Below are 57,671 nucleotides of genomic sequence, written 5' to 3'. Positions count from 1 at the left end.
CGTGGCTACCATAAGCCCATCATGCTGGCAGGCGGTATCGGTAACATTCGTGCTGACCATGTTCAGAAAGGCGACATCACCGTTGGCGCAAAACTGATTGTCCTCGGCGGCCCGTCCATGAACATTGGTTTGGGTGGCGGAGCGGCTTCTTCTATGGCGTCCGGCCAGTCAGATGCCGATCTGGATTTTGCTTCTGTACAGCGCGACAACCCAGAAATGGAGCGTCGTTGCCAGGAAGTTATCGATCGTTGCTGGCAGTTAGGTGATGCCAACCCAATCCTGTTTATTCATGATGTGGGGGCGGGCGGCCTTTCTAACGCGATGCCTGAACTGGTGAATGACGGTGGCCGAGGCGGGCGCTTCGATCTGCGTAAAATTCTCAACGACGAACCTGGCATGAGCCCGCTGGAAGTGTGGTGTAACGAATCCCAGGAGCGTTATGTTCTGGCTGTTGCACCTGACCAGTTGCCACTGTTTGATGAACTCTGCCGCCGCGAGCGTGCGCCGTACGCCGTTATCGGTGAAGCCACCGAAGAAAAACATCTGACGCTCAGCGACAGCCACTTCGACAACCAGCCGATTGATATGCCGCTGGACGTTCTGCTCGGTAAAACCCCGAAAATGGAACGTAACGTTGAAACCCTGAAAGCGAAGGGCGATGCTCTGGATTGCCGCAATATTACTATTGCTGATGCGGTAAATCGTGTGCTGCATTTGCCTACAGTGGCTGAAAAAACCTTCCTGGTGACCATCGGTGACCGCTCAGTAACCGGTATGGTTGCTCGCGATCAGATGGTTGGACCGTGGCAGATTCCGGTGGCTAACTGTGCGGTCACCACCGCAAGCCTGGATAGCTACTATGGCGAAGCGATGTCTCTTGGCGAACGTGCACCGGTTGCGTTGCTGGACTTTGCAGCATCAGGCCGTCTGGCGGTCGGTGAAGCGCTGACCAACATTGCTGCTACGCAAATTGGCGCACTCAATCGCATCAAGCTTTCAGCAAACTGGATGTCAGCAGCCGGCCATCCGGGTGAAGACGCAGGTCTGTACGAAGCCGTGAAAGCCGTCGGTGAAGAACTTTGCCCGACGCTTGGCCTGACGATTCCAGTGGGCAAAGACTCAATGTCGATGAAAACCCGCTGGCAGGAAGGTAACGAGCAGCGCGAGATGACCTCTCCACTGTCACTGGTTATCACGGCGTTTGCCCGTGTCGAAGATGTACGTCGCACCGTGACACCACAACTGCACACCGAAGATAACGCCCTGTTGCTGATTGATTTGGGGGCTGGCCATAACGCATTGGGCGCAACGGCGCTGTCTCAGGTTTACCGTCAGTTAGGCGACAAGCCTGCTGATGTTCGCAGCGCAGAACAGCTTAAAGGCTTCTTTAATGCGATTCAGGCGCTGGTGGCGGAACAGAAATTACTGGCTTACCACGACCGTTCCGACGGTGGTCTGTTGGTGACGCTGGCAGAAATGGCGTTTGCCGGTCACTGTGGCGTGGAGGCGAATATCGCCACGCTGGGTAACGATCATCTGGCAGCACTGTTCAACGAAGAGTTGGGTGCGGTGATTCAGGTGAAAGCGGCGGATCGCGCAGCAGTTGAGAAAACCCTGGCAGACCACGGTCTGGCGGAGTGTGTTCACTTCCTCGGTAAAGCCGTTGCCGGTGACCGTTTCACGCTGACAGCCGATGGTCATGCCGTGTTTAGCGAAAGCCGCACTCAGCTTCGCATGTGGTGGGCAGAAACCACCTGGCAGATGCAGCGTCTACGTGACAACCCGGCCTGTGCTGATCAAGAACATGAAGCAAAAGCCAATGACAACGATCCTGGCCTGAACGTTAAACTGAGCTTCGATATCAAAGAAGATATTGCGGCGCCGTTCATCGCTAAAGGTGCTCGCCCTAAAGTTGCCGTGCTGCGTGAGCAGGGCGTTAACTCTCACGTTGAAATGGCTGCGGCCTTCCATCGTGCGGGCTTCGATGCCATCGATGTTCACATGAGTGATTTGCTGGAAGGTCGTCGCGGTCTGGAAGATTTCCAGGCGCTGGTGGCGTGTGGCGGTTTCTCTTACGGTGACGTTTTGGGCGCGGGCGAAGGCTGGGCTAAGTCGATTCTGTTTAACTCACGCGTGCGTGACGAATTTGAAACCTTCTTCCATCGTCCACAAACCCTGGCATTGGGTGTGTGCAACGGTTGCCAGATGATGTCGAACTTACGTGAGCTTATTCCTGGCAGCGACCTGTGGCCACGCTTTGTGCGTAACCATTCCGACCGTTTTGAAGCACGCTTCAGCCTGGTAGAAGTGACCTCCAGCCCGTCCTTACTGTTGCAGGGCATGGTCGGTTCACATATGCCAATCGCGGTTTCTCACGGTGAAGGTCACGTTGAAGTACGCGATGCGGCGCATCTGGCTGCTCTGGAAAGCAAGGGGCTGGTGGCGCTGCGCTTTATCGACAACTTCGGCAAAGTCACGCAGGACTACCCGGCTAACCCGAACGGTTCACCAAACGGCATAACGGCGGTTACCAACGAAAGCGGGCGCGTCACCATTATGATGCCGCATCCAGAGCGTGTGTTCCGTACAGTCAGCAACTCCTGGCACCCATTTGATTGGGGCGAGGATAGCCCGTGGATGCGCATTTTCCGCAATGCGCGTAAGCAACTCGGTTAAATAATCCTCCACACCTGACTCTGCCTATTTTCCCCCTCTCCTGCGGGAGAGGGGGAAGGCGACCGGCATTAACAACCCAATCCCTTCGCTGAGCCGAGGGGATTTTTTTGTCACCGATTCCCGACATATGGTAAATATAACTGTCTCAAATAGGTGACACTTAACTAATTGATTTTGTGATATATAAAAAATAGGCGTTTAAACCGTTGCTAAATGGCGACGCTGTGGGTGAAAAATAGTCAATCCAACAAATGAGCCATACAGTAAATAAACATAATAAAAACATTCATATATAAACTTAATAGCAAACATGGCACGCATGCTGCATAATACTGCGCAGTGGCTCATTCACCCTCTTATGTCAGCCCCCGCAAGGGTTGTGCTACATAAACCTTAGAATGACGCACACAAGGTGCCTGCCGTCCGACTTTTGATTATCGCCAGTCTCGTACTGCTTTATCATGCTCCGGGCGAAACGTTGAGTAAGGCGCCGCCTAATTCCAGAACAAAGGCAGAGATTATTCTCTGCCTTTGTCGTTTCTGAACTTTAAACTCCCTCCAATCCCCGCTAGCATCGAATAACTCACAATCCCAATGAGATGAAGCTTTTGAACCAGTGGCACTTTTTCCCGCGCTCTTTACGCCAGCTTGTGATAATGGCTTTTTTGTTGGTGCTGGTTCCGCTGTTGGTTCTGGCCTGGCAAGCATGGCAAAGCCTTAATGCGTTAAGCGATCAAGCGGCGCTCACCAACCGCACAACGCTTGTCGATGCACGTCGCAGTCAGGCCATGACGAACGTGGCACTGGAAATGGAGCGTAGCTACCGGCAGTACTGTGTGCTGGATGACGCCACGCTCGCCACGCTTTACCAGGGCCAGCGTAAGCGTTACGCGCAGATGCTTGAAGCCCATGCGGGTGTCTTGCCTGACAATCAACTTTATGACGTTCTGCGCAAGTCGCTAAACGACCTTGCCGACATAAAATGCAAAAATAGCGGGCCCGATACCGCCGCCGCTGCAAATCTTGAAACCTTTGCCAATAAAAATGCTGAGATGGTGCAAGCCACTCGGGCGGTCGTCTTTTCCCGTGGGCAGCAACTTCAGCAAGAAATTGCCGAGCGCGGACAATACTTTGGCTGGCAGGCGCTGGTGTTATTCCTGTTGAGTTTCGCGCTGGTCATTATCTTTACGCGCATGATCATCGGCCCGGTAAAAGGCATTGAACGGATGATTAACTTGCTTGGGGAAGGGCACTCACTGGGCAACACGGTGTTATTCAAAGGTGGGCCACGCGAATTGCGTTCGGTGGGGCAGCGGATTGTCTGGCTAAGCGAGCGCCTCTCGTGGCTTGAATCCCAGCGTCATGAGTTTTTACGCCATATTTCCCATGAACTAAAAACCCCACTTGCCAGCATGCGTGAAGGCACCGAACTGCTTGCCGATCAGGTCGTCGGCCCATTGACGAACGATCAAAAAGAAGTCGTAGAAATTCTGGATAGCAGTAGCCGTCACTTACAAAAATTGATCGAACAATTATTGGATTACAACCGCAAGCTGGCAGACGTACCGGTCGAACTGGAGAAAGTTGAGCTCGGGCCACTCATGGATGCGATTATTGCCGCTCACAGTTTGCCAGCACGGGCTAAAATGATGCGTACCGAGTGCAATTTAAGCCCGATGGCTTGCCTGGCAGAACCCATGTTGTTAGCGAGCGTGCTGGATAATCTCTACTCCAATGCGGTGCACTATGGGTCTGAATCCGGTACCATTTATCTACGAAGCTCGCAGAGGGGTAACATGCTCCAGATTGATGTCGCAAATACTGGCGACCCCATTCCACGTGCTGAGCGAGAGATGATCTTTGAACCTTTTTATCAGGGAAGCCACCAGCGAAAAGGTGCTGTAAAAGGTAGCGGTCTGGGTCTGAGTATTGCCCTGGATTGTATTCGTCGTATGCATGGCGAATTGCACCTGATTGACGATGAAACGGCAGATGTTTGCTTCCGTATCGAGTTGCCTGTATTTCCCGAGAAAAAATAAAAAATGAAAGTGACAATTTTTAGCGTGCTGCGTAACGGCTGGTTATCTCGCCCTGGCAGCTCTGTTTCGATTCGCCCAATCTCAGCGTTGTTAGTACCGTTATTACTGGCGAGCTGTGTGCAAAACACGGCACAGAAAGACGTAAAACATCCACAAATCGTCGAAGAGCCGGAGCATCAACTGGCTGATTACTTGTCGACGGATTGTGAAGATATCTGGCAAAACCAGAATCATGACTCCACCACCAACCCGCTGTACTGGCTACGTGCGATGGATTGCTCCGAACGTTTAGCACCTGCTCAGGCGCGAGCGGAAGCCCGCCGCTGGCCATCCGATAACTGGCGCGACACTTTCAAGCGCGGCATTTTGCTCTCTAACGCCAAAATTACGCCCACCGAGCGTCGTCGTTACATGACTAAGCTGGATGCCATGACCGCTGACGTCCCGGCGCAAGTGCGTTCGTTGTTCCAGGTCTGGCGCGATGGACAGGCTTCATTGCTGGCGCTTTCTGACGAACGCACACGCTACAGCAAATTACAGCAAAGCTCTGATAATGAGCTCGATACGCTGCGCGAGCAGCAGCAGCGCCTCAGAAGCCAGTTAAGTTTGACCACCCGAAAGCTGGAAAACCTCACGGATATTGAACGCCAGCTTTCCAACCGTAAACCAGCCACTGCTGAATTACCGGACAACACCAAACCCGCGCAGGAGGCGAAACCATGACGCAGCGTAAACCCGCCAGATTGTTGCTGGTTGATGATGATCCGGGCCTGTTAAAACTCCTTGGTATGCGCCTGACGAGCGAGGGTTACACGGTCTCAACGGCGGAAAGTGGTGCAGAAGGGTTGCGTCTGCTGGGGCGTGAAAAAATTGACCTGGTGATCAGCGATCTGCGGATGGATGAAATGGATGGCATGGCATTATTTGCCGAAATCCAGAAAGTGCAGCCAGGTATGCCGGTCATCATTCTGACTGCTCACGGTTCCATACCTGACGCGGTTGCCGCGACGCAACAGGGTGTTTTTAGCTTCCTGACCAAACCCGTTGATAAAGACGCGCTCTACAAAGCCATTGACGAAGCGCTGTCACATTCGCAAATCGCCGGGGATGACATGTGGCGAGATACTATCGTCACGCGCAGCCCCATCATGCAGCGTTTGCTGGAACAAGCCCGTATGGTGTCGCAGTCTGATGTCAGCGTGCTGATTAACGGGCAAAGCGGCACTGGCAAAGAGATCCTCGCTCAGGCGATTCATAACGCCAGCCCGCGTAACAAAAAAGCCTTTATCGCCATCAACTGCGGTGCATTACCGGAACAACTGTTGGAGTCCGAACTGTTTGGACATTCGCGTGGTGCATTTACCGGCGCGGTCAGCAGCAGAGAAGGTTTGTTCCAGGCCGCGGAAGGTGGAACGTTATTCCTGGATGAAATTGGCGATATGCCGATTCCTTTGCAGGTCAAATTGTTGCGCGTGTTGCAGGAGCGTAAAGTGCGTCCATTGGGCAGCAATCGCGACCTCGATATCGACGTGCGTATTCTGTCTGCAACACACCGGGATTTGCCCAAAGCGATGGAGCGGGGCGAGTTTCGTGAAGACTTGTTCTACCGCCTGAATGTGGTGAGCCTCAAGATCCCGGCTTTGCATGAGCGTGCTGAAGATGTGCCGTTGTTGGCCAATCATCTGTTACGGCAATCTGCTGACCGCCATAAACCCTTTGTGCGCAGTTTTTCGACCGATGCCATGAAACGCCTGATGGCGGCGAGTTGGCCGGGTAACGTGCGCCAATTGGTCAATGTGATTGAACAATGTGTGGCACTCACTTCCGCTCCTGTTATCAGCGAAGCGCTGGTTCAACAGGCGCTGGAAGGGGAAAATACTGCGCTGCCGACTTTTGTCGAAGCTCGCAATCAGTTTGAGCTGAACTATCTACGCAAATTGCTGCAAATGACGAAAGGAAATGTCACGCAAGCGGCACGTGTAGCGGGGCGTAACCGCACAGAATTCTACAAATTACTCTCGCGGCATGAACTCGATGCCAATGACTTTAAAGAGTAGTCTGTGGTAATTTGAAGCCACAATTACTGTATCCAAGCAGCACACTTAAGTTGTGCGGGAACCGGGAAGACCATGAAAAAAATTGATGCGATTATTAAGCCGTTCAAACTGGATGACGTTCGCGAAGCGCTGGCAGAAGTTGGCATCACCGGCATGACGGTAACAGAAGTAAAAGGTTTTGGTCGTCAGAAAGGGCACACCGAACTGTACCGTGGTGCTGAGTACATGGTGGATTTCCTGCCAAAAGTGAAAATTGAAATCGTGGTCACTGACGATATCGTCGATACCTGCGTGGACACTATTATTCGTACCGCGCAAACCGGTAAAATCGGTGACGGTAAAATCTTTGTCTTCGATGTGGCGCGCGTAGTGCGTATCCGTACGGGTGAAGAAGACGACGCCGCGATTTAATTCGCATTGTTTGCTCTTGCCCTCACCCTAACCCTCTCCCTGAGGGAGAGGGAAATTCTCCTTCTCCCTCAGGGAGAAGGCCGGGATGAGGGTTGTTCTCCCCATCCCATATGCTACAAAATCACATCACTTTATGTGGTCCAAAGCACTCGTAATGAATCTTGTCCTGCGCAACACCCAACTTCACTAACTGCTCCGCCGCAAATCGCATAAAGACGACCGGGCCGCAGAGGTAAAACTGCATATCTGGCGCGCTGATTTTGCTTTCCAGTGCGAGTAAATCCATCAAACCTTCACTGTCGAATTTTGACTGTGCACGGCAGTTTTCACTCGGCGTGCGATACCACACATGACGCTCAAAACGCGTTAACAGCTCACCAAGTTGATTCACTTCGTCGGCAAACGCATGCACATCGCCGTGTTCAGCGGCATGGAACCAGTTTACCTGCGCGCTATGGGCCTTTTTCGCCAGCGTATCCAGCATCGCCAGCATCGGTGTTTGACCGACGCCAGCAGAAATCAGCGTCACCGGAGTGTGGGCTTCGACGTCCATAAAGAAATCACCGGCCGGTGCGGCAAGATGCACTTCGTCACCCACTTGTGCGTGGTTGTGCAGCCAGCTTGAAACCTGACCTAAATCTTCACGTTTCACCGCAATACGATAGGTTTTGCCATCTGGACGACGGGTAAGTGAATACTGGCGAATTTCCTGATGCGGGAAGCCTTCAGGTTTTAGCCACACGCCAAGATATTGACCAGGCTGATAATCAGCAACGGCTTCGCCATCAATCGGGGCAAATTCAAAACTGGTGATCAGCGAACTTTGCGGCTCTTTTGCCACAATGCGGAATGCACGAGTGCCTTCCCAGCCGCCATTTTTCGCTGCGTTATCCTGGTAAATTTCTGCTTCACGATTGATAAATACACCCGCCAACACGCCGTACGCTTTACCCCATGCATCCAACACTTCCTGGCCCGGACTGAATATTTCATCCAGTGTTGCTAACAGATGACCGCCGACAATGTCGTACTGCTCAGGTTTTATTTGGAAGCTGGTATGTTTTTGGGCGATTTTTTCTACCGCAGGCAGCAGTACTGCAAGATTCTCAATATTGGTGGCGTAGGCACAAATTGCGTTGAACAGCGCTTCACGCTGATCGCCATTGCGCTGGTTGCTCATATTGAAGATCTCTTTTAGCTCAGGATTATGGCTGAACATGCGATCGTAAAAGTGTGCGGTAAGTTTTGGGCCCGTGGCGGCGAGTAGGGGAATGGTGGATTTCACGACAGCGATGGTTTGGGCGTCAAGCATGGTGGCTCCTTGATTTAACATTGAAAGTTAATGTTGTATTTTAAATGCATCTTATAAGAGTGCGATGTTAAATAAAAGCACTACTTTGTAAATGGGTACATGGCGTGTCGATGTAGCTCACAGAACATGAATTTTCTTCATCATCGATGAAGAAAACTCCTGAAAGCTTCTGTAGGGCTTTTGCCATCAACCCCTTATTTCATGCTGAGCCAATCGTTTGCGTAAAAACCTCTGCCAAGGCCTATTACCCAGCGGTATTTCGGTTTACACTGTTGCCCGTTGTATTTATGGCAGCATTAAAGCTGTTAAATATTTACTGTTAGCTGAGTCAGGAGATGCGGATGTTAAAGCGTGAAATGAACATTGCCGATTATGATGCCCAATTGTGGCAGGCTATGGAGCAAGAAAAAGTACGTCAGGAAGAGCACATTGAACTGATCGCCTCCGAAAACTACACCAGCCCGCGCGTAATGCAGGCTCAGGGTTCTCAGTTAACCAACAAATACGCTGAAGGTTACCCAGGCAAACGCTACTACGGCGGTTGCGAATATGTTGATGTGGTTGAACAACTGGCTATCGACCGTGCAAAAGAGCTGTTCGGCGCTGATTACGCTAACGTGCAACCGCACTCCGGTTCACAGGCTAACTTCGCGGTATACACCACTCTGCTGGAACCAGGCGATACCGTTCTGGGTATGAACCTGGCACACGGTGGCCACCTGACTCACGGCTCCCCGGTAAACTTCTCCGGTAAGCTGTACAACATCGTTCCTTACGGTATTGATGAGACTGGTCATATCGATTACGCAGACCTGGAAGCACAGGCCAAAGCACACAAACCGAAGATGATTATCGGTGGTTTCTCTGCTTATTCAGGCGTAGTTGATTGGGCAAAAATGCGTGAAATCGCAGACATGGTTGGCGCATACCTGTTCGTGGACATGGCGCACGTTGCCGGTCTGATTGCCGCTGACGTTTACCCGAACCCAGTTCCGCACGCACACGTTGTGACGACCACAACGCACAAAACGCTGGCTGGCCCTCGCGGTGGTTTAATCCTCGCTAAAGGCGGCAGCGAAGAACTGTACAAAAAACTGAACTCCGCAGTATTCCCAGGCGCACAGGGCGGCCCATTGATGCACGTCATCGCGGGTAAAGCTGTTGCACTGAAAGAAGCGATGGAACCAGAGTTCAAAACTTACCAGCAGCAGGTTGCCAAAAACGCGAAAGCGATGGTTGCCGTCTTCCTGGATCGTGGCTACAAAGTGGTGTCTGGCGGTACTGACAACCACCTGTTCTTGCTGGATTTGGTTGATAAAAATCTGACGGGTAAAGAAGCCGATGCTGCTCTGGGTCGCGCAAACATCACCGTGAACAAAAACAGCGTACCAAACGATCCGAAGAGCCCATTTGTGACTTCAGGTATCCGTATCGGTACACCTGCGGTAACGCGTCGTGGCTTCACCGAAGCTGACGTTCGCGAGCTGGCTGGCTGGATGTGTGATGTGTTAGATAACATCAACGACGAAGCGGTCATCGAACGCACTAAGAAGAAAGTTCTGGATATCTGCGCCCGCTTGCCGGTTTACGCGTAATCCTTAGCTTGTAATATCTTCAAAAGCCCACGTTATGTGGGCTTTGTTGTTTTATGTCCTACCGCCGATCGCGCGTCACCAAACTACAGTTCTTCGCCGCCCCGGCCGTATCATTGTTTTTGGTCGCCTGGATACATTCATCCATCGGCGATAAAGGGGGAGGCGTGTTAACGGTTTGAGCTGCACATCCTGCCAATAAAAGCCCACAAAAAATCAATGCTGCCTGGTACATGTCTTATTCCTCACTTAGCGCGGCTTCTACATACAAATAGCCAATTCCCATCACTTGCTGCGGTCGTGTTAGTTGCCCAAAGCTAATCTGGGTGGCATTCACTTTTAGCGCATCGCCGTGATCAAATGGATTAAAGCCAATCTGCCGAGCGACGGTCGCAAGCCACTCATCCCCAAACCCACAACTTCTTCCATAAAACCAAATCTGGTTGATATTGAGGATGTTAAGGAAGTTATACAAACTCAGTCCAATTGCGTTGGCGGCACTCTCAACCCAGCGACGTACCTGCTCGTTACCTTCGTGCCAGGCGGTAATTAACTGCGTTGAAGTTAATGTTTCAGGGTCGAGTTTTGGCGAGATGGGTTGTGATTTTAGCCAGATGCGCGCCTGCTTTTTTAGCGCAGTGAGTGAGGCTACAGTCTCAAGGCATCCGTATCTTCCACAGTCACACGCCATGCCGTCGGGGTCCACAATCGTGTGGCCAATTTGGCCGCTGCCATAGAGGCTACCGCGATAAATCTGCCCGTTTATCACAAACGAAGAACCGATACCGTAATCCACGTTGATGACACAAAAATCCTGGCGGCTCCTGGGGTTTTGCCATTTCTCTGCCAACGCCAACATCACACAGTCGTTATCTACCCGCACTGAGATCCCAAGCTTTTCTTCTAGCAGATATTTAATTTCTATCGGTTCGCGCCACGGCGCTTGCGGCATCGTTTGTGATACGCCGGTTATCGGGTCGACCTGCCCGTGAATACCCAACGCCAAATTTAGAGTCTTTTTCGGCCAGATTTTACCCTGGTTGCGCCAGACACTCTCTATGGCAGCCAGCAATGCTTGCGGTGTCGAGGCGTGGGTATGAATCGTTTCAAATTCCCCGAGCGGCGAAAGCTGGGCGTTGCATAGTTGGCTCTCAATGCTGGTCGGGGTCACATTCATGCAAAGAATGAAATCACCGTCGGGCGGGATTTGGTAGCTGCCGCTGTTGATCCCCCGATTGCTGAGATTTTCATGGGAATGGCTGAGTTTTCCATCCGCGACCAGCTCTTCAAGGATCTTACTCACCGCCGGGATCGAAAGACCGGTGTACTGGGAAAACTGTGACTTACTGAGCCGCTTATGTTGCCACACCAGCTTCATCATGGTCTGGCGATTTATCTGTCGCACCCGTTGGTTATTCAACCCTGAAGTCTGCATTTCACTTAACTCCGTTAACTATATTGCGTGAGCATTAAGCATTTTAAGCCGTGACGAGTCAAATACACTGCAAACATATCCTGGTTAACTGTTAATTTTTTACTGGAGAGGCGAAATGTACGGAGCCGTTAACGTCTGGCAAGAGACCATTGCTTTACCCACCTGGACTGCCGGTGCGGAAGACCCGAATCCGATGTTTTTGGAAAACCGTGTGTATCAGGGATCTTCAGGTGCCGTTTATCCTTACGGTGTCATTGACACTCTCACCGGCCAGCGTGAGATGCGTGATTACAAAGCCGTGTGGATTGAAAACGATTTTATCCGCGTCATGTTGCTGCCTGAGTTAGGCGGTCGTATTCACCGCGCATATGACAAAGTGATGGAGCGCGACTTCGTTTACTACAACGAAGTGGTGAAACCGGCACTGGTGGGGTTAGTGGGGCCATGGATTTCCGGCGGCATTGAATTTAACTGGCCACAGCACCACCGCCCAACCACCTTCATGCCGGTCGACGTGACGTTCCAGAAACATGAAAACGGTGCGCAGACCGTCTGGCTGGGTGAAGTGGAACCCATGCGCGGCTTGCAGGTGATGACTGGTTTTACGCTGTATCCTGAAAAAGCGCTGATCGAAATTACCGGCAAAGTGTTCAACGGCAACGCGACACCACGTCATTTCTTGTGGTGGGCGAACCCCGCAGTTAAAGGCGGCGATGAGCACCAAAGCGTGTTCCCACCGGATGTCACGGCGGTATTTGATCACGGCAAACGCGATGTTTCTGCCTTTCCGATTGCCCAGGGGACGTACTACAAAGTCGACTATTCCGCGGGTGTCGACATCTCACGCTACAAAAACATCCCCGTTCCGACGTCGTACATGGCGGATAAATCAGATTACGATTTTGTCGGCGCATACCATCACGGCGAGCAGGGCGGACTGTTGCACATCGCCGATCACCATGTTTCACCTGGCAAAAAGCAGTGGACATGGGGTAACTGCGATTTCGGCCAGGCCTGGGACCGCAATTTGACCGATGAGAACGGCCCATATATCGAACTGATGACCGGCGTGTTCACCGACAATCAGCCGGATTTCACCTGGATTGCACCCTATGAAGAGAAAATCTTCGTACAGAATTTCCTGCCATATAGCCAGCTTGGCACATTGCAGAATGCCAACACCCAGGCGGCAATAAAACTGGAGCGCCACGGTGGTGACCTGCACCTTGGTGTCTATGCAATCGCGCCGCTGACTGACGCCTCGCTTGAAATTGAATCGGCTGGAAGCCTGCTCTGGAAAACGTCGCTGACGCTGCAACCGGCACAGGCGTGGCAAGATACCCTTGAAGACAACTGGCCGCAGCGTTTAACGCTGAATCTTCGTGACGCACACGGCAACCTCATTCTCAGTTACTGCGAGCACATTCCAGAAGATTTACCTCTGCCACAACCGGCCTGCGTTCCCGCTAAACCGCATGAAATCACAAACTGCGACGAGCTGTATTTTATCGGTCAGCACCTGGAGCAGTACCTGCACGCCAGCCGCTCGGCATTCGATTACTACCAGCGTGCGCTGGCGCTCGATCCCGAAGATTACCGCTGCAACGTAGCACTCGGACAGCTTGAATTTAACCGTGCTAACTGGGCGCTTGCTGAACAGCTGGCGGATGCGGCGTTGAAACGTGCCCATCGCCTGAACAAGAACCCACAAAATGGTGACGCCAGCATGCTGCGCGGTGCAGCAAAAGAGAAACAGGGGGACTGCGACGGGGCGTTTGATGATTACTTCAAAGCAAGCTGGAGTGGTAACTGCCGCGATGCTGCATTTTACGCGCTGGCACGTCTGGCTTTGCGAAAAGGCGATGCGGCCCAGGCGCTGGTGTTTGTGAATCAAAGCCTGAAGTTTAATGGCGGTAATAATCTGGCAATGGGGCTGAAAGCTCTGGTGTTGAACCAGACAGGGGCTTCACAGCAGGCACAGCGGTGGATTACACAGCAGCTTGAAGAGTATCCGCTGAGCTACGTTCTGCATTACGCCCGCTGGGCCATCACGCAAAACGAAACTGACAAAGCTGAACTGGTGCGAGTCACCGGGCGGCGTGGCGTCAATGCCAGTGTTCTGGCGGGATGGCTGGTGAGCCTGGGGTTGGACACTGCCGCCAAAAAGATGTTGAGCGTTCTCGATTCACAAGAAGCGATGCCAATGCTGTGGCGAGCGGCTTTAGAACGCGACCACGCACAGCAACTTGCTTTCGTGAAACAAGCGCAGGACTGCTTTGCTCGCAAAGTGCGTTTCCCTAACACGCTCGATGAAGTACAGATGTTGCAATGTCTGCCGCACGATGGCTTCGCGCAATATCTGTTGGGCTGTTTCTGGTACAGCAAACGTCGTTATTCCGAAGCGGTCGCTTGTTGGGAATTTGCAGCGCAGCAGTTGCCTGAGTTTGGTGCGGTGCAGCGTGTTTTGGGGATCCATGCCTGGAATAAGCAACACGATGCGCAAATGGCGGAACAGTATCTGCAACGGGCGGTTGAGCGTGAACCGGAAAATGCCCGCTTCCTGTTTGAACTCGATTACCTGCAAAAACTCACCGGGCGCTCAACCGAGCAGCGTCTGGCGAACCTCGCTGCGCACCGCGATGTAGTACTCAAACGCGACGATCTGACCGCTGAGTTACTTAGCTTATGGAACACTCATGGTGAAACTGATGCTGCAGCTCGGGTGTTGGCTCAACGTAAATTCCACCCATGGGAAGGCGGGGAGGGCAAAGTTACCGGGCAGTATCTGATTAACCTGCAACGTCGGGCACTGGAGGCGATTGCCGATAAGCACTTTGGCAAAGCGGAAGCGTTACTTCAGCAGGCGCTGAGCTACCCCGAAAACCTCGGCGAAGGGCGCTTAGTGGGTCAGAGCGATAACGATATCTGGTATCTGCTCGGCTGGTGTGCGCAGCAACTGCAACAGCCAGAACGTGCGCAGCACTATTTCGAACGCGCGCTGGAAGGCGGGTCCACGCTGGAAGCGGGGCGTTACTACAACGATCAGCCTGTCGACTACCTGTTCTATCAAGCGATGGCGTTGGCACGCATCGGCGACAAGACCCAAGCTCAGCAGAAATTCCGCAGCTTTATTACCTGGGCAGATGAGCATTTTAACGATCGCTCAGAACCTGACTTCTTCGCGGTCTCGCTACCTGATTTAGTCGCGCTGGACGCTGACCGTCAATCCGCTCATCAGCAGCATTGCCTGTTTGTTGCTGCGCTTGGGCATCTGGGACTGGAGGAATATCCCGAGTTTGAATTAGCACTGAAAGCCTTGTTGTCGCAAAACCCTGCTCATGACAAAGCCCATCTCTTGAGGCTTGCCATGCAGCGCGGTGTGTTTATCCAATAACTGAATAAATAAAAAATGGCGGGTGGCATTTCAAAAACGGCACACCCGTCCCTCTGTATCTCTACAAGTACAAATGAGGATTCACAATGAATACTGTGCAGACACAATTACGCATGGGCTATGTCTGGACTATCTGTCTGGTCGCCGCCTGTGGAGGTTTGCTGTTTGGTTATGACTGGGTTGTGATTGGTGGCGCGAAACCGTTCTACGAAGCCTATTTTTCAATTACCGATCCTGCACAGTCCGGCTGGGCCATGAGTTCCGCGCTGGCGGGATGTGTTTTTGGCGCACTGATTTCTGGCTGGAGTGCGGACAAATTTGGACGCAAAGTCCCACTGATTATGTCGGCTATTTTATTTAGCGCATCGGCCTGGGGGACGGCGATAGCCAGCAACTTCGACATGTTTGTGGTGTTCCGTATCGTTGGCGGAGTGGGTATCGGCCTGGCTTCGGCACTAAGCCCGATGTATATCGCGGAGGTCAGCCCGGCAGAAAAACGCGGTAAGTTTGTTGCCATCAACCAGTTAACTATTGTTGTGGGCGTGCTGGCTGCGCAGCTGATTAACCTGATGATTGCCGAACCGGTTAGCTCTGCGGCAACGATGCAGCAAATCACTGAAAGCTGGAATGGGCAGGTCGGTTGGCGCTGGATGTTTGGTGCAGAACTGGTGCCGGCACTGGTGTTTTTAGTGCTGATGTTCTTTGTGCCGGAATCACCGCGCTGGCTGGCTCGTGCCGGTAAAAATGAACGTGCTCACCAAATGCTTAAACGCATCGGTAACCAGCAATATGCCGATGAGACACTTAATGACATCCTGCAAACACTGGACAAAGACACGCAAAAAGTCTCCTGGAGTGCGTTGTGGCAGCCGCAGGTCAAACCGATCATTATCATCGGTATGGTATTGGCCGTGTTCCAGCAGTGGTGCGGGATTAACGTTATCTTCAACTATGCGCAGGAAATTTTTGCCTCCGCCGGATTTGATATTAACAGCACCCTGAAATCCATTGTGGCTACCGGGTTGATTAACCTTATCTTCACCCTCGCCGCATTGCCATTAGTCGACAAAATTGGTCGTCGTAAGCTGATGCTGTTTGGCGCGGCGGGATTAACCATTATCTATGCGCTAATCGGTGCGGCATATGGCCTGGGTATTTTGGGGCTCCCGGTATTGATCCTCGTTCTGGCGGCGATTGCGATTTATGCACTGACGCTGGCACCGGTGACCTGGGTTCTGCTTTCAGAGATTTTCCCGAACCGTGTGCGAGGACTTGCGATGTCATTAGGGACGCTGGCGTTGTGGGTGGCGTGCTTCCTGCTGACTTACACCTTCCCGTTGTTGAACGCGGGCCTGGGCGCTGCTGGCAGCTTCCTGTTGTACGGTGTGATTTGTGCGGCGGGCTTTGTTTATGTGCGTCGTTATGTGCCTGAAACCAAAGGTGTCAGCCTCGAAGCGCTGGAAAAACGTATGGCGGATCAATTCGGTGCTGAGGCGAAAGCCCGTGCACAACGCACGGCGCATTAAGATATGGAAACCTTGTTACTCGAAAATGAATATCTGCGTTTAACCGTCGCCCCGCAAGGGGCGGCAATTCACAGTCTGGATTCGAAGAAACATCAGCAGCCGATTCTGCATGCGGGTGAAAAAGCGTTGTTCCCGATGTTGCCGCTGGCAAATCGCGTTGCAGGGAATGCTTTTATGCTTCATGGCGAAAACATAGAACTGCCTGACAGCGAGGCTGATGCGCAATTCTTCCTCCACGGGGACGGCTGGCTGAAAAGCTGGCAGGAAGAAACGCATGATGCTTCACAAATCACGCTCTCGCTTGAAAGCCGCCACTCCTGCGGTTTTGATTATCAGGCCAGGCTTACTTACCGCTTGAAAGGGCCGCACTTTATGGCTGAGCTGGAGTTGACTCACCTGGCTAACAAACCCATGGTTTACGGCCTGGGTTTCCACCCTTTTTTCCATCTCACGCCAGCGACCCATGTGCAGTTTTCGGCCACCGGATTCTGGCCTGAAGGTGAAAACCATTTACCGAAAGAATGGCATGGAGAGCTCACAGCGCAAACGAATTTCATCAAGCCCAAAATCCCGGATAACCAGTGGCTGAACGTGGGTTATTCCGGCTGGAGCGGAAGCGCGCTGATTGAGCGCGACGACATGCGTATCCAGTTAACATGCCCCACGCCGTATTTGATGGTGTTCCGGGTGCCTGATGAACCGTTTATTTGTCTGGAGCCGCAAAGCCACCCAGTGAACGCCCATAATATGGCTGGGCAGCCGGGGTTGGTGCTACTGGAACGTCAGCAATCAACGGTTATGAAAATGGAAATTGCGATTGTGTAAGCAGTCTTACGCAAGGACCTTTAATCACGGGGATCAGAAACTGTATCCCATCTTTAAATAGATCCCCTGATTGTCATCTTTCCCCATCGCGTACTCGAGATTGACCACAATACCGGCTTCGGGTTTGAGCAAATACTGGATGCCAGCACCCCACGCAGGGTAGAGGTTTTCACTGTCCCCGCAGTTGAGTTGCTCCCCGCTGGTCGAGTCGCCGTAAAGACAGGCGGCACCGGCAAACACCGTTGCGGTCCAGCGATCGGCCAGTTTGTAACGCTCCTCAATTTCAATTGAAGACATATGCTGAGCGAGATATTCACCCGGTGTATAGCCACGCAGATAAACCGGAGAATAAGCCCCCGCGGGCGCGTTGTTGGAGAACTGGTGGCGGCTACGCACGGCAAAAACGTTGCCATCGCCATGTTGCCAATATCCCCGATAATCGACGCGCCAGATATCGAAGTCTTGTTCTCCACCCAACGCTTCCCGATAGGCCATGTTATTGACGTTGAGATACCAGCCTTTGGTGGCTTTAAAGTCGTTGTCGCGGGAGTCATGCATTACGACCGCACCCAGCCCACCGGACTTGTAACCGACCAGGCCCATTTCATCGAGGATTTCGTTAGAGGTGGGATCTTGCCCTTGCAATTCATAGTTGGAATAAGCGCCTTGACCCCCGATGAACCAGTCACCCTCAACACGATAGAGATAACGTAAAAAGGCGAAACTGTAGTTGTCGTTGGTGCTTAATGGCTTGCCGGATCCCAAATAGTTTTCATAGTCGTTGTTTATATCACCGACCATCATGCCACCCAGAATACGGTGGTGATCTTCACCAAAAGAGGTTTTGGCAAAAGCATTGGCAATAAGTGATTCGGATGTGGTGTATTTGGCCGAAATCCCGAACAGAGAAGGACGTGACTTCTCATCGAAGCGGTGCATGTAGCCCACCATCATGCCTGCTGCGGTATCGAGTTTTGGGCTGGAACTGAATAGCGGAACAAACAACCAGGGAGAGGGCGCAGCCTTTTTGTTTTTGTCTGACTCGCTTCCTTCATGACTTTCTTCAATCATGTCGTTTTTTGCTTCAGTAGTGGATGTCTCAGCGGCAGCAGCCGGTAACGTGAGCATCGACAAAATCAGGGTTAAGCCCCTGAAGAGACTGGTATTAGACATGACAACTATAAACTTTTCATTCGATTTAACGGTGGGGGATTTTAATAGAAATGAATTTGGGTTTTATCTAACTATTTAATTTAAAAATAAATAGTTAGATAAAATGTTGGAAGGAAAAAACACGCTTGTTTGTCTGTGTTATTGGTCTGTTAATGATTGCTTGCGTGCTCGCCACCGCTCGGCGACACTAACGCCTCCAAAACGGGAGGGATCATGGTTTTGCATTCAACGCGCTGGCTTGCGCTCAGTTATTTTACCTACTTCTTTAGCTACGGGATTTTTCTACCATTCTGGAGTGTTTGGTTAGCTGGAGTCGGCCTGGCACCCGAAACCATTGGGTTGCTGTTAGGCGCAGGGTTAATCGCCCGTTTCCTCGGCAGTTTGCTCCTGGCTCCTCGTGTTACCGATCCTTCCCGACTTGTTTTTGCCTTGCGGTTACTTGCCTTACTTACCTTCATTTTTGCTGTCGCTTTCTGGTTCGGGCAAACCGCAACCTGGCTGCTGATTGTGATGGTCGGCTTTAACCTGTTCTTCTCACCGCTGGTGCCGCTTACTGATGCGTTGGCCGGAACCTGGCAGCGCCAAATCACCATGGATTACGGCCGCGTGCGGCTATGGGGATCGCTGGCGTTTGTTATCGGTTCTGCCATGACCGGCAAACTGGTCAGTCTGTTCAGCTATCAGGCGATTCTGGTACTGCTGAGTATTGGTGTTGCATCGATGCTTATCGGCATGATGCTGCGCCCATCTGTGATGCCGCAGGGTGAAGCCCGTCATAGCGAAGGCGCGGGTTGGCCTGCCTGGAAGAAACTGGTCCTCGGCTCGTGGCGTTTTCTGGCCTGTGTCACTTTGCTACAAGGTGCGCATGCGGCTTACTACGGATTCAGTGCGATTTACTGGCAAGGTGCGGGATATTCCGCTTCGGTGGTGGGCTACTTGTGGTCGCTTGGCGTGGTCGCTGAAATTGTGATTTTTGCACTCAGTAACAAGCTGTTCCGTAAATGGAGCGCCCGCGATTTACTGCTGCTTTCTGGCGTAACCGGTATTCTGCGCTGGAGCCTGATGGCGTATACGACCGATTTACCGTGGCTGATTGCCGCGCAAATCCTGCATTGTGGTAGCTTCACCGTTTGCCACCTGGCGGCGATGCGTTATATCTCCGCGCGTGAAGGCAACGAAGTTATCCGGTTGCAGGCCGTTTATTCCGCAGTGGCGATGGGCGGTGGTATTGCCATTATGACCATGTTCTCCGGCTACCTTTACCAGCATATGCAAGGCGGGGTGTTCTGGATTATGGCGTTAGTCGCCGTTCCAGCATTATTCATTCGCCCGCGCCCCATCTCATATACCCGTCATATTTGAAGCTGCATCTGCGTTGGCTTCACTGTTATTCGGCCCATCGTGGGCCTCACCCCTCCGGGGCCGCTGTAAACAGCGTTCAAATCTGTTCCCTACAGATTTGTCACCCCAGTCACTTACTTGAGTAAGCTCCTGGGGATCATAAGTTTGCCGCCTTGGTGCAACTTCAATTATTTAGGGTAACTTGCGTTAACACTCGATAATCTTGCGGATCTGCTGCTGCTGGTGGTCACCCAGCGGCAGCGTGACGTGAATCAGCGGCGGAGAGTAGAGTGGCAGCGTGGTGGAGTAGGGCGTGATCACCAGCACCACCTCTTTTGGCGCTCCCTCTTTTTGATAGCTGTGTATCGTCAGATGTTTAATATTGAGCGGCAGCAAGGTGAGCTCGCGTAGCTGCTGTTCAATATTTTGCTCAAGTTCAAGATTGTTACCCGTCAGCAACAATACCTGCTTCTCATGCAGGTCATTTTCCTGCATTAACCACGCGCCAAAAATGACCGCCACCAGACCCACTTCTTCGTCAGAAAAACGCATTTCATAGTGAGATTCAAAATCACTGAAGACTTCACGCGTGGTGCGCATCAGACGCGGATACAGTCGGGTAATTTCTTCCGGCAAACTGTTATCAATGCCGATACAGAACTGGCAGCGATCCAGCGCCTGAGCAAGATGAATATATAACTGGTCGCTCAAACCTTGTTCGTCGCTAAACGACATGCCCGCTTGTTCACGAAAGCGCGCAATCATTCCTGAAATCGCAGTACGCAGCCGGAAGTCTTGTTGATGGTTATCGTGAATCGGGTCGGGCATGCGTAATAAAAGGAATAACAGTGCCAGGAACAATTGCTCGTTTTCATTGGCCGATTGTAAAACACGACGTTTCCAGTGGCGGGCAATCTCAAGCGCGGCTAAAAACTCCGGGCGCGTCTGAGTCCATGCCCGTTGCTCCTCGGTAAATTCAGGCGTAATCCCCGCATGATGCTGATGCAAGCAGTACTGCAAAAACAGCGTTAAAAACTGCATATCACGACTGTCAAACTGCCGCTGCAAACGTCTTGCACACAGGCTAATCAACGCATGGAGATTCTTTTCATCGTACAACGCGGTCAAGATCCCTTGCTGTTTAAGCTGGGTTTTTAGCGTCGGAGTAAAATGCTGCTGCACAAAGTGCGGGCATAAGCGCAATGCACGACGCAACCAGTGCAATAAACACAGGCGGCGATTCAGAGGCGTGCCCTCAATCCGATAGCTTCCATCCTGCTGGGTGATAAGCCTCAGCCGGTGATAGCGCTGGATTTCATCGCCCGTGTCGGCTATATCTTGCAGGGCTTTGGTGTCATCAACCCCGTTGAGCCTCGCGAGGATCTCTGGGGTGACCGTCTGGCCCGGTAAATAAAGCAACAAAAGCAGGTGACAGCGGCGCTGCGGACTGGAGAGTACAGATGGTGGTGGGGAAAGCAGTGTCATCATCCGCATAACCAAGTCAAAGGTGATTAATGCTAAGAGTAGCTAAACCTTTTGTCGTAGAGAGTCACATTTGAGCTTTTTAATTACGGAATTCTGACTGGCTCACAGAATTTTAAGTTCGAGAGAATAATGAGCGGGAAAATGTGTAACAAAATTGCGTTTTTTGCCCTATGTACGGCACTCTTTAGCCCGATGGCTTTGGCTCATCCGCACAGCTTTATCACGCTCGTGACCACGGTCATGGCCGAAAACGACCAGCTAACCGGTCTGAAAATGCAGTGGACGATGGATGAAATTACTTCAGCGGATCTACTGTATGACGCCGGTGACGCGAAGCCGGATTCACCGGTCTGGAAGAAGCTTGCTGCCGAAGTTATGGCGAATGTTTTAGGGCAACATTACTTCACTGAACTGTGGCATAACGGCCAGAAAGTGACGTTTAACAATTTGCCTCCCGAGTATGGGCTCGCACGGGTAGGGCATCAGGCAGTGTTAACCTTTATTTTGCCGCTGGCGCATCCTCAACCGTTAAAAGGGCAAACCTATCAGTTAGCGACCTTCGACCCGACCTATTTTGTCGATATGAGTTACGACCATCCCGCTGATGCCAGTGTGCCGAAAACATTAGCGTCGCAATGCAAAATCTCAGTTAAAACACCGCAACCCACTGAGGATATGCAGGCGTTTGCCTTGTCATTAGATAAAGCCGATGCACCACCTGAAGATATGGAACTGGGTAAACAATTTGCTCAACAGGTGACGCTGCAATGTCAGTAATTCCTTCCTCCACACCCCATTCACGCCGATGGTTACAGCTGTGGCCGCTGGCGTTTTTCCTGATTATCTGTGCGATTGGGCTCTACAGCCTGTGGCACTACTGGCCGCAAATCATCCTTAATAGTGCGATGTGGCAGAAATCCATTAACCAGCAAATGAGCGCGCTATTGCGTGAGGTTGCCGAAAACCCAGCGCGAGCGGGTTGGTCGCTGCTGTCATTTAGTTTTGTCTATGGCGTACTTCACGCGTTGGGGCCGGGACATGGCAAGGTCGTCATTACCACCTGGCTTGCAACCCATACTTCACGTTTGAAAAGCAGCCTTAAACTGACTTTTGCCGCGTCCTTATTACAAGGGCTGGTGGCGATTGGGCTGGTGACGGTCGTGTTGGGAATATTGGCGTTGCCGTCGCGGCAATTGCATATGAGCAGTTTCTGGCTGGAAAAAGGCAGTTATTTGCTGGTGGGCATTTTGGGCCTGATGCTGTGTGGCCGCGCCTTACGCAAATTACTACACGTTCTGAGAAAGCCTCAGCATTTTACCTCGTTCACGCCACTTCATGTGCATGATGAAAAATGCGGTTGTGGACATCAGCATTTGCCGACAGAAAAACAGCTTGATGCAGGGGAGGACTGGCGCGCCCGGGCCATGATCGTTTTGTCTATGGGCATGCGCCCGTGTTCTGGCGCCATTATGGTGCTGTTGTTTAGCAAAGTGATTGGCGTCTATAGCTGGGGAATGTTGTCTGCGTTGACGATGGCGGCAGGAACGTCCATGACTATTTCCGGGTTGGCATTTTTGGTACACGGATTCCGTACTTTAGCTGTGCGCATGAGCGGTAACAAAGCACCGGTGTTATGGCGACAGGTCGCCTGGGCAACATTGGCGTTAGCGGGCGGGGGGATTTTGGTATTAGCGGCGGTGGTGATGTGGCTGAGTGCTCAACCGGTCGTTCGCGGGATTCGGCCTTTTTAGCGTTAATTTTTTGCTTTTAAAACAACCCTCACCCCGGCCCTCTCCCTGAGGGAGAGGGGGAAACGAATATTTCTTCACCCCAGCTAAGGGAGAAAAGAACATCCCCTCTCCTGGCGGAGAGGGCTAGGGGGAGGGCGTACAACGATCAGAGATTAACGCTTCAGCGCTTCGCTCAGCTCATCACGCATCGTTGCCAGCATGGCTTTAACGACGCGCGGGTTACCTGCAACGATGTTGCCGGTCAAAAGGTGGTTATGGCCGCCGGTGAAATCACACACCAGGCTACCGGATTCGCGAGCAATCAGTTCGCCTGCTGCAAAATCCCAAGGCTTCAGACCAATCTCGAAGAAACCATCAACACGGCCAGCCGCAACGTATGCCAGATCCAGCGCAGCTGAACCGGTACGACGGAAGTCTGCACACTGGGTGAACAGTTTAGCGACGATGTTGATATAAGGAGTGGCGTGTTGCTTCAGTTTGAATGGGAAGCCGGTTGCCAGAATAGTGCCGTCGAGGTCACGTGCATTGCTGCCGCGCAGACGGTAACCGTTCAGCTGTGCGCCTTGGCCACGAACAGCACTGAACAACTCGTTACGCATTGGGTCATAAACCACAGCAACTTCGGTGCGGCCTTTAACACGAACAGCGATTGATACCGCGAAGTGCGGCAAACGTTTGATGAAGTTAGAAGTGCCATCCAGAGGATCGATAACCCATTGCACATCCTGCTCGGTACCCGCCAGTTCGCCTGATTCTTCAGCGATAATGGTGTGTTGCGGGTAGGATTTGCGGATAATTTCGATAATCAGACGCTCAGCGTCTTTATCTACGTTAGTCACAAAATCGTTGCTGCCCTTTTGGCTCGCTTCTACAGCGTCTGGGGTTTCGTAGTTCTTGGCAATTAAATTGCCCGCCTTGCGCGCAGCGCGCACGGCGATGTTGAGCATCGGATGCATCGGTCTCTCTCTGGATGTTAAAGAACGGAAAACGCGGCGGAGTATAGCAGAGCGTTCGGAATATGTCCCAGGGTTATGATAGGATATCGCGATAATCTTTTCAGGCTATGAGTCAAGAATGCTGCAAAACGTACGTATAGTGCTGGTTGAAACCTCTCATACTGGCAACATGGGCTCTGTAGCTCGTGCGATGAAAACCATGGGGCTGACCAATCTTTGGCTGGTAAATCCGCTGGTTAAACCTGACTCTCAGGCAATCGCCCTTGCTGCGGGTGCCAGTGATGTTATTGGTGAAGCTAAAATTGTAGACACGTTGGATGAAGCGTTGGCGGGATGCAGCCTGGTGGTTGGCACCAGCGCACGTTCTCGTACGCTGCCATGGCCGATGCTTGACCCACGCGAATGTGGTTTAAAGAGCATTTCCGAAGCGCAACATGCGCCAGTCGCCATTGTTTTTGGCCGCGAGCGTGTAGGCTTAACGAATGACGAATTGCAGAAATGCCACTACCACGTTGCGATTCAGGCAAACCCAGAATACAGCTCGCTGAACCTGGCGATGGCGGTGCAAATCCTTGCCTATGAAGTGCGAATTGCCTGGCTTGCCACGCAAGAAGAAGGCAAAGAAACCGTCGTTGTGGAAGACCAGACTCAGTATCCATCGGCTGACGATCTCGAGCGTTTTTACGTTCACCTGGAACAAGTATTGCTGAAAACTGGCTTTATTCGTACCAGCCATCCGGGCCAGATAATGAGCAAATTGCGCCGCTTGTACAACCGTGCACGCCCGGAAACTCAAGAGCTTAACATTCTACGCGGCATGCTTTCTTCTATTGATAACGAGAAAAAATCAGGCAAATAATACTTGAGTAAATTGGTGGGTTAAATAGTTGACCAATTTACTCAGGAATGTCAGACTTGCGACCTGCTATGTGACAATCACATTTATAAAAAACCCCCGGTTCGAGGGGCGATTTGAGGTTAAGTAAGACATGAGACTGACATCGAAAGGACGTTATGCCGTGACCGCAATGCTTGACGTTGCGTTGAACTCCGAATCAGGTCCAGTGCCGTTGGCTGATATTTCAGAACGTCAGGGAATCTCTCTCTCCTACCTGGAGCAGTTATTCTCCCGCCTGCGTAAAAATGGCCTGGTTGCCAGCGTACGCGGTCCTGGCGGTGGTTATCTGTTAGGTAAAGAAGCAAACAGCATCGCGGTAGGCGAAGTTATCAGCGCCGTAGATGAATCTGTTGATGCGACGCGTTGCCAGGGTAAAGGTGGTTGTCAGGGCGGCGATAAGTGCCTGACTCACGCACTATGGCGCGATCTGAGCGATCGTTTGACCGGTTTTTTAAATAACATCACCTTGGGTGAACTGGTGAATAACCAGGAAGTGTTGGATGTCTCCGGTCGCCAGCATAATGAAAACCATCGCAGTACGCGCTCTCAAGACGCTATCGACGTTAAACTGCGCGCATAAGCACAACAAAAACGAATTTTAGAATCAGACCCGGGAGCCCGTCGCTCCCAGTTAAACAGGTTTGGTTTTTTGCATTGAAGTAGTGATGTACGGAGCTTAAAGAGCAATGAAATTACCGATTTATCTCGATTACTCTGCGACTACGCCGGTTGATCCACGCGTTGCGCAGAAAATGATGCAGTGTTTGACTATGGACGGAACCTTCGGTAACCCGGCTTCTCGTTCTCACCGTTTCGGTTGGCAGGCGGAAGAAGCTGTTGATATCGCCCGTAACCAAATCGCTGAACTGGTTGGTGCAGACCCGCGTGAAATCGTCTTTACCTCCGGCGCTACTGAATCTGATAACCTCGCAATTAAAGGTGCCGCTAACTTCTATCAGAAGAAAGGCAAGCACATCATCACGGTAAAAACCGAACACAAAGCGGTGCTGGATACTTGTCGTCAGCTTGAGCGTGAAGGTTTTGAAGTGACTTACCTGGCACCACAGAGCAACGGTATCGTTGACCTGAATGTGCTGAAAGCTGCGATGCGTGACGACACCATTCTGGTTTCTATCATGCACGTGAATAACGAAATCGGCGTGGTGCAAGATATCGCGGCAATCGGCGAAATGTGCCGTGCGCGTGGCATTATCTATCACGTTGATGCGACTCAAAGTGTAGGCAAACTGCCTATCGACCTGAGCACGCTGAAAGTTGACCTGATGTCCTTCTCTGGTCACAAAATCTATGGCCCGAAAGGGATCGGCGCGCTGTATGTTCGCCGTAAACCACGTATTCGTATCGAAGCACAGGTACACGGTGGCGGTCATGAACGCGGCATGCGTTCTGGTACTCTGCCTGTTCACCAGATTGTCGGCATGGGCGAAGCTTACCGTATCGCGAAAGAAGAGATGGAAACAGAAATGTCCCGTCTGCGCGCGCTGCGTAACCGTCTGTGGAACGGCGTGAAAGATATGGAAGAAGTGTATCTGAACGGCGACCTGGAAAATGGGGTTCCAACGATCCTGAACGTAAGCTTTAACTACGTTGAAGGTGAGTCCCTGATCATGGCGCTCAAAGACCTCGCGGTTTCTTCTGGTTCTGCCTGTACTTCAGCAAGTCTTGAGCCATCCTACGTGCTGCGTGCGCTGGGTATGACTGATGAACTGGCACACAGCTCCATCCGTTTCTCTTTAGGTCGTTTTACTACTGAAGAAGAGATCGACTACACCATCGAATTGGTACGTAAGTCCATTGGCCGTTTGCGCGACCTTTCTCCACTGTGGGAAATGTTCAAGCAGGGCGTGGATCTTAATTCCATCGAATGGGCTCATCATTAATCGGTATCGAATTCAGGAGAATTAAAAATGGCTTATAGCGAAAAAGTAATAGATCACTACGAAAATCCACGCAACGTTGGCTCTTTTGATAACAGCGATGACAGCGTCGGTTCCGGTATGGTGGGTGCGCCTGCTTGTGGTGACGTGATGAAGTTGCAGATTAAAGTCAACAATGAAGGTATTATTGAAGACGCTCGCTTCAAAACCTACGGCTGTGGCTCTGCCATTGCTTCCAGCTCGCTGGTAACCGAATGGGTTAAAGGTAAATCTTTGGATGAAGCGCAAGCCATCAAAAACACCGACATTGCAGAAGAACTTGAACTGCCACCGGTGAAGATTCACTGCTCAATCCTTGCAGAAGACGCTATCAAAGCGGCAATTGCGGATTACAAAAGTAAGCGTGAAGCTAAATAAGTAAGCGTGAGTCTTTTTTAGAATACTTTGAGTTGAGGTCGTTGTATGTCGATTACCCTTAGCGACAGTGCTGCTGCACGCGTGAATGCCTTTCTTGCCAACCGTGGTAAAGGTTTTGGTTTGCGCTTAGGCGTTCGCACCTCTGGCTGCTCTGGCATGGCTTATGTTCTGGAATTTGTTGATGAACCGATGGATGAAGACACCGTGTTCGAAGACAAAGGCGTGAAAGTGGTCGTCGATGGTAAAAGCCTGCAATTTTTGGACGGCACTGAGCTCGACTTCGTCAAAGAAGGTCTGAACGAAGGGTTTAAATTTACTAACCCGAACGTGAAAGATGAGTGCGGCTGCGGCGAAAGCTTCCACGTCTGATTTCAGCTCATTCCCCGCGAGCTAAGGCTTGCGGGGAATGGCGCTTTACCACGTTAACCCTGAGTCTGTTATGGATTACTTTACCCTCTTTGGGTTACCGGTAGGCTTCACTGTCAACACTGAGCTGCTGGCGACCCGTTACCAGGAGCTGCAACGCCAGTTCCATCCGGATAAATACGCCAGCCGCCCTCAGGCGGAACAACTGCTGGCGGTCCAACAATCTGCGACCATCAACCAGGCCTGGCAAACGCTGCGTCATCCGTTGCTGCGTGCCGAGTATATTCTCTCCCTCAACGGTTTTGATCTGGCGAATGAACAGCATACCGTGCGCGACACCGCGTTTTTGATGGAACAACTCGAATTGCGCGAAGAGCTTGATAACATCGAGCACGCCAAAGATAGCGACCGCCTGGAATCCTTTAGTGCCAACGTAAATGCGATGGTGAAAACCCGCATGGCGTTAATGGTGCAACAGCTGGATAATCAGGATTGGACGCAGGCGGCGGATACTGTGCGTAAACTGCGTTTTCTCGATAAACTGCGCAGCCAAATAGAACAACTCGAAGAAAAGCTGCTCGATTTTTAACTGGAAGCTCAATATGGCGTTATTACAAATTAGTGAGCCGGGTCTGAGTGCGGCCCCCCATCAGCGCAAGCTGGCGGTGGGCATCGATTTAGGCACCACCAATTCACTGGTTGCAACAGTTCGTAGTGGGCAAGCCGAAACGCTGCCTGACCATGAAGGGCGTCACCTGTTACCTTCTGTGGTGCACTATCAGCAACAAGGTTTGAACGTGGGCTGGGATGCGCGTGCGCAAGCCGCAACAGATCCAGCAAACACGATCAGTTCGATAAAACGTCTGATGGGCCGTTCGCTTGCTGACATTCAGGCACGCTATCCGCATCTGCCTTATTCACTCCAGCCGAGTGAAAATGGCCTGCCGATGATCAACACCCCGGCCGGGCTGCTGAACCCTATTCGTATTTCATCCGACATCCTCAAGGCTCTTTGTGCACGCGCGACCGAAGCGCTCGAAGGCCAACTTGATGGTGTGGTCATTACCGTTCCTGCTTATTTCGATGATGCACAGCGTCAGGGCACCAAAGACGCGGCGCGTCTGGCTGGGCTGCATGTCCTGCGTTTGCTGAATGAGCCGACCGCAGCGGCTATCGCTTACGGTCTGGATTCCGGTAAAGAAGGTGTGATCGCCGTTTACGATTTGGGCGGCGGCACTTTTGATATCTCTATCCTGCGTTTAAGCCGTGGCGTGTTTGAAGTGCTGGCGACCGGCGGTGATTCTGCGCTGGGCGGCGACGACTTCGACCACCTGCTGGCCGACTGGCTGCGTGAACAAGCGGGCGTTGCTGACCGTAGCGACGATCGCGTCCAACGCCAGTTACTGGATGCCGCAATCGCTGCGAAAATTGCGTTAAGCGATGCACAAAGCACCACTGTTGAAGTGGCGGGCTGGACAGGCACCGTTACTCGCGATCAGTTCAACGAACTGATTGCAGCCCTGGTTAAGCGTACTTTGCTGGCCTGTCGCCGTGCGTTGAAAGACGCCGGTGTCGAGGCTAACGAGGTGCTGGAAGTGGTGATGGTCGGTGGTTCAACGCGCGTGCCATTAGTGCGTGAACGTGTGGGCGAGTTCTTTGGCCGCACCCCACTGACATCTATAGACCCGGATAAAGTTGTCGCTATTGGCGCGGCGATTCAGGCCGATATTCTGGTGGGCAACAAGCCAGACAGCGAAATGCTGCTGCTGGATGTTATCCCGTTGTCGCTCGGTCTTGAAACCATGGGCGGTCTGGTGGAAAAAGTGATTCCGCGTAACACCACCATTCCAGTGGCACGTGCGCAGGATTTCACCACTTTCAAAGATGGTCAAACTGCAATGGCGATTCATGTCATGCAGGGCGAACGTGAGCTGGTGCAGGACTGCCGTTCTCTCGCACGCTTTACGCTGCGTGGCATTCCGGCGATGCCAGCTGGCGGCGCGCATATCCGCGTGACCTTCCAGGTTGATGCTGACGGCTTGCTGAGCGTGACCGCGATGGAGAAATCCACGGGAGTGGAAGCGTCTATTCAGGTGAAGCCTTCTTATGGCCTGAGTGACGGTGAAATTGCCTCGATGATTCAGGATTCCATGAGCTTTGCCGAGCATGACGTGAAAGCACGTATGCTCGCAGAGCAAAAAGTTGACGCGGCCCGCGTGCTGGAAAGCTTGCAAGGTGCGTTGACCTCAGATGGCGCGCTGTTAAGTGCCGCTGAACGTGCTGATATCGACGCTGCGATGGTGGCACTCCATGCTGCCGCTGCGGGTGACGACATCGATGCGATTGAACAAGCCATTAAAAACGTAGACAAACAAACCCAGGATTTCGCCGCTCGTCGTATGGATGAATCAATCCGTAAGGCGCTGAAAGGCCACTCCGTGGACGAGGTTTAACATGCCAAAGATTGTATTTTTGCCTCATCAGGATTTGTGTCCAGATGGCGCAGTTTTGGAAGCAAATGTCGGTGAAACCATTCTTGATGTTGCACTGCGCAACGGTATCGAGATTGAACACGCCTGTGAAAAGTCCTGTGCTTGCACTACCTGCCACTGTGTCGTGCGTGAAGGTTTCGACTCCCTTGCTGAAAGTACGGAAGACGAAGACGACATGCTGGACAAAGCCTGGGGTCTTGAGCCAGAAAGCCGTTTAAGCTGCCAGGCACGCGTCACTGACGAAGACCTGGTCGTTGAGATGCCGCGCTACACCATCAACCATGCGCGTGAGCACTAACAGGAGCCGCAAATGGGACTGAAATGGACCGATAGCCGCGAAATTGGCGAGGCGCTGTACGATAGTCGCCCGGATCTTGACCCGAAGACGGTGCGCTTTACCGATCTTCATCAATGGGTCTGCGATCTGGAAGATTTTGATGACGATCCAAACGCATCCAATGAAAAAATTCTGGAAGCTATTCTGTTAGTCTGGTTAGATGAAGCAGAATGATTTAGGGTATTAGAACAAGGGCTGCCTATGGCAGCCTTTTCTATATGAAGCATGAGCTGAAAAGTATAAGGAAAATAAAATGACAGAAGCCATGAAAATCACCCTTTCTACTACGCCTGCTGACGCGCGTTGGGGTGAGAATGCCGCTTACAGTATCAACGAAGAAGGGATTACCCTGCACCTGACAGGCAAAGATGACCTGGGGTTAATCCAACGTGCGGCGCGTAAAATCGACGGCCAGGGCCTGAAACATGTAGAACTGGCGGGTGAAGGGTGGGATGTAGAAAAGAGCTGGGCATTCTGGCAGGGCTATCGTGCACCAAAAGGCACGCGTAAAGTTGACTGGGCTGTGCTAAGTGAAGAAGAGCAAAAAGAGCTTAACAACCGTCTGAAAATCATCGACTGGGTTCGTCATACCATCAATACCCCAGCAGAAGAACTTGGCCCAGAACAACTCGCTTCACGAGCTGTTGACCTGCTGTGCGATGTTGCATGCAACAACGTTTCATGGCGCATCACTAAAGGCGAAGATCTGCGTGAGCAGAACTACATGGGTATCCATACCGTTGGCCGTGGTTCCGAACGTCCGCCAGTATTGCTGGCACTGGACTACAACCCAACCGGTAACCCAGAAGCACCGGTTTATGCGTGCCTGGTGGGTAAAGGGATCACTTTCGATTCCGGCGGCTACAGCATCAAACAAAGCGCGTTCATGGACTCGATGAAATCTGACATGGGCGGCGCGGCGACCATCACTGGTGCTCTGGCCTTCGCGATTACTCGTGGCCTGAACAAACGCGTCAAATTGTACCTGTGTTGTGCGGACAACCTGATTAGCGGTAATGCCTTCAAACTGGGCGACATCATTAAGTATCGCAACGGCAAAACCGTTGAAATCATGAATACCGATGCGGAAGGTCGTTTGGTTCTGGCTGATGGCCTGATTGATGCGTGTGCGCAAAAACCTGAACTGATCATCGACTGCGCGACGTTAACCGGTGCGGCGAAAACAGCATTGGGTAACGATTACCACGCTCTGTTTAGTTTTGATGATGAGCTGGTAAACCGCCTGATGGCGAGTGCGGCTGCTGAGAACGAGCCATTCTGGCGTCTGCCGTTAGCCGAATTCCATCGCAACCAGTTGCCTTCTAACTTTGCTGAGTTGAACAACACGTCTAACGCCTCCTTCCCGGCGGGTGCGAGTACGGCAGCGGGCTTCTTGTCCCACTTCGTGGAAAATTATCACCAGGGCTGGCTGCACATTGACTGTTCCGCAACCTACCGCAAAGGTGCTGTTGAACAGTGGTCTGCTGGCGCAACAGGCATTGGTGTTCGTGCTATTGCTAACCTGCTGGTGGGTAAATAACTGTTTTTCCCCTTCTCCTGGGGGAGAAGGTCGGGATGAGGGTGACCAGGCTTGATGGTTGCCATCTATGCTTATCCCCTCACCCTAACCCTCTCCCAATGGGAGAGGGGATCAAATATGAATAATCTGGAACGACCATGTCAGAATCAAAAAACGAACTCGAAACCCTGCTTGAGCAGGCAGCGACTGAACCTGCGCATCGCCCTGCATTTTTCCGCGTACTGTTGGAGTCTACGGTTTGGGTGCCAGGCACAGCCGCAGAAGGCGAAGCCATTGATGCCGATAGTGCAGTCGAATTGCAGCACTGGGAAAAAGATGATGGCACTTCTGTCATTCCATTCTTCACCTCTGTTGAAGCACTGCAACAGGCCATCAGCCACGAGCAGGCGTTTGTCGTGATGCCGGTACGCACGCTGTTTGAAATGACGCAGGGTGCAACACTGTTTTTGAATGCTAAATTGCCGTCGGGTAAAGAGTTTACCCCGCGTGAAATCACTCATTTAATCAGCGACGAAAGTGATCCATTAACCCAGCAAGAAGTGCTGGATGGTGGGACATCGTTGCTGCTTTCTGAAGTGGCTGAGCCGCCAGCGCAAATGGTCGATTCGTTAACTACGCTGTTTAAAAACCTGAAAACGGTGAAACGTGCTTTTATTTGCTCGATCAAAGAACGTGCAGATGAACAGCCAAATCTGCTGATTGGTATTGAAGCGGAAGGTGATATTGAAGCGATCATTCGCCAGGCGGGAAGTGTGGCAACGGACACTTTACCAGGTGATGAGCCGGTCGATATTTGCCAGGTGGTAGAAGGTGAGAAGGGCATCAGCCATTTCATGATGGCGCATATTACGCCCTTCTATGAACGCCGCTGGGGTAGCTTCTTGCGCGATTTCAAAACCAATCGAATCATCTGATTTGCGGTTGTAGCAAGCACGAGCTGTAGGGGCTGAATCTCTAAGAAACAGCCGCGTTATTAGCTCGTAGCCTGCAACAGCAATAAATCTATCAGCATCACCAGATTAGACTCAAACGAGGTGATCCCTGCGGCTTCTGCTGCATAGTGGATTGCCTCGTCGTAAAGTTGAAAATGCACATCCGCAAGTTCGGACAAACTGTTCGACGATGCGCGAGTAAATGCCACAATCGTCATTCCAACATTCTGTGCAATCCGCGCTTTATCCAATACCTGTTCAGTTTCGCCACTCCGAGAAATGGCGATAAATACCTGGTACTTGGACGCATTGCTCAGGAAAATCCCCCGACTATCGCCCGGCCCGGAGATAAACGCAGTTTTGCCCAGCACCTGAAGTTTCTTGGTGAGATATTCAGCAAACAGATAGGAAAAACCCGCGCCGTATAAAAAGAAGCTCTCTTTTTCGCGCAGCAATGTCGCGAATTGTTCCATCAACCCGGGAGTCACCCAACGGAAGGTTTGCTGGTAATTAGCAACAAACTCATCGAACAAAACCGGGAGTGTGGTCGCGGGCTGCATGGGTTGCTGAGAAATATGCGGCGCGTTGGAAAGCAGTTGTTTGCAGTGCCAGATAAGTTCACTGAAACCACTAAAACCAAGCTTATGACACAGCCGCATAATGGTCGCGCTGGAGACAAACGTCTCTTGTGCAAGTTCGCGAACCGTGATGTTGCCGACCAGCAAAGGGTGGTTAGTTAAGTGCGAGAGAACGCGATACTCAGCGCGGGTTAAAGACTCCCCGCGCTCAAGCAGGCCGACCAGGCGGTTATCCATTACTGAGATTGTGCTGGTTCGACAGGTAAATCAGGGCGTGCACCCCATTCACTCCAGGAACCGTCATACAACGAAACACCGTTGACGCCAAGCGTAGCCAATGCGAGTACGACCACCGCCGCAGTGACGCCCGAACCACAACTGGCGATAACGGGTTTATCAAAACTCACACCCTGGCGGGTAAAAATTTCATTCAACTCATCGGTGGTTTTCAACTGGCCATTTTCTACCAGTGAGTTCCACGGCACGTTTAGTGCGCCCGGAATATGCCCGCGTCTTAAACCAGGACGTGGTTCGTCAACTTGTGCATTAAAGCGTGGGGCAGGGCGAGCATCCACGATTTGCGCGGTGCCTTCATGGCTGACCAGCAGGACATCGGTCAGACGTTTAATGACGAGGGGATCGAAATTCACATCGAACTCACCTTCCGCTAATTCAACATCACCTTTTTCGAGAGGTAATTCTTCGCGCTGCCAGTCGGCTAAACCCCCGGCCAGAATCGAGACTTTCTCTGCGCCAAAAGTACGCAACATCCACCATGCACGCGGGGCAGAGAACAGATTTCCTTCATCGTAAACAATCAGATGTTTGTCCTGGCTGATACCTAACTCGCGCATTGCGACGGCGAAGGCTTCTGCGCGCGGCATCATATGCGGCAGGGGGCTGGTGTGATCGGAAAGAGCTTCAATATCAAAAAATACAGCGCCGGGCAGATGGCCTGCGCGGTATTCACCAGGTACATCACGATGTTCCTGGTCAGGAGGAGCCATGCGAGCATCAATAATCTGGATACTCGCATCATTAACATGTTCTGCGAGCCAGTCGCCCGCAACGAAGAAAGTAGTGGACATAGTTGCCGTTGCCTCCGATTTATTGCTTATTACCGGATTGTCGGTGTTTTTAGCTAAACCGACAAGCAACTATATCCAGGTGCGCGAGGTGTCTCGAATTTCTTGAAAAAAGAAGCCTATTTCACCGCTTCGCCATCTTTCCACGCCTGTTGAAGCTGCGGCCAGTAATCACGGTTAGCTTCAATCATATCGTCAAGAATCGCTTTCGCATGCTGCATGGTTGGCACGGTGCGGTTAAGCGTAAACGCCTGTAGTGCCTTTTCGTAGCTGCCTTCAATCGTCGCTTCAACCAGCAATTGCTCTGAGGCTAACTGCTGCATCAACAACGTCTGGTGGAAGAGAGGGACTGCACCCATGCGCACCGGCTCCGGCCCTTCGGATGTGATGTACGCAGGGACTTCTACCATTGCGTCATACGGCAGATTTGCAATCGCGCCTTTGTTTTCCACAATCACCAGATGGCGTTGGCGCAAATCAAAGGCCAGGGAACAGGCGACATCAACGATAAACGCACCGTGTACACCGACGTGGAATGCATCCGGCAAAATCCCCGTGTTTTTATATTCCTCGGCGGCGGCAAACAGTTTCTTCTCACGCCCATCCATGACTTCATTAGCGCGAGTGTAGTCAGGGTTTTGATGCTCTACGATTTCGTTTGGCATCAGGTAATACTGCAAATAAGGGTTTGGCAGGTATTCCGGGAAATTATCCATAATTGGTTTGATATTACGCCAGGTTTTCACCCACGACGGATCGGAATGTTGCGGGTCAGTTTGCGCGGCGTCTTCGGTCAGAAGACCAAACTTAGCGATATGACGGCGCAATTCCGGCAGGCGGTCTTCCCCATCAACCAGCACACGGGTAAACCAACCAAAATGGTTCAGACCGAAGTAATCAACTTCCAGTTTATGGCGATCGACGCCGAGGATAGCGCCCATGTTACGCATGGCGGCGACGGGCATATCACAAATGTTCAGCACGCGAGCCTTCGGGCGCAGACGGCGCACGCCTTCAGCAACAATAGCTGCCGGGTTTGAATAGTTCACAATCCACGCTTTTTGATGCGCATAACGCTCAACAAAATCGCATAATTCAACCATCGGTAAAATGGTACGCAGACCATACGCCAGGCCACCGGGGCCACAGGTTTCTTGCCCAACAACGCCATGACGTAATGGGATCTTTTCATCCTGCTCACGCATTTTATATTGACCAACGCGCATCTGAGCGAAAACAAAATGGGCGCCGCTGAAGGCGACTTCAGGGTCAGTAGTGACGGTGAATTTAATATTTTGGCTATGGTCACGAATGACTTTCTCAACCACTGGAGCAATGATCGACTGGCGCTCTCCATCAATATCGTAGAGGCGAATTTCAGCTAATGGGAAATCGGCCAGGCGCACCATCAGGCTCTTAACAATGCCCGGTGTGTAAGTGCTACCACCACCGGCAATGGACAAAATAAATGGGGGTTTAAACATCATTGGCTCCTTTAGAGATACGTCTCTACTGCTTCTCGCATTTTTTTGACATGCAGCCCGTAGACCACCTGAACGTTATTACCTTGTTTAATCACCCCTTTCGCGCCAGTCGATTTCAGGCGGGGCTCATCGATAACTGAAACATCGCGTACCGTCACTCGCAGGCGGGTGTAACAGTTGTCGACCACTTCGATATTGGCTCGTCCACCAAGACCCTCAATAATGGCTTCACCCAATCCATCGTTGCTGCCTTTGGCTTGATACTCTTGTTTGGTAAACAGTTTTGTTTCTTGCTCGTCGTCCTCACGCCCCGGCGTTTTCATATCGAAGCGGCGAATAAGGAAGCGGAACACCAGGAAGTAGATAACCGACATCGTTAGCCCGACGACGATGTACATCGGCCAGTTGGACTTCTCGGTGCCAAGCGGCAGGTTATAAAGAATGAAATCGATAATCCCGTTAGCCCCGATAGCGTGAACACCTAACAGGTAGAACAGCATCATGCCGATGCCGGTCAGAACGGCATGCACGCCAAACAACATAGGGGCGACAAACAGGAATGAAAACTCAAGCGGCTCCGTCACACCAACCAGCAAAGACGTCAGCGCAGCTGGGATGAGAATCGCTTTCGCCGCCGCTTTGCGCTCAGGTTTAGCGGTCATATACATGGCGAATGCTGCAGCAGGAAGACCGAACATTTTGCTGATGCCGCGAGCATCCCACACCACAGTGCTGCTGAGTTGATGAACGCTCGGACAGGCCATTTCAGCGAAATAAATATTGCGTGCGCCCTGGTAAATATTGCCGCAAACATCGGCCGTACCACCTAATTCGGTGTACAGGAAAGGCGTATAGACCAGGTGATGGAGACCGGTTGGCACCAGAATGCGCTCGAGGAAGCCATAGATAGCTACGCCAAATGCTCCCGCCCCTTTAATCGCTAATGCCAGCGCGCTGATTCCATGTTGAGCAAATGGCCAGAGTTCACTCATCACAACGCCGAGTAACATCGAAACCGGCAGCATGATAATGGCGACGAAGCAGTGCCCAGAGTAAATGGCCATCGCACCTGAAAATTGTACGCTGGAGTAACGGTTGTACAGATATCCCGACAGCGCGCCGGTGAGGATCCCGGCAAATACGCCCATCTCAAGCACCTGTACGCCCAACACCATACTTTGCCCTGCGGTGCGCATCTGGTCGGCAGGAGCCAGTTCTCCCTGAAGTTGTAGCGTTACGTTCATCGCATTAATAAATACGATAAAAGTGACCAGGCCAATCAATGCGGCATACCCTTTGTCTTTTGCCGCAAGACCAATGGGAATGCCTACGCCAAATACCAGTGCCAGGTTGGCCAGCACCGATACCGCTGATTTGGAGATGAGAACACCGGTGTGCTGAAGAGAAGGGTGGCTGAGGAACGGTAAATATTCAGCCAGATTGCCATTGCCCAATACATTACCGAACGCGATAAATAAACCGACGATCGGCAAAATAAGCACTGGGCCATAGAGCGATTTTCCGAAATTTTGTAGGGCGTTAACGGCACTTTTCATTTAGCAGTCTCTTATTATCACTTTAGCTAAACACCGCGTCGAGGCAGCGACTCAGCACAAAATGTAGCAAGAATCATGACTGGCTTTCCATCTATCTTATTGTTTTAAAAACAAATGACTTAGAAGGTAACATGTAACCTTTCAGGATGTGATCGCGCTTCCACTTTGCAACAGAAATTCAGTTGTAACAGTTGCACAATTCAATGTTTCCTTTGCGAGAAAACGCGCAATGCAGAGTTTTCATACTTTCGTTTTTTTAATGTACCCGCATAATACATGTACAACGTTGTGGGCTAATGGGCCGTATCGGCCAGGGATAAAACATGAGAGCAATGCGTCTGGGTGCGCTGGCGGTGACGCTAGTGGCGGCTTTGGCCCTTTCAGGGTGCGACAATAACGACAAACCTCAGCCGGTGGCGAAAAACGATAGCGCGTCCCAGCAAAGTGCGGCTCCAGCGGTAAAGCCGGACGCCTCACAACTCGAAAAGTTAGCGAAGGATTCGGCTGGCAAATCGTTGAAATTGCTGGATGCCTCCGAGGTTCAGCTTGATGGCGCAGCCACGCTGGTTGTCACCTTCTCCATTCCACTCGATCCCAATCAAGACTTCTCCCGCGTGGCTCATTTGGTGGATAAGACCAGCGGTAAAGTGGACGGCGCGTGGGAACTTTCAGCTGACCTAAAAGAATTACGTTTGCGCCATCTTGAGCCTAAACGTGAACTGATACTGACAGTTGATAGCGGTTTGCTTGCTCTCAATAAAACGACTTTTGACAGCCCCTTCGAGAAACAAATTTCGACACGTGATATTCAGCCAAGCGTTGGGTTTGCCAGCCGGGGTTCTTTGCTGCCAACCAAAGTGATTGCAGGTTTGCCGGTGATGGCACTCAACGTCGATAAAATTGACGTCAATTTTTACCGGATTAAAAGCGAATCGTTAAGCTCATTCATCAGTCAGTGGCAATACCGAAACTCAGTCTCTAACTGGGAATCAGACAATTTACTCAAGCTTGCAGATTTGGTTTACAGCGGCAGGTTTGACCTCAATCCTGCGCGCAATACCCGTGAAAAACTGCTGCTACCGCTAGGTGAAATCAAACCGCTGCAACAACCTGGCGTCTATATCGCGATTATGAATCAGGCCGGTCATTACAGTTATAGCAATGCCGCAACATTGTTTACGTTAAGCGACATCGGGGTGTCCGTACACCGCTACCATGACCGGTTAGATGTCTTCACCCAAAGCCTGGAAAATGGTGCGGCACAGTCCAGTGTGGAAATCTCCCTGCTTGATGAAAAAGGACAAACCCTGGCACAAGCGAAGAGCGATGGTGATGGCCACGCTACGCTTGAAAAACCAGGCAAAGGGACGTTATTACTCGCGCGTACTGCCGAACAAACAACGCTTCTGGATTTGAGCCGCCCGGCACTGGATCTGGCTGAATTCGATATTGCCGGAGATGCTGGGTTCACTAAGCAATTCTTTATGTTTGGCCCAAGGGATCTTTATCGTCCGGGTGAAACCGTTCTGCTTAATGCTTTACTGCGCGATAGCGATGGGAAAGCACTGCCTGCTCAACCGGTAAAACTGGAAGTGGTGAAGCCGGACGGCCAGGTCGCCAGAACGCAAGTCTGGCAACCAGAAAAGGGTTTTTATCAATTCAGCTACCCATTGAATCCGAATGTGCAAACCGGCAACTGGCAGGTGCGCGTGAATACCGGCGATAACCAGCCACGTATTTGGTCATTTAAAGTTGAAGACTTCATGCCAGAGCGTATGGCACTGAATATCAAGGGTAATAAGGATCCCGTCAGCCCTGATGAATCTGTGAGCTTCCAGATTACAGGTCGTTATCTGTACGGTGCACCAGCGTCCGGTAACAATCTGCAAGGACAGCTGTTCTTACGCCCGCTTCGTGAAGCGGTGTCTGCTCTACCAGGGTTCCAGTTTGGCGATATAAACGAAGAAAACCTCTCTCGTAATCTCGATGAAGTCCAGCTCCAGCTTGATGAGCAAGGTAAAACAACAGTCAGTACCGATAGCCAATGGGCTGATGTCCATTCGCCATTACGATTGGTGCTACAAGCCAGTTTGCTGGAATCGGGTGGCCGTCCAGTGACGCGTCGTGCTGAACAAGCTATCTGGCCAGACGACGCGCTGCCCGGCATTCGCCCGCAATTTGCCAGCAAAGAGATCTACGATTACCGAACTGACAGCACCCGTACTCAACCTATCGCTGATGAAGATACTAATGCCGGTTTTGACATTGTTTATGCCAATGCAAAAGGGGAAAAATTGGCGGTTTCTGGGCTTGATGTGCGGCTCATCCGCGAGCGCCGGGATTACTTCTGGAGCTGGGAAGAGGGTGAAGGCTGGCAGTCTCAATATGACCAGAAAGATCTCATCGAAGCAGAGCAAAAACTCACGCTTGCAGCGGGTGAAACCGGCAAAGTGGCTTTCCCTGTTGAATGGGGGTCCTACCGTCTTGAAGTACGTGATCCGGAGACAAACAATCTCAGCAGCATGCGTTTCTGGGCGGGTTACAGTTGGCAAGACAACAGTGACGGTGAAGGCGCTGTACGACCAGACCGCGTGACGCTGAAAATAGATAAACCAACTTATAAGCCTGGCGATACGATTAATCTGCATATTTCTGCCCCTGCGGCGGGAAAAGGCTACGCGATGGTGGAATCCAGCGATGGTCCACTGTGGTGGAAAGAAATTAATGTGCCAGAAAAAGGCCTGGATATCGCAATTCCAGTGGATAAAAGTTGGCAACGGCACGACCTGTATTTGAGCACGTTGGTGATACGGCCTGGTGATAAGAGTCGTTCGGCAACACCAAAACGCGCAGTCGGTATTTTGCATCTTCCACTGGCTGATGAAAGCCGCCGACTTGGGCTTACGTTAGAAGCCCCCGCTAAAATGCGCCCGAATCAGAACCTGACAGTGAAAGTAAAAACCCAGCCTATTAACGGGGAAATGCCGAAGCAAATTAATGTTCTGGTTTCCGCCGTGGATAGCGGGGTACTGAATATTACTGACTACAAAACGCCAGACCCGTGGGAGGCCTTCTTTGGCCGTAAACGTTACGGCGCGGATTTATACGATATCTACGGTCAGGTGATTGAAGGGGAAGGGCGTTTAGCAGCATTACGCTTTGGTGGTGATGGTGATGAAGGGGATGCATTAAGCCGGGGCGGTAAAAAACCGGTTAATCATGTCACGATCATTGCCCAACAAGCTCAGCGAGTACAGCTGGACGAAAAAGGTGAAGGCACGGTTGCGCTCCCTGTAGGCGATTTCAACGGCGAGTTGCGTGTCATGGCGCAAGCCTGGACCGATGACCGTTTTGGTAATAGCGAGAATAAAGTGGTGGTTGCTGCGCCACTTGTGACGGAACTGGCTGCGCCGCGCTTTATGGCGAGCGGTGATAGCAGTCGTTTAGCGATGGATCTCACTAACCTCACCGACCAACCGCAACAGCTGAATGTAAACCTGAACACCAGCGGCTTGCTTTCGCTGGACTCAGCGGCATCACAAACCGTGAAATTGATGCCGGGCGCGCGTAAAACATTGTTTATCTCAGTCCGCGCGTTGGATGGTTTTGGCGATGGGCAACTCAACGCGCAAATCAATGGCGTCAACTTACCTGGCGAAACATTTGCAGCCCTGCAAAAACAGTGGACCTTATCTGTGCGTCCTCCGTTCCCGGCTCAAAGTATCAACAGTGGTGCTGTACTTGCTCCCGGTGAAGTGTGGGATATTCCGCCACGTCATATTTCCGGTTTAGCTCCTGCAACACTTGAAGGACAGGTATTACTCAGTGGTCGCCCGCCGCTAAACCTGGCGCGTTATATCCGTGAGCTTAAAGCGTATCCGTATGGTTGCCTTGAACAAACGACCAGTGGCCTGTTCCCTTCGCTTTATACCAATCAGGCACAGCTTGCCGCTCTGGGGATAAAAGGAACCACTGATGAGCAGCGTCGTGCAGCAATCGATCTGGGAATCTCTCGTCTGCTCGATATGCAGCGCGATAACGGCAGCTTTGGTTTATGGGACAAAGAAGGGCCGGAAGAGTACTGGCTAACGGCTTATGTGACTGATTTCCTGGTCCGTGCTAGCGAGCAAGGTTACAGCGTTAATGTTGATTCGCTCAATAAAGCCAATCAGCGTCTGCTGCGCTACCTTCAGGATTCAGGGCTAATTGCACTGCGTTATAGCGATGATGCCGCTGCCAGTAAATTTGCGATTCAAGCCTATGCAGGCCAGGTTTTAGCGCGTCAGCAAAAAGCACCTCTTGGGGCGTTGCGTGATCTTTGGCAGCGTCATAGCACTGCCCGTGCCGGCTTGCCGCTGGTGCAACTTGGCGTGGCGTTGAAGTTAATGGGAGATGCACCGCGTGGCGAAGAAGCTATCAAGTTAGGTTTGCAAACCCGCCGTAGCGACGAGCGAATCTGGATGGCTGATTACGGTAGCGAATTGCGTGATAAAGCAATGGTTCTCAGTCTTCTGGAGGAGAACAAATTGCTACCAGACCAGCAAAGTAACTTGCTGTCTGATCTCTCTAACCTCGCCTTTAGCCAACGCTGGCTTTCGACACAGGAAAGTAACGCACTCTTCCTGGCTGGCCGTAACTGGCAAACGGTGAAAGGAGATTGGCAAGCGCAGGTCTCCTTTACTGACGAACCACTGGCGAGTGGGCAATCAATGACACGTAATTTGACAGCCGAACAGCTCAATAGCCTGCAAGTGACTAACACTGGCCCGGGCAATCTTTATCTCCGCCTGGACAGCGCGGGTTATCCGCAACAGTCTCCAGCACCATATAGCAATGTGTTGCACATTGAGCGCCATTTCCTGGATGCAAAAGGTAACAGCAAATCGCTGTCAGAGCTGAAAAGCGGTGAGCTAGTGATGGTCTGGTTAGATGTTTGGGCGGATAAAAATGTGCCTGATGCGCTGGTGGTCGATCTACTGCCTGCCGGGCTTGAACTGGAAAATCAGAACCTGTCAGAGAGCAGCGCCAGCCTGAGCGAAAGCGATAATCAGGTTCAGGGGTTACTGAGTCAGATGCAACAGGCGGATATTCAGCACATGGAATTCCGTGATGATCGCTTTGTTGCGGCATTGCCACTCAATGAAAGCCAGCATGCGACACTGGTTTACCTGGCGCGAGCGGTGACTCCAGGGACGTATCAGGTGCCGGTTTCTCAAGTGGAATCGATGTATGTTCCGCAGTGGCGGGCAACAGGAGCCAGCACCGGCATGCTGACTATTCATCCGTAACAGGCATCGTCAAGTGCGACAGCCTCTACGCTGGCGGCGCTACTTTTTCATCGTGGCGCCTCTCATTTTTTGTCTGGGGATTTTGCTGGCAGACCGGCTTTGGCCGCTGCCACTATCTCAGGCGAATCCTGCACGTGTCGTGGTTGCAGCAGATGGCACCCCCCTGTGGCGTTTTGCTGACGAGAACGGCATCTGGCGCTATCCGGTCACGCTTAATGATGTTTCACCCCGTTATCTCGAAGCCCTGATCAACTATGAAGATCGCTGGTTTTGGGAACACCCAGGTATTAACCCTCTTTCGATATTACGTGCAGCCGGCCAGGATCTTCTGAGTGGAAAAGTGGTTTCAGGTGGCAGTACATTGACGATGCAAGTGGCTCGCTTGTTGGATCCCCACCCCCGAACATTTGGCGGAAAAATCCGCCAGGTGTGGCGGGCTCTGCAACTTGAGTGGCATCTTTCGAAAGAGCAAATTCTCACCCTTTATTTGAATCGCGCACCCTTTGGCGGCACGTTACAGGGAGTGGGCGCGGCCAGTTGGGTCTACCTGGGAAAATCTCCTGAGCATCTTAGTTATGCGGAAGCGGCTTTATTGGCTGTACTCCCGCAGGCGCCTAGCCGCCTGCGTCCAGACCGCTGGCCTGAGCGGGCACAAGCTGCGCGTGACAAAGTGCTGCTTCGCATGGCCGAGCAAGCTGTCTGGGAACCGCAACAGGTTAAAGAATCTCTCGAAGAACCCGTTTGGCTAACTACACGCCAGATGCCGCAATTAGCTCCGTTGCTTTCACGTTATCTGGTAAATCGCAGCGGCGCTCAGAAAATAACTACCACTATCGATGCACCGTTACAGCGCCAACTGGAAGAACTGGCGTTGAACTGGAAAGCTCAACTTCCGGCACGTTCATCATTGGCGATGTTGGTCGTCGATCACACCACCATGGAAGTGCGCGGTTGGGTCGGTTCGGCCGATATTAATGATCAAAGTCGTTTCGGCCATGTTGATATGGTCACGGCAATTCGGTCACCAGGCTCGGTGCTTAAACCTTTTGTCTATGGCCTGGCGCTGGATGATGGGTTGATTCATCCCACCTCGTTATTACAGGATGTGCCACGCCGCTTCGGTGATTACCGTCCGGGAAATTTCGACACGGGTTTTCATGGCCCGGTCAGTATGAGTGAAGCACTGGTTCGTTCGCTCAATCTCCCTGCGGTGCAAGTGCTTGAAGCGTATGGGCCAAAACGCTTTGCTGCACAACTGCGTAACGTGGGTTTGGATCTGCGTTTTCCTGCAAACAGCGAGCCTAATCTTTCGCTCATTCTTGGAGGCGGCGGGGCGCGCCTGGATCAGTTAGTTGCCGCTTATAGCGCATTCGCTCGCCATGGGCGGGCGGCTCATTTGCGTTTACAGCCAGAGCAACCATTGCTGGAGCGGCCATTGATGTCTGCGGGAGCTGCCTGGATTATTCGTCGGGTACTGGCGGGTGAGGCACAGCCGCAACCGGATGCGACGTTACCCGCTGTAGTCCCTTTGGCATGGAAAACGGGTACCAGCTATGGCTATCGCGATGCGTGGGCTATCGGGATAAATCCCCGCTATCTCATTGGTATCTGGACTGGACGCCCTGATAGCACGCCGGTTGCTGGGCAGTTTGGTTTAGGTAGCGCCGTGCCGCTGTTAAACCAGGTCAATAATATGCTGCAAGCCACTTCCGCCGTTCAGCAGGCTCGCCTGCCTGTTGACCCGCGCCCGGCAACGGTTTCTGCGGGCGAGATTTGCTGGCCAGGAGGGCAAACTCTTGCCCTGGGAGACAGTAATTGCCGACGCAGGTTATCGGGCTGGTTACTGGATGATAGCCAACCGCCAACGCTTGATGCGCAGGGACAAGAAGGCGTTCAGGGATCAAGAAAGGTGGTCTGGCTGGACGAGCAAGGGAAGCGTGTGGCGGCGGATTGCCCAAATGCGACACAACATATTATTTCTTTGTGGCCGCTGCCACTTGAGCCCTGGTTGCCCGTCAGTGAGAGAAGAGCCGCTCGATTGCCAGCGGTTTCGGAACAATGTCCACCGCAGCAGAAAGATGAAGTTACGCCTTTATTATTGTTAGGGGTACGTGAGGGCGCTATTTTGAAGCGTCTGCCTGGCGAATTAAGCTTAGCGCTTCGTCTTAGCACGCAGGGTGGGCAAGGTGATCGCTGGTGGTTTTTGAACGGTGAGCCGATGAGTGAAAAGCAAAACGGGATCGCGCTAAATCTGGATAAACCGGGAAAGTATCAAGTATTGGTGCTTGATGAAGCCGGGCAGATTGCTGCTGCTCATTTCACTTTGCAGTAGTGCCGTAGTGTGATTTTTAGGCGTTTAGGTGAAAAGTGTTGCCGATGTTCGCTTTATTTTAAAAAAATGTTACCTGCATCCATAGGCAACTCGAGACTTGCTCATTATAATCGGCGCCAAATCATAACCGGGTATCCCTTAAATACTTCCCGCAGCAGGCAGCTAACGCTCCAGTTGCATGAGTAATGATGGGACCGGGCAAACAGAACAGACACAGAGGTAATCATGGCTATTGAACGTACTTTTTCCATCATCAAACCAAACGCGGTGGCAAAAAACGTTATTGGTAATATTTATGCTCGTTTTGAATCCGCAGGGTTTAAGATTGTTGGCGCAAAAATGTTGCACCTGACTTCTGCACAGGCACAGGGTTTCTATGCTGAGCACGAAGGCAAACCATTCTTCGACGGCCTGGTTGAGTTTATGACTTCCGGTCCAATCGTTGTGAGCGTTCTGGAAGGTGAAAATGCTGTTCAGCGTCACCGTGACATTCTGGGCGCAACTAACCCAGCTAACGCTCTGGCGGGTACTCTGCGTGCAGACTACGCGGATAGCTTCACCGAAAACGGCACCCACGGCTCTGATTCTTTAGAATCAGCTGCTCGCGAAATCGCCTATTTCTTCGCTGAAGGTGAAGTTTGCCCACGCACTCGCTAATGATCCTTTCTGGTTGGTTGGCGGGCAGAAATACCTTCAAACCAAATAGATGTGGGCATTAGCACTATCTGTTAAGCGGCCGTTACATTTTATTTGTATGTACATCGCTATCAGACATGGCATCTGTGCCATAGAGTTTGTACAATGCTACGCCCCGGATGAGCTTGCTCTCCGGGGCGTATCTTTTTAACCCTCCTGGGGCCGTAACGTGTAACAACGAGGCCGGAAGAAATTATGTCAGAGCAAATTGTCACTCCTGAGACACCTGTTTCAGTCGTTACCAACAAGTCAGAAAAAATTAACCTGTTGGATCTTAACCGCCAGCAACTGCGAGAGTTCTTCGCTGATATGGGCGAAAAACCTTTCCGTGCTGATCAAGTCATGAAATGGATGTATCACTATTGCAGTGATGACTTCGATGAAATGACCGACATCAACAAAGTTCTGCGCAACAAACTCAAAGAAGTCGCTGAAATTCGCGCACCTGAAGTTGCTGAAGAGCAACGCTCTGCCGATGGCACCATCAAATGGGCAATCAGAATCGCCGATCAGCTGGTCGAAACGGTATATATCCCTGAAGAAGACCGCGCCACATTGTGTGTCTCCTCTCAGGTTGGTTGTGCTCTGGAATGTAAGTTCTGCTCAACAGCTCAGCAAGGTTTTAACCGTAACCTGCGTGTTTCTGAAATTATTGGCCAGGTGTGGCGTGCGGCTAAAATTATCGGTGCGCAAAAGAAAACCGGCGTACGTCCTATCACCAACGTGGTGATGATGGGTATGGGGGAGCCGCTACTGAACCTCAACAACGTGGTTCCAGCAATGGAAATCATGCTTGATGATTTCGGTTTTGGGCTTTCTAAACGTCGCGTAACGCTTTCCACATCGGGTGTGGTTCCCGCGCTGGATAAATTGGGCGACATGATTGATGTGGCACTTGCCATCTCTTTGCATGCTCCGACCGATGATATTCGTGACGAAATCATGCCGATCAACAAAAAGTACAACATCGAGACTTTCCTGGCCGCGGTGCGCCGCTATCTGGAGAAATCCAACGCAAACCAGGGCCGTGTCACTGTGGAATACGTTCTGCTTGATCATGTCAACGATGGTACTGAACATGCGCATCAACTGGCTGAATGCCTTAAAGATACGCCATGTAAAATTAACCTGATCCCATGGAACCCGTTCCCGGGTGCGCCATATGGTCGTAGTTCCAATAGCCGAATTGACCGTTTCTCAAAAGTACTGATGAGCTACGGCTTCACTACCATTGTGCGTAAAACACGTGGCGATGATATTGATGCGGCGTGCGGACAGTTGGCAGGTGAAGTTATCGACCGAACCAAACGTACGTTACGTAAACGTATGCAAGGTGAACCTATTGATGTTAAAGCAGTCTGATAAGCATTCATTTTTATCAGACTAGCGCCATGCAGTCATGTGGCTGTATGGCGCAAAAAACACGTAGTTATATCTTGCAGTTATGCAAGTTTAGCAAGTGTCTTTAAGATTAATAATTACGGTGCGTTTCACTGCGCTTTAAGGCAGTATGTAGCGGTACAACAATAGTTTAGGCGCAGCTATTTAACCATTGTGGGTCGCAATCCACTGACAACATTCAAAATGATGTCTATGGTTAACTCATCGGTGATGAAGCGTTCATGTAAAGCGGTTGTTTTATGTGAATATGTAGTTTGAGCTGAATATTATGTTGTCTGGAGGGGTGCCCTTCAGAAGAAAAATTAGTTTCGCGGAGCGGGAGAGTGTGGCGTAGCGGAAAGGCTGTGCGACAAGGCTCCTGCCTAATTCCTCAATCGAACAGCACCAGCAGTTGTAGCTAATGAATACTGAAGCCACTCACGAATCAAATGCAGCAAAAACCACGGGCGAACGTCTACGTACAGCGCGTGAAGAACTCGGTCTTAGCCAACAAGCTGTGGCAGAACGCCTGTGCTTGAAGGTTTCTACCGTCCGGGATATTGAAGATGACAAGGCGCCTGCCGACTTAGCGTCAACGTTCCTGCGTGGTTATATCCGCTCTTATGCACGACTGGTGCGTATCCCTGAAGAAGAACTGTTGCCAATGATGGCAAAACAGGCACCGATTAAGGCTGCCAAAGTTGCCCCAATGCAAAGTTTTTCCCTGGGGAAACGTCGTAAGAAACGTGACGGTTGGTTAATGACCTTTACATGGCTTGTTCTGTTTGTTGTTGTCGGTCTGACGGGCGCATGGTGGTGGCAGAACCACAAGGCGCAGCAGGAAGAAATTTCGACGATGGCAGATCAATCCTCAGCTGAGCTTTCAGCGAGTAATAGCAATTCTCAATCAGTTCCATTGAATACCAGTGATTCATCCGCAGCTGATACTTCAGCCCAGCAGCCTGTGCAGGCGCCTGCGACGCAATCTGCACCTACGACTGATTCAACACAAAATCTGGCCCCGGCAGCAACGGCTCAGCAAACCACTCCAGCGGATTCTTCCGCTGTAGTGTCACCAAGCCAGGCACCTGCAGAAAATGTGCAGGCCACAACACCGCCTGCGCCGAATGCTACTTTACCTACCGATCAAGCCGCTGTGACTACACCTGCAACGGCGACGGCTGATCCGAATGCATTAGTGATGAACTTTAATGCCGATTGCTGGCTTGAAGTGACCGATGCGACGGGTAAAAAACTGTTCAGCGGCATGCAACGTAAAGATGGCAATTTGAATTTAGCCGGTCAGGCACCGTATAAGTTGAAAATTGGTGCTCCGGCGGCAGTACAGATTCAGTTCCAGGGTAAACCTGTCGACCTGAGTCGTTTTATCAGAACTAGCCAGGTTGCACGTCTGACGGTAAGTGCTGAATAATTGCAGCCAGCATGACGCGTAATTGTGGAGATTTGTAATGCATAATGAAGCCCCAATTCAACGTAGAAAATCCAAACGGATCTACGTCGGGAATGTGCCAATCGGCGACGGGGCACCGATCGCCGTCCAGTCAATGACCAACACCCGTACTACGGATGTTGAAGCTACTGTTAATCAGATCAGAGCATTAGAAAGAGTGGGTGCAGATATCGTTCGTATATCTGTGCCGACTATGGATGCGGCAGAAGCGTTCAAGCTTATTAAACAGCAGGTCAATGTCCCGTTGGTCGCTGATATCCATTTTGACTACCGTATCGCCCTAAAAGTGGCTGAGTATGGCGTCGATTGTCTGCGCATCAACCCAGGCAACATCGGTAACGAAGAGCGCATCCGTACCGTTGTCGATTGCGCCCGCGACAAAAATATCCCCATTCGTATTGGCGTTAATGCCGGATCGCTGGAAAAAGATCTCCAGGAGAAGTATGGCGAGCCAACGCCTCAGGCGCTGTTAGAGTCGGCAATGCGACATGTGGATCATCTTGATCGTCTTAACTTTGATCAATTCAAAGTCAGCGTTAAAGCGTCGGATGTTTTCCTGGCTGTTGAATCCTACCGTCTACTGGCCAAGCAGATTGATCAACCTCTGCATCTTGGGATCACCGAAGCGGGTGGCATGCGTAGTGGTTCGGTGAAATCAGCAATTGGCCTGGGTTTACTGCTTTCCGAAGGCATTGGTGACACGCTGCGCGTATCACTGGCGGCCGATCCAGTAGAAGAGATCAAGGTTGGTTTCGACATCCTGAAATCTTTGCGCATCCGTGCTCGCGGTATTAACTTCATCGCCTGCCCAACATGTTCGCGCCAGGAATTCGATGTTATCGGGACAGTGAACGCACTTGAAGAGCGCCTTGAAGATATCATCACGCCAATGGATGTTTCGATCATCGGCTGTGTGGTGAACGGGCCGGGTGAAGCACTGGTTTCCACCTTGGGTGTCACAGGTGGCAACAAGAAAAGCGGTTTCTATGAAGATGGTGTGCGTCAACGCGAGCGAATGGATAACGAAAATATGATTGCGCAGCTTGAAGCGCGTATTCGTGCCAAGGCCTCCATGCTTGATGAATCACAGCGGATTAGTATCCAGCAGTTGGAAAAATAGTGCGAAACATGGGAAGCATTCGGCTTCCCGTGTATGATTGAACCCGCCAGACGTTTTGCGATAGCAAACAGTCTGATTTCGGGTTCATTTTTTGTATAAATTCGGTAGAGAATAAACGTGGCAAAAAACATTCAAGCCATCCGCGGCATGAACGATTACCTGCCTGGCGAAACCGCCATTTGGCAGCGCATTGAAGGCATTCTGAAACAGGTGCTCGGCAGCTACGGTTACAGCGAAATCCGTTTGCCGATTGTAGAGCAGACCCCGTTATTCAAACGCGCCATCGGTGAAGTGACCGACGTGGTTGAAAAAGAGATGTATACCTTTGAGGACCGCAACGGCGATAGCCTGACTTTGCGTCCTGAAGGCACCGCGGGCTGCGTGCGTGCCGGTATCGAACATGGTCTTCTGTACAATCAGGAACAGCGCTTGTGGTACATCGGGCCGATGTTCCGCCATGAGCGTCCGCAAAAAGGGCGCTATCGCCAGTTCAATCAGTTGGGTGTTGAAGTCTTTGGTCTGCAAGGGCCAGACATTGACGCTGAACTGATTATGCTGACTGCTCGCTGGTGGCGTGCCTTGGGTATCGACCAGCACGTCAGTCTGGAACTGAACTCGATAGGCTCTCTTGAAGCGCGTGCTAACTATCGTGATGCGCTCGTTGCGTTCCTTGAACAGCATAAAGAGAAACTTGACGAAGATTGCCAGCGTCGCATGTACAGCAACCCGTTACGCGTACTGGACTCAAAAAATCCAGACGTCCAGGCATTGCTGGATGACGCACCAACACTTGGTGATTATCTGGATGAAGAGTCTCGTGAACATTTCGCGGGTCTGTGCCAGTACCTTGACGCTGCCGGTATCGCGTATACCGTGAATCAGCGCCTGGTGCGAGGTCTGGATTACTACAACCGCACCGTTTTCGAGTGGGTTACAAGCAGTCTGGGCTCTCAAGGAACCGTTTGTGCCGGCGGCCGTTACGATGGTTTAGTCGAGCAACTTGGTGGCCGTGCAGCGCCAGCAGTTGGTTTTGCGATGGGTCTGGAACGTCTTGTTTTACTGGTTCAGGCTATTAATCCGGAATTTAAAGCAGAATCTGTTGTCGATATTTACCTGATATCGTCAGGTCAGGGAACGCAGGCTGCGGCAATGCTGTTGGCCGAGCAATTACGTGATCAGGTCCCAGCTATCAAGCTGATGACTAACTATGGCGGTGGTAACTTCAAGAAACAGTTCGTCCGTGCAGATAAGTGGGGTGCGCGTGCTGCACTGGTGCTGGGCGAAACTGAAGTGGCTAATGGTCAGGTCGTCGTTAAGGATCTGCGCACAGGTGAGCAAACTACCGTTGAACAAGCAAACGCGGTCGCTCATTTGCAGGCGCTACTGGGTTAATTTCCCCAGTGTTTAATCGTTAAGGAGAAGGACTGCGTGGAAATTTACGAAAACGATAACGAACAGGTTGATGCGGTAAAACGCTTCTTTGCCGAAAACGGCAAAGCGCTGGTAGTGGGTGTTGTTCTGGGTATTGGCGCACTGGTTGGCTGGCGTTACTGGAACAGCCATCAGGCTGAAAGCTCAATGGCTTCTTCTCTTGAGTATCAAACCGTCACTCAAGCGGTGCGTGCTGATCAACCTGCCACGTTGAGTGCAGCAGAAAAATTCGCAGCTAGTACTAAAAATACTTACGGCGCACTGGCATCACTGGAAATTGCGCAGAAGTACGCAGATAACAACGACCTCGCGAAAGCAGCTGCTCAATTGCAGCAGGGTCTGAGCAGCACCAGCGACGAAAATTTGCAGGCGCTGATCAATGTACGTCTGGCACGAGTTCAAATCCAACAAAAGCAAATTGATGCTGCGCTGAAAACGCTCGACAGTGTTAAAGGTGAAGGTTGGGTAGCGATTATCGCTGATTTGCGCGGTGAAGCGCTGCTCAGCAAAGGGGATAAGCAAGGTGCACGCGATGCGTGGAGCAAAGGCTCACAGACCGACGCTTCTCCAGCCCTGCGCGAAATGATGCAGATGAAAATTAATAATTTGTCGAGCTAAGAGGGACCGGATGCAATTGCGTAAACTACTTGTACCAGGGCTGATTTCTCTGACGCTGCTCAGCGGTTGTTCACTGTTTAGCGGTGAAGAAGATGTGGTTAAGATGTCTCCACTGCCGACAGTTGAAAACCAATTTGAACCTGAAAAATCATGGAGTACTTCTGTTGGTAGCGGAATTGGTGATTTCTATTCCAATTTGCATCCAGCATGGCAAGACGGCAACATTTATGCCGCCGATCGCCGTGGTACCGTAAAAGCCGTTAACGCGGACGACGGTAAAGAAGTCTGGTCTATCGACCTTTCTGAAAAGACGAATTTTTATTCCAGCAACCTGCCCGCACTGCTTTCTGGCGGCGTAACGGTTGAAGGTGCACATCTTTACGTTGGTAGTGAAAAAGCTCAGGTTTATGCGCTTAACACCTCTGATGGTAGTATTGCATGGCAAAGCAAGGCTGCAGGCGAAGTACTTTCTCGCCCAGTGGTCAGCGAAGGTTTAGTTCTGGTTCACACCAGCAATGGTCAGCTTCAGGCATTTGATGAGGCAGACGGTGCTGTTAAATGGACTGTAAACCTTGATATGCCAGCACTTTCTCTGCGCGGTGAATCAGCACCTGCAGTCGCGTTTGGTGCCGCAATTGTTGGCGGTGATAACGGACGCGTAAGCGCAGTTTTGATGAAGCAAGGTCAGCTGATTTGGCAACAGCGTATCTCTCAGGCAACCGGTGCGACTGAAATTGACCGTCTGAGCGATGTTGATACGACCCCTGTTATTGTTAACGGTGTGGTCTATGCGCTGGCATATAATGGCAACCTGACCGCACTGGACTTACGTTCAGGTCAGGTGATGTGGAAACGTGAATTGGGTTCAGTAAACGACTTCATTGTTGATGCGAACCGTATTTTCCTCGTCGACCAAAATGACCGCGTGATTGCCCTGAATGCGGATGGCGGCGTTACACTGTGGACCCAAAGTGATCTGCTGCACCGTAATCTGACTTCACCTGTATTGTACAACGGCTATCTGGTTGTTGGTGACGCTGAAGGTTACATGCATTGGATTAATGCTGATGACGGTCGCTTTGTTGCCCAACAGAAAGTGGACAGCTCTGGGTTCCAGACTGAGCCAGTTGTTGCAAGTGACAAGCTGTTGATTCAGGCGAAAGATGGTACGTTGTACGCTATCAAGCGTTAAACTTACCTGACGTAATAGCATGAGCGAAACGGTTCCCGTAGTCCGGGAGCCGTTTCCTGTTTTTAGAAACGATGTGATTTGACGTCGTTTTATGATGAATTTTGAGTAATGAGGCTTTTATCATGGTACCTGTGGTTGCGCTTGTCGGGCGCCCTAATGTCGGAAAATCCACGTTGTTTAACCGCTTGACGCGTACCCGAGATGCGCTGGTCGCGGATTTCCCGGGGCTGACTCGCGACCGCAAGTATGGTCGTGCTGAAGTGGAAGGTCGCGAATTTATTGCCATCGATACCGGCGGTATTGATGGCACCGAAGACGGCGTTGAAACGCATATGGCTGCACAATCGCTGTTAGCGATTGAAGAAGCTGATGTGGTGCTGTTTATGGTGGATGCACGTGCGGGCTTGATGCCTGCCGATGAAGCCATTGCCAAACATCTGCGTTCTCGTCAGAAGCCTACCTTCCTGGTGGCGAACAAAACTGACGGTATGGATCCAGACCAGGCGGTTATCGATTTCTACTCTTTGGGATTAGGTGAAATTCACCCGATCGCAGCCTCTCACGGCCGCGGTGTAACAACCCTGTTGGAGCACGTGCTGATCCCATTCATCGACGAAACAAATCCGCGCGAGCCGGAAGAAGAAATCGACGAAGATGCAGCCTATTGGGCGGCATTCAATGCTAAGAATGGCATTGTGTCAGACGAAGAAGAAGCGGAAGAAGAAGAGGAAGAGGAAGCATTTAATCCTCAGGATTTGCCAATCAAATTGGCCATTGTCGGTCGCCCGAACGTAGGTAAGTCAACGCTCACCAACCGTATTCTTGGCGAAGACCGTGTTGTGGTTTACGACATGCCAGGAACGACGCGTGACAGCATCTATATCCCAATGGAACGTGATGAGCGTGAATACATTCTCATCGACACCGCTGGTGTGCGTAAGCGCGGCAAAATCACTGAAACCGTTGAAAAATTCTCGGTAATCAAAACCCTGCAAGCGATCGAAGATGCTAACGTTGTCATGCTGGTTATTGATGCTCGCGAAGGTATCTCCGATCAGGATCTGTCTCTGCTTGGCTTTATCCTGAATAGTGGGCGCTCACTGGTGATTGTGGTCAACAAGTGGGATGGCCTGAGCAACGAAGTCAGAGAGCAAGTTAAAGAGACCCTGGACTACCGTCTTGGCTTTATCGACTTTGCTCGCGTGCACTTTATTTCTGCGTTGCACGGCAGTGGCGTGGGTAACTTGTTCGAATCTGTTCGTGAAGCTTATGATAGCTCCACGCGCCGCGTAAGCACTGCGTTGCTGACTCGTATCATGACCATGGCTGCGGAAGATCACCAGCCACCGTTGGTTCGTGGTCGTCGTGTTAAGCTGAAATATGCTCACGCCGGTGGTTATAACCCGCCAATCGTAGTGATTCACGGCAACCAGGTTAAAGACCTGCCGGACTCCTACAAGCGTTACTTGATGAACTACTTCCGCAAATCGCTGGATGTGATGGGTACGCCAATCCGTATTCAGTTCAAAGAAGGGGAGAACCCGTTTGCCAACAAACGTAACACCCTGACGCCGAACCAGATGCGTAAACGTAAGCGTTTGATCAAGCACATCAAGAAAAGCAAATAATTGATACGGGAGCGAAATGCTCCCGTTTTATTTTGTTTTGAGGAGAGATTATGGAACTCAATTGCCCAATTTGCGCTAAACCGCTGGTAGCAACTGACAACGGTGCACATTGCGAAAGCTGCAAAAAGGACTTCAATATTGAAGCCCGCTGCCCGGATTGCCACAAGCCGCTGGAAGTTTTAAAAGCGTGCGGTGCCGTTGACTATTTCTGCCAGAACGGCCACGGATTGATTTCGAAAAAACGCGTCGAATTCGTGCCTGTTGCTGACTAAGTTTTAGCTTTTCGCCGCTGTTTTGCGCGTGCGTTTAGGTTTCACCGGTGTAATGCCGGTGACCTGGCTTTCCACCCAACCATCTTCCAGACGCGTCGTTAGCGTATCCCCGGAATGTACCTGTTTTGTCTTCTTCAGCACTTTGCCGTCGGTTGCAGTTGTCACGCTATAACCACGCGCAAGCGTTGCCAGCGGGCTGACTGCTTCAAGCTGTGCGATAGCAGTGCCAAATCGCTGACGAGTATTGTTCAGCCGCGCAGTCACAACCTGCGATAAACGATATTCAAGCTGTTGCAAACGAGTTTGGGCGCGGTGAATACGTGGCTGCGGTTGTTGCTGATTTAAGCGCTGCATCAAACGTTGCTGTTGTTGCGAGGTACGTCGCAGTTTCGCATCCATTGCGATATTCAGACGCTGCTGTAAGCGCTCTAGCGTGGTTTGTTGGCGTGCTAAACGCAACTGCGGGTGCTGTTGCTGTAAACGATGATGCAGGCGTGTGAAGCGCTGCGAACGCTGGGCGAGGTAGTAATCCATCGCCATTTCCATACGTTGTTGCTGGGACTGAAGCTGGCGCAGTAATTCGAGCTGATTACGGCTGACAATCTCTGCGGCAGCCGAAGGGGTCGGTGCACGAACATCTGCCACAAAATCGGCGATCGTGACGTCAGTTTCATGCCCTACGGCGCTAACTACCGGAATTTGGCTCGTGAAAATAGCGCGAGCAACGCGTTCATCGTTAAAGCTCCATAAATCTTCCAGCGAACCACCGCCACGCCCCACAATCAGCACATCACACTCTTTGCGCAGGTTTGCCAGTTCAATCGCGCGAACGATTTGCAGCGGCGCATCAGTACCTTGCACGGCAGTTGGGTATATGATGACTGGCAGGGAAGGATCGCGACGTTTTAGTACATGCAGAATGTCATGCAGTGCGGCACCGGTTTTTGAGGTAATCACCCCGACCTGGTGCGCAGGCGTCGGCAGCGGTTGTTTATGAATCTGCTCAAACAACCCTTCTTCGGTGAGACGCTGCTTCAGTTCTTCGTATTGCTGCTGTAATAACCCTTCACCTGCAGGCTGCATACTTTCAACGATTATCTGGTAATCACCACGCGGCTCATACAGCGTAAGAGTGGCGCGCACCAAAACCTGTTGCCCGTGTTGCGGGCGGAAGGTGACGCGTCGATTGCTGTTGCGAAACATGGCGCCGCGAATTTGTGCGGTATCGTCTTTGAGCGTGAAGTACCAATGACCGGAAGCAGGTTGGGTAAAGTTGGAAATTTCACCGCTGATCCAGACTTGCCCCATTTCTTGTTCCAGCAGCATGCGGACCGTCTGATTGAGACGGCTGACGGTAAAAATTGAAGGGGTATTTATCGTTGGCATGTGACCTGGATCAAATTTTAAATCAGCAAGTTATTCGGTCGATAGTACCTTTCATATCGCACTTGGCAAGGTGTTTTGTGAAAAAAGTGTGGATGCAATCGCTTACGCTCTGTATAATGCCGCGGCAATATTTTATCTGTTCTCATTCACCCCAGGTTGAGATATTGCCATGCTACGAATCGCTAAAGAAGCACTAACGTTTGATGACGTTCTCCTCGTTCCAGCTCACTCTACAGTTCTGCCTAACACGGCTGATCTCAGCACCCAACTGACCAAAACTATTCGTTTGAATATCCCTATGCTCTCCGCAGCAATGGATACCGTAACGGAAGCCCGTCTGGCCATCGCATTGGCTCAGGAAGGTGGACTTGGTTTCATTCACAAAAACATGTCGATTGAGCGCCAGGCTGATGAAGTCAAACGCGTGAAAAAACACGAAAGTGGCGTTGTGACTGACCCACAGACCGTATTGCCGACGACCACTTTGCACGAAGTTAAAGAACTTACCGCCCGTAACGGTTTCGCCGGTTACCCGGTTGTTACCGAAGAAAACGAACTGGTAGGTATCATCACCGGTCGTGACGTGCGTTTTGTGACCGACCTGAACCAGCCTGTTAGCGTGTACATGACTCCGAAAGAGCGTCTGGTTACCGTGAAAGAAGGCGAAGCGCGTGATGTTGTGCTGTCCAAAATGCACGAAAAACGTGTTGAGAAAGCGCTGGTTGTAGACGCTAACTTCCATCTGCGCGGTATGATCACCGTAAAAGACTTCCAGAAAGCTGAACGTAAACCTAACGCCTGTAAAGACGAGCAGGGACGTTTGCGTGTTGGGGCGGCAGTAGGCGCAGGTGCGGGCAACGAAGAGCGTATTGACGCTCTGGTCGCTGCTGGTGTCGACGTTTTACTGATTGACTCCTCTCATGGGCATTCCGAAGGTGTTCTGCAACGTATTCGCGATACCCGCGCGAAATATCCTGACCTGCAAATCATTGGCGGTAACGTGGCAACAGCCGCTGGCGCCCGTGCGCTGGCTGAAGCTGGCGTAAGCGCTGTGAAAGTTGGTATCGGTCCTGGTTCTATCTGTACCACTCGTATCGTAACGGGTGTGGGCGTTCCACAAATTACGGCCGTTGCTGATGCTGTTGAAGCGCTGGAAGGTACGGGTATCACTGTTATCGCTGATGGCGGAATCCGCTTCTCAGGTGATATCGCAAAAGCCATCGCTGCGGGTGCATCTGCGGTCATGGTTGGCGGTATGCTGGCAGGGACTGAAGAATCTCCTGGGGAAATCGAACTTTACC

At 51.5% G+C, this 57,671-nt stretch carries 45 protein-coding genes (2 of these 45 cut by a window edge); 35 read left to right on the top strand and 10 right to left on the bottom strand.

Translation table 11 applies throughout. The annotated features are described in order from the left end of the window. From purL to glnB, 5 genes are all read left to right on the top strand, one after another. On the top strand, nt 1–2,676 hold the 3' portion of the coding sequence (gene purL, locus BSPA111_RS05970; protein ID WP_183270222.1) for a phosphoribosylformylglycinamidine synthase. It extends 1,212 nt beyond the left edge of the window; 2,676 of the gene's 3,888 nt are visible here — the last part of the coding sequence; its start codon lies off the left edge, out of view; its stop codon occupies nt 2,674–2,676. Nucleotides 2,677–3,275: 599 nt separating this feature from the next. After that, a complete protein-coding gene (locus tag BSPA111_RS05965; protein WP_373925617.1) occupies nt 3,276–4,715 on the top strand; it encodes a sensor histidine kinase in 1,440 nt (479 codons plus the stop codon). A 3-nt stretch (nt 4,716–4,718) separates the two neighbouring features. Continuing rightward, entirely contained in the window at nt 4,719–5,438 is a 720-nt protein-coding gene (gene qseG / locus BSPA111_RS05960) for a two-component system QseEF-associated lipoprotein QseG (RefSeq protein ID WP_183270221.1), read from the top strand. Then, nucleotides 5,435–6,772 (top strand): two-component system response regulator GlrR, encoded by a 1,338-nt coding sequence (gene glrR / locus BSPA111_RS05955; RefSeq protein ID WP_183270220.1) that lies wholly within the window; start codon nt 5,435–5,437, stop codon nt 6,770–6,772. Before qseG ends, glrR begins: the two co-directional genes overlap by 4 nt. Nucleotides 6,773–6,844: 72 nt before the next feature. Further along, nucleotides 6,845–7,183 (top strand): nitrogen regulatory protein P-II, encoded by a 339-nt coding sequence (gene glnB / locus BSPA111_RS05950; protein WP_002438074.1) that lies wholly within the window; start codon nt 6,845–6,847, stop codon nt 7,181–7,183. 121 nt (nt 7,184–7,304) lie between these two features. On the opposite strand, the gene hmpA is transcribed toward glnB, so the two are convergent. After that, nucleotides 7,305–8,495 (bottom strand): NO-inducible flavohemoprotein, encoded by a 1,191-nt coding sequence (gene hmpA, locus BSPA111_RS05945; protein WP_183270219.1) that lies wholly within the window; start codon nt 8,493–8,495, stop codon nt 7,305–7,307. A gap of 341 nt (nt 8,496–8,836) precedes the next feature. Between hmpA and glyA the strand changes: the two genes are divergently transcribed. Further along, a complete protein-coding gene (gene glyA / locus BSPA111_RS05940) occupies nt 8,837–10,090 on the top strand; it encodes a serine hydroxymethyltransferase (RefSeq protein ID WP_183270218.1) in 1,254 nt (417 codons plus the stop codon). Nucleotides 10,091–10,325: 235 nt separating this feature from the next. Here the strand turns inward: glyA and BSPA111_RS05935 are convergent, their stop codons facing one another. Further along, nucleotides 10,326–11,522: an ROK family protein gene (locus tag BSPA111_RS05935; protein WP_183270217.1), complete on the bottom strand. Its 1,197-nt coding sequence runs from the start codon at nt 11,520–11,522 to the stop codon at nt 10,326–10,328. A gap of 115 nt (nt 11,523–11,637) precedes the next feature. Between BSPA111_RS05935 and BSPA111_RS05930 the strand changes: the two genes are divergently transcribed. From BSPA111_RS05930 to BSPA111_RS05920, 3 genes are all read left to right on the top strand, one after another. After that, nucleotides 11,638–14,916: a DUF5107 domain-containing protein gene (locus BSPA111_RS05930; protein ID WP_183270216.1), complete on the top strand. Its 3,279-nt coding sequence runs from the start codon at nt 11,638–11,640 to the stop codon at nt 14,914–14,916. A gap of 86 nt (nt 14,917–15,002) precedes the next feature. Next, the gene (locus BSPA111_RS05925) at nt 15,003–16,442 is read left to right on the top strand and encodes a sugar porter family MFS transporter (protein WP_183270215.1); all 1,440 of its coding nucleotides are present in this window, start codon (nt 15,003–15,005) and stop codon (nt 16,440–16,442) included. A gap of 3 nt (nt 16,443–16,445) precedes the next feature. Then, on the top strand, nt 16,446–17,267 hold the full coding sequence (locus BSPA111_RS05920; RefSeq protein ID WP_183270214.1) for an aldose 1-epimerase: 822 nt from the start codon (nt 16,446–16,448) through the stop codon (nt 17,265–17,267). Nucleotides 17,268–17,300: 33 nt separating this feature from the next. On the opposite strand, the gene BSPA111_RS05915 is transcribed toward BSPA111_RS05920, so the two are convergent. Then, the gene (locus BSPA111_RS05915) at nt 17,301–18,440 is read right to left on the bottom strand and encodes a hypothetical protein (protein WP_183270213.1); all 1,140 of its coding nucleotides are present in this window, start codon (nt 18,438–18,440) and stop codon (nt 17,301–17,303) included. A gap of 213 nt (nt 18,441–18,653) precedes the next feature. Between BSPA111_RS05915 and BSPA111_RS05910 the strand changes: the two genes are divergently transcribed. Continuing rightward, nucleotides 18,654–19,802 carry a 3-phenylpropionate MFS transporter gene (locus BSPA111_RS05910; protein ID WP_183270212.1) on the top strand — a complete coding sequence of 383 codons (1,149 nt, stop codon included), beginning with the start codon at nt 18,654–18,656 and terminating at the stop codon, nt 19,800–19,802. 186 nt (nt 19,803–19,988) lie between these two features. Here BSPA111_RS05910 and csiE read toward each other — a convergent pair whose 3' ends face one another. Continuing rightward, nucleotides 19,989–21,269, bottom strand: coding sequence for a stationary phase inducible protein CsiE (gene csiE, locus BSPA111_RS05905; protein ID WP_183270211.1), 1,281 nt, complete (start codon nt 21,267–21,269; stop codon nt 19,989–19,991). Between the two features lie 126 nt (nt 21,270–21,395). Between csiE and BSPA111_RS05900 the strand changes: the two genes are divergently transcribed. After that, nucleotides 21,396–22,043 carry a DUF1007 family protein gene (locus BSPA111_RS05900; RefSeq protein WP_183270210.1) on the top strand — a complete coding sequence of 216 codons (648 nt, stop codon included), beginning with the start codon at nt 21,396–21,398 and terminating at the stop codon, nt 22,041–22,043. After that, nucleotides 22,034–23,017, top strand: a complete 984-nt coding sequence (locus BSPA111_RS05895) for a nickel/cobalt transporter (protein ID WP_183270209.1) — start codon at nt 22,034–22,036, stop codon at nt 23,015–23,017. Before BSPA111_RS05900 ends, BSPA111_RS05895 begins: the two co-directional genes overlap by 10 nt. 152 nt (nt 23,018–23,169) lie before the next feature. On the opposite strand, the gene suhB is transcribed toward BSPA111_RS05895, so the two are convergent. Continuing rightward, nucleotides 23,170–23,973 carry an inositol-1-monophosphatase gene (gene suhB, locus BSPA111_RS05890; RefSeq protein ID WP_183270208.1) on the bottom strand — a complete coding sequence of 268 codons (804 nt, stop codon included), beginning with the start codon at nt 23,971–23,973 and terminating at the stop codon, nt 23,170–23,172. A gap of 118 nt (nt 23,974–24,091) precedes the next feature. Here suhB and trmJ point away from each other — a divergent pair, with 118 nt between their 5' ends. The 11 genes from trmJ (at nt 24,092) to sseB (ending at nt 32,835) form a co-directional block, all read left to right on the top strand. Beyond that, nucleotides 24,092–24,832 carry a tRNA (cytosine(32)/uridine(32)-2'-O)-methyltransferase TrmJ gene (gene trmJ, locus BSPA111_RS05885; RefSeq protein WP_183270207.1) on the top strand — a complete coding sequence of 247 codons (741 nt, stop codon included), beginning with the start codon at nt 24,092–24,094 and terminating at the stop codon, nt 24,830–24,832. Nucleotides 24,833–24,962: 130 nt separating this feature from the next. Beyond that, a complete protein-coding gene (gene iscR / locus BSPA111_RS05880) occupies nt 24,963–25,451 on the top strand; it encodes a Fe-S cluster assembly transcriptional regulator IscR (RefSeq protein ID WP_183270206.1) in 489 nt (162 codons plus the stop codon). 106 nt (nt 25,452–25,557) lie between these two features. Next, nucleotides 25,558–26,772: a cysteine desulfurase gene (gene iscS / locus BSPA111_RS05875; RefSeq protein ID WP_183270205.1), complete on the top strand. Its 1,215-nt coding sequence runs from the start codon at nt 25,558–25,560 to the stop codon at nt 26,770–26,772. Nucleotides 26,773–26,799: 27 nt separating this feature from the next. Beyond that, nucleotides 26,800–27,186, top strand: a complete 387-nt coding sequence (gene iscU, locus BSPA111_RS05870; RefSeq protein WP_015703172.1) for a Fe-S cluster assembly scaffold IscU — start codon at nt 26,800–26,802, stop codon at nt 27,184–27,186. A gap of 45 nt (nt 27,187–27,231) precedes the next feature. Further along, complete coding sequence (gene iscA, locus BSPA111_RS05865) at nt 27,232–27,555, top strand: iron-sulfur cluster assembly protein IscA (RefSeq protein WP_183270204.1); 324 nt, start codon at nt 27,232–27,234, stop codon at nt 27,553–27,555. A 70-nt stretch (nt 27,556–27,625) separates the two neighbouring features. Continuing rightward, complete coding sequence (gene hscB, locus BSPA111_RS05860; RefSeq protein WP_183270203.1) at nt 27,626–28,141, top strand: co-chaperone HscB; 516 nt, start codon at nt 27,626–27,628, stop codon at nt 28,139–28,141. A gap of 13 nt (nt 28,142–28,154) precedes the next feature. Beyond that, a complete protein-coding gene (gene hscA, locus BSPA111_RS05855; protein ID WP_183270202.1) occupies nt 28,155–30,005 on the top strand; it encodes a Fe-S protein assembly chaperone HscA in 1,851 nt (616 codons plus the stop codon). A 1-nt stretch (nt 30,006) separates the two neighbouring features. Beyond that, entirely contained in the window at nt 30,007–30,342 is a 336-nt protein-coding gene (gene fdx, locus BSPA111_RS05850; protein ID WP_034459208.1) for an ISC system 2Fe-2S type ferredoxin, read from the top strand. Nucleotides 30,343–30,354: 12 nt separating this feature from the next. Beyond that, the gene (gene iscX / locus BSPA111_RS05845) at nt 30,355–30,555 is read left to right on the top strand and encodes a Fe-S cluster assembly protein IscX (protein ID WP_183270201.1); all 201 of its coding nucleotides are present in this window, start codon (nt 30,355–30,357) and stop codon (nt 30,553–30,555) included. A gap of 79 nt (nt 30,556–30,634) precedes the next feature. Continuing rightward, on the top strand, nt 30,635–31,921 hold the full coding sequence (gene pepB, locus BSPA111_RS05840) for an aminopeptidase PepB (RefSeq protein ID WP_183270200.1): 1,287 nt from the start codon (nt 30,635–30,637) through the stop codon (nt 31,919–31,921). A 137-nt stretch (nt 31,922–32,058) separates the two neighbouring features. Then, entirely contained in the window at nt 32,059–32,835 is a 777-nt protein-coding gene (gene sseB / locus BSPA111_RS05835; protein WP_183270199.1) for an enhanced serine sensitivity protein SseB, read from the top strand. Nucleotides 32,836–32,894: 59 nt separating this feature from the next. On the opposite strand, the gene BSPA111_RS05830 is transcribed toward sseB, so the two are convergent. From BSPA111_RS05830 to BSPA111_RS05815, 4 genes are all read right to left on the bottom strand, one after another. After that, entirely contained in the window at nt 32,895–33,668 is a 774-nt protein-coding gene (locus BSPA111_RS05830; protein WP_183270198.1) for a MurR/RpiR family transcriptional regulator, read from the bottom strand. Continuing rightward, nucleotides 33,668–34,519 (bottom strand): 3-mercaptopyruvate sulfurtransferase, encoded by an 852-nt coding sequence (gene sseA, locus BSPA111_RS05825; protein WP_183270197.1) that lies wholly within the window; start codon nt 34,517–34,519, stop codon nt 33,668–33,670. Before sseA ends, BSPA111_RS05830 begins: the two co-directional genes overlap by 1 nt. A gap of 116 nt (nt 34,520–34,635) precedes the next feature. Then, nucleotides 34,636–36,000 carry a 6-phospho-alpha-glucosidase gene (locus BSPA111_RS05820; RefSeq protein WP_183270304.1) on the bottom strand — a complete coding sequence of 455 codons (1,365 nt, stop codon included), beginning with the start codon at nt 35,998–36,000 and terminating at the stop codon, nt 34,636–34,638. A gap of 11 nt (nt 36,001–36,011) precedes the next feature. Further along, entirely contained in the window at nt 36,012–37,556 is a 1,545-nt protein-coding gene (locus BSPA111_RS05815; protein WP_183270196.1) for a PTS transporter subunit EIIC, read from the bottom strand. A gap of 323 nt (nt 37,557–37,879) precedes the next feature. Between BSPA111_RS05815 and BSPA111_RS05810 the strand changes: the two genes are divergently transcribed. From BSPA111_RS05810 to BSPA111_RS05760, 11 genes are all read left to right on the top strand, one after another. Beyond that, nucleotides 37,880–42,844, top strand: coding sequence for an alpha-2-macroglobulin (locus tag BSPA111_RS05810; RefSeq protein ID WP_183270195.1), 4,965 nt, complete (start codon nt 37,880–37,882; stop codon nt 42,842–42,844). Between the two features lie 13 nt (nt 42,845–42,857). After that, entirely contained in the window at nt 42,858–45,176 is a 2,319-nt protein-coding gene (gene pbpC / locus BSPA111_RS05805) for a peptidoglycan glycosyltransferase PbpC (RefSeq protein WP_183270194.1), read from the top strand. Nucleotides 45,177–45,401: 225 nt separating this feature from the next. Further along, on the top strand, nt 45,402–45,833 hold the full coding sequence (gene ndk, locus BSPA111_RS05800; protein WP_183270193.1) for a nucleoside-diphosphate kinase: 432 nt from the start codon (nt 45,402–45,404) through the stop codon (nt 45,831–45,833). 234 nt (nt 45,834–46,067) lie between these two features. Beyond that, a complete protein-coding gene (locus BSPA111_RS05795; protein ID WP_183270192.1) occupies nt 46,068–47,234 on the top strand; it encodes a bifunctional tRNA (adenosine(37)-C2)-methyltransferase TrmG/ribosomal RNA large subunit methyltransferase RlmN in 1,167 nt (388 codons plus the stop codon). Nucleotides 47,235–47,673: 439 nt separating this feature from the next. After that, nucleotides 47,674–48,684, top strand: coding sequence for a cytoskeleton protein RodZ (gene rodZ, locus BSPA111_RS05790; RefSeq protein WP_183270191.1), 1,011 nt, complete (start codon nt 47,674–47,676; stop codon nt 48,682–48,684). 37 nt (nt 48,685–48,721) lie between these two features. Further along, nucleotides 48,722–49,843 carry a flavodoxin-dependent (E)-4-hydroxy-3-methylbut-2-enyl-diphosphate synthase gene (gene ispG / locus BSPA111_RS05785; RefSeq protein WP_183270190.1) on the top strand — a complete coding sequence of 374 codons (1,122 nt, stop codon included), beginning with the start codon at nt 48,722–48,724 and terminating at the stop codon, nt 49,841–49,843. A gap of 117 nt (nt 49,844–49,960) precedes the next feature. After that, nucleotides 49,961–51,235: a histidine--tRNA ligase gene (hisS, locus tag BSPA111_RS05780; protein WP_183270189.1), complete on the top strand. Its 1,275-nt coding sequence runs from the start codon at nt 49,961–49,963 to the stop codon at nt 51,233–51,235. A gap of 36 nt (nt 51,236–51,271) precedes the next feature. After that, nucleotides 51,272–51,892, top strand: coding sequence for a YfgM family protein (locus tag BSPA111_RS05775; protein WP_183270188.1), 621 nt, complete (start codon nt 51,272–51,274; stop codon nt 51,890–51,892). Between the two features lie 10 nt (nt 51,893–51,902). Then, a complete protein-coding gene (gene bamB, locus BSPA111_RS05770) occupies nt 51,903–53,084 on the top strand; it encodes an outer membrane protein assembly factor BamB (protein WP_183270187.1) in 1,182 nt (393 codons plus the stop codon). Nucleotides 53,085–53,206: 122 nt separating this feature from the next. After that, on the top strand, nt 53,207–54,712 hold the full coding sequence (gene der, locus BSPA111_RS05765) for a ribosome biogenesis GTPase Der (RefSeq protein WP_183270186.1): 1,506 nt from the start codon (nt 53,207–53,209) through the stop codon (nt 54,710–54,712). 50 nt (nt 54,713–54,762) lie between these two features. After that, nucleotides 54,763–54,984: a zinc ribbon domain-containing protein gene (locus BSPA111_RS05760; protein WP_183270185.1), complete on the top strand. Its 222-nt coding sequence runs from the start codon at nt 54,763–54,765 to the stop codon at nt 54,982–54,984. 3 nt (nt 54,985–54,987) lie between these two features. Here the strand turns inward: BSPA111_RS05760 and xseA are convergent, their stop codons facing one another. Beyond that, a complete protein-coding gene (xseA, locus tag BSPA111_RS05755) occupies nt 54,988–56,370 on the bottom strand; it encodes an exodeoxyribonuclease VII large subunit (protein ID WP_183270184.1) in 1,383 nt (460 codons plus the stop codon). Between the two features lie 169 nt (nt 56,371–56,539). Here xseA and guaB point away from each other — a divergent pair, with 169 nt between their 5' ends. Beyond that, nucleotides 56,540–57,671: the 5' portion of an IMP dehydrogenase gene (gene guaB, locus BSPA111_RS05750; protein WP_183270183.1), read on the top strand. It continues 335 nt past the right edge of the window; the window shows 1,132 of its 1,467 coding nt (coding positions 1–1,132); its start codon is at nt 56,540–56,542; its stop codon lies beyond the right edge, outside the window.

Source organism: Buttiauxella sp. A111 (assembly GCF_014189855.1).
GTDB classification, from domain to species: Bacteria; Pseudomonadota; Gammaproteobacteria; order Enterobacterales; family Enterobacteriaceae; genus Buttiauxella; species Buttiauxella selenatireducens.
Note: the sequence above shows the minus strand (reverse complement) of the source record. Positions and strands in the feature narration are given on the sequence as shown.

What these genes read in the sequence shown, in the direction of transcription:
- BSPA111_RS05965 (WP_373925617.1), top strand. Translation starts at nt 3,276, where the DNA reads ATGAAGCTTTTGAACCAGTGGCACTTTTTCCCGCGCTCTTTACGCCAG.
- qseG (WP_183270221.1), top strand. Translation starts at nt 4,719, where the DNA reads ATGAAAGTGACAATTTTTAGCGTGCTGCGTAACGGCTGGTTATCTCGC.
- glrR (WP_183270220.1), top strand. Translation starts at nt 5,435, where the DNA reads ATGACGCAGCGTAAACCCGCCAGATTGTTGCTGGTTGATGATGATCCG.
- glnB (WP_002438074.1), top strand. Translation starts at nt 6,845, where the DNA reads ATGAAAAAAATTGATGCGATTATTAAGCCGTTCAAACTGGATGACGTT.
- hmpA (WP_183270219.1), bottom strand. Translation starts at nt 8,495, where the DNA reads ATGCTTGACGCCCAAACCATCGCTGTCGTGAAATCCACCATTCCCCTA.
- glyA (WP_183270218.1), top strand. Translation starts at nt 8,837, where the DNA reads ATGTTAAAGCGTGAAATGAACATTGCCGATTATGATGCCCAATTGTGG.
- BSPA111_RS05935 (WP_183270217.1), bottom strand. Translation starts at nt 11,522, where the DNA reads ATGCAGACTTCAGGGTTGAATAACCAACGGGTGCGACAGATAAATCGC.
- BSPA111_RS05930 (WP_183270216.1), top strand. Translation starts at nt 11,638, where the DNA reads ATGTACGGAGCCGTTAACGTCTGGCAAGAGACCATTGCTTTACCCACC.
- BSPA111_RS05925 (WP_183270215.1), top strand. Translation starts at nt 15,003, where the DNA reads ATGAATACTGTGCAGACACAATTACGCATGGGCTATGTCTGGACTATC.
- BSPA111_RS05920 (WP_183270214.1), top strand. Translation starts at nt 16,446, where the DNA reads ATGGAAACCTTGTTACTCGAAAATGAATATCTGCGTTTAACCGTCGCC.
- BSPA111_RS05915 (WP_183270213.1), bottom strand. Translation starts at nt 18,440, where the DNA reads ATGTCTAATACCAGTCTCTTCAGGGGCTTAACCCTGATTTTGTCGATG.
- BSPA111_RS05910 (WP_183270212.1), top strand. Translation starts at nt 18,654, where the DNA reads ATGGTTTTGCATTCAACGCGCTGGCTTGCGCTCAGTTATTTTACCTAC.
- csiE (WP_183270211.1), bottom strand. Translation starts at nt 21,269, where the DNA reads ATGATGACACTGCTTTCCCCACCACCATCTGTACTCTCCAGTCCGCAG.
- BSPA111_RS05900 (WP_183270210.1), top strand. Translation starts at nt 21,396, where the DNA reads ATGAGCGGGAAAATGTGTAACAAAATTGCGTTTTTTGCCCTATGTACG.
- BSPA111_RS05895 (WP_183270209.1), top strand. Translation starts at nt 22,034, where the DNA reads ATGTCAGTAATTCCTTCCTCCACACCCCATTCACGCCGATGGTTACAG.
- suhB (WP_183270208.1), bottom strand. Translation starts at nt 23,973, where the DNA reads ATGCATCCGATGCTCAACATCGCCGTGCGCGCTGCGCGCAAGGCGGGC.
- trmJ (WP_183270207.1), top strand. Translation starts at nt 24,092, where the DNA reads ATGCTGCAAAACGTACGTATAGTGCTGGTTGAAACCTCTCATACTGGC.
- iscR (WP_183270206.1), top strand. Translation starts at nt 24,963, where the DNA reads ATGAGACTGACATCGAAAGGACGTTATGCCGTGACCGCAATGCTTGAC.
- iscS (WP_183270205.1), top strand. Translation starts at nt 25,558, where the DNA reads ATGAAATTACCGATTTATCTCGATTACTCTGCGACTACGCCGGTTGAT.
- iscU (WP_015703172.1), top strand. Translation starts at nt 26,800, where the DNA reads ATGGCTTATAGCGAAAAAGTAATAGATCACTACGAAAATCCACGCAAC.
- iscA (WP_183270204.1), top strand. Translation starts at nt 27,232, where the DNA reads ATGTCGATTACCCTTAGCGACAGTGCTGCTGCACGCGTGAATGCCTTT.
- hscB (WP_183270203.1), top strand. Translation starts at nt 27,626, where the DNA reads ATGGATTACTTTACCCTCTTTGGGTTACCGGTAGGCTTCACTGTCAAC.
- hscA (WP_183270202.1), top strand. Translation starts at nt 28,155, where the DNA reads ATGGCGTTATTACAAATTAGTGAGCCGGGTCTGAGTGCGGCCCCCCAT.
- fdx (WP_034459208.1), top strand. Translation starts at nt 30,007, where the DNA reads ATGCCAAAGATTGTATTTTTGCCTCATCAGGATTTGTGTCCAGATGGC.
- iscX (WP_183270201.1), top strand. Translation starts at nt 30,355, where the DNA reads ATGGGACTGAAATGGACCGATAGCCGCGAAATTGGCGAGGCGCTGTAC.
- pepB (WP_183270200.1), top strand. Translation starts at nt 30,635, where the DNA reads ATGACAGAAGCCATGAAAATCACCCTTTCTACTACGCCTGCTGACGCG.
- sseB (WP_183270199.1), top strand. Translation starts at nt 32,059, where the DNA reads ATGTCAGAATCAAAAAACGAACTCGAAACCCTGCTTGAGCAGGCAGCG.
- BSPA111_RS05830 (WP_183270198.1), bottom strand. Translation starts at nt 33,668, where the DNA reads ATGGATAACCGCCTGGTCGGCCTGCTTGAGCGCGGGGAGTCTTTAACC.
- sseA (WP_183270197.1), bottom strand. Translation starts at nt 34,519, where the DNA reads ATGTCCACTACTTTCTTCGTTGCGGGCGACTGGCTCGCAGAACATGTT.
- BSPA111_RS05820 (WP_183270304.1), bottom strand. Translation starts at nt 36,000, where the DNA reads ATGTTTAAACCCCCATTTATTTTGTCCATTGCCGGTGGTGGTAGCACT.
- BSPA111_RS05815 (WP_183270196.1), bottom strand. Translation starts at nt 37,556, where the DNA reads ATGAAAAGTGCCGTTAACGCCCTACAAAATTTCGGAAAATCGCTCTAT.
- BSPA111_RS05810 (WP_183270195.1), top strand. Translation starts at nt 37,880, where the DNA reads ATGAGAGCAATGCGTCTGGGTGCGCTGGCGGTGACGCTAGTGGCGGCT.
- ndk (WP_183270193.1), top strand. Translation starts at nt 45,402, where the DNA reads ATGGCTATTGAACGTACTTTTTCCATCATCAAACCAAACGCGGTGGCA.
- BSPA111_RS05795 (WP_183270192.1), top strand. Translation starts at nt 46,068, where the DNA reads ATGTCAGAGCAAATTGTCACTCCTGAGACACCTGTTTCAGTCGTTACC.
- rodZ (WP_183270191.1), top strand. Translation starts at nt 47,674, where the DNA reads ATGAATACTGAAGCCACTCACGAATCAAATGCAGCAAAAACCACGGGC.
- ispG (WP_183270190.1), top strand. Translation starts at nt 48,722, where the DNA reads ATGCATAATGAAGCCCCAATTCAACGTAGAAAATCCAAACGGATCTAC.
- bamB (WP_183270187.1), top strand. Translation starts at nt 51,903, where the DNA reads ATGCAATTGCGTAAACTACTTGTACCAGGGCTGATTTCTCTGACGCTG.
- der (WP_183270186.1), top strand. Translation starts at nt 53,207, where the DNA reads ATGGTACCTGTGGTTGCGCTTGTCGGGCGCCCTAATGTCGGAAAATCC.
- BSPA111_RS05760 (WP_183270185.1), top strand. Translation starts at nt 54,763, where the DNA reads ATGGAACTCAATTGCCCAATTTGCGCTAAACCGCTGGTAGCAACTGAC.
- xseA (WP_183270184.1), bottom strand. Translation starts at nt 56,370, where the DNA reads ATGCCAACGATAAATACCCCTTCAATTTTTACCGTCAGCCGTCTCAAT.